Consider the following 56,393-nt stretch of genomic DNA (forward strand, 5'->3'; position numbering starts at 1 on the left):
CACCGCACCGATTTCCGGTCGAGTCGGCCGCGCGCTGGTGACCGAAGGCGCGCTGGTCGGGCAGAACGAAACCACGCCACTGGCGCTGATCCAGCAGCTCAATCCGATCCATGCCGACCTGACCCAGTCGACCCGCGAACTCAACGACCTGCGCCGCGCCTTCCGCTCCGGCCAGTTGCAGCAAGTCGGCCAGGGCCAGGCCAAAGCCACGTTGATCCAGGACGATGGCAGCCTCTACCCGCTGCCGGGCAAGCTGTTGTTCACCGACATCACCGTCGACCCGGGCACTGGCCAGATCATCCTGCGCAGCGAATTCCCCAACCCGGACCTCGACTTGCTGCCCGGCAGTTTCGTGCGGGTTCGTCTGGAGCAGGCGGTGAACCAGCAAGGCATCAGCGTGCCGCAAAGGGCGATCCAACGCGACAGCGCGGGCATTGCTCATGTGTTGCTGCTGGACGCCGGGCAGCGCGTCGGCCTGCAACCGGTTGAACTGGGCGCGGTGCAGGACGATCGCTGGATCGTCACCGGCGGCCTCAAGCCTGGCGACCGCATCGTCACCGAAGGCCTGCAACACGCACGCCCCGGTGAGCAGGTGCAGATCGACAGTTCCCCTCTTCCACTTGCCCAGGTTTCTGGTCAGTAAGCAGGACGCTTTTTATGCCGCAGTTCTTTATTGATCGCCCGGTGTTTGCCTGGGTGGTTGCGTTGTTCATCCTGCTGGCCGGTGCATTGGCCATTCCGCAGTTGCCGGTGGCGCAATACCCCGACGTTGCACCGCCGCAAATTGAAATTTACGCCCAGTACCCGGGCGCTTCGGCGCAGACCGTGGACGAGAGCGTGGTCAGCCTGATCGAGGAAGAACTCAACGGCGCCGACCATTTGCTGTACTTCGAGTCGCAAAGCAGCCTCGGCAGCGCCACCATCAAGGCGACTTTCCAGCCGGGCACTGACCCGGAAATGGCTCAGGTCGATGTGCAAAACCGCCTGAAAGTCGTGGAATCACGGCTGCCACAAGCGGTCATTCAGCAAGGCCTGCAAGTCGAGAAAGTTTCCGCCGGTTTCCTGCTGCTGGTCACCCTCACCTCCAGCGACGGTAAACTTGATGACGTAGCGCTCAGCGATTACCTGGCGCGCAACGTGATGAACGAGATCAAGCGCCTGGACGGTGTCGGCAAGGCGCAGTTGTATGGCGCCGAACGGGCGATGCGCATCTGGATCGACCCGCAGAAGTTGATCGGTTTCAACCTGACCCCGGCGGACGTCAACGCCGCCATCGTCGCGCAGAACGCCCAGGTCTCCGCTGGCAGCATCGGCGACTTGCCGACCCGCACCACGCAGGAAATCACCGCGACCATTCTGGTCAAAGGCCAGTTGTCGACGCCGGAAGAATTTGCCGACATCGTGCTCAAGGCCAATCCCGACGGATCCACCGTGCGCATCGGCGATGTCGCGCGGGTCGAGATCGGTAGCCAGGAATACAACTTCTCCACCCGCCTGAACGGCAAGCCATCGACCGCCGTCAGCGTGCAACTGGCCCCGGGCGCCAATGCCCTGAGCACCGCCACGCTAGTGCGCGCGAAGATGGATGAACTGGCGCGCTACTTCCCGGCCGGTGTGGAATACAAGATCCCGTACGACACCTCGCCTTTCGTCAAAGTCTCGATCACCAAAGTGGTTTACACCCTCGGCGAGGCGATGCTGCTGGTGTTTGCGGTGATGTTCCTGTTCCTGCAAAACATTCGCTACACGCTGATCCCGACGCTGGTGGTGCCGGTCGCGTTGATGGGCACGTTTGCAACCATGCTGGCGCTGGGCTTCTCGATCAACGTATTGACCATGTTCGGCATGGTGCTGGCCATCGGTATTCTGGTGGACGACGCCATTGTGGTGGTGGAGAACGTCGAACGGATCATGGCCACTGAAGGCCTGTCGCCCAAGGAGGCGACGCGCAAGGCGATGACGCAGATCACCGGGGCAATCATCGGCATTACGCTGGTGCTGGTGGCGGTGTTCATTCCGATGGCGTTCATGCAGGGCTCGGTCGGGGTGATTTACCAGCAGTTCTCGTTGTCGATGGCCACGTCGATCCTGTTCTCGGCATTCCTTGCGCTGACGCTGACCCCGGCGCTGTGTGCGACGCTGCTCAAGCCCATCGCCAAGGGTGAGCATCACGAAAAAACCGGCTTTTTTGGCTGGTTCAACCGTGGCTTTGAACGCTTGACCGAGCGCTATCAAGGCTGGGTCGCCTATGCGTTGAAACGCACCGGCCGATACCTGCTGATCTACGGTGTGTTGCTGATCGGTCTGGGCGTGTGTTTCAGTCGTCTACCCTCCTCGTTCCTGCCGGTTGAGGATCAGGGTTACACCATCACCGACATTCAGCTGCCACCGGGCGCGAGCAAGAACCGCACGGTGCAGGTGGTTGAGCAGATTGAAGCGCATAACGCCACTGAACCGGGCATCGGCGACAGCACGATCATTCTCGGCTTCAGTTTTTCCGGCAGCGGGCAGAACGCGGCGCTGGCATTTTCCACGCTCAAGGATTGGTCTGTACGCGGCAGTGACGACTCGGCGAGTTCGATTGCCGACCGGGCCAACATCGCGCTGAGTGAGATCAAGGACGCCGTAGTGTTCTCGGTTTTGCCGCCACCGGTTGACGGCCTTGGCACCTCCAGCGGTTTCGAGTTCCGTTTGCAGGACCGCGGCGGCCTCGGCCATGCCACGCTGATGCAGGCGCGCAGTGAACTGCTCGCAGCGGCTGAGAAGAGCCCGATCCTGATGAACGTTCGCGAAAGCGCCTTGGCCGAGGCACCGCAAGTGCAACTGGAGGTCGACCGCAAGCAAGCCAACGCGCTGGGCGTGTCCTTCGCCGACATCGGCAACGTGCTGTCCACGGCCGTCGGTTCGGCGTACATCAACGACTTCCCCAATCAGGGGCGGATGCAACGGGTGGTGGTGCAGGCCGAAGGTGATCAGCGCAGTCAGGTGGCTGATCTGCTGAAAATGCACGTACGCAACAGCAACGGAAAAATGGTGCCCCTGTCGGCCTTCGTCCAGGCCAAATGGACCCAGGGCCCGGCGCAACTGACGCGCTACAACGGTTACCCGGCGATTGCCATTTCCGGTGAGCCGTCGCCGGGGCACAGCACCGGGGAAGCCATGGCGGAAATCGAGCGCCTGGTGGCGCAAGGGCCGGCGGGATTGGGGCAGGAATGGACCGGGTTGTCGCTGCAGGAACGCTTGTCCGGCAGTCAGGCGCCAATTCTGCTCGGCCTGTCGCTGCTGATCGTGTTTCTGTGCCTGGCGGCGCTGTATGAGAGCTGGTCGATTCCGACGTCGGTGCTGCTGGTGGTGCCGCTTGGCGTGCTCGGTGCGGTATTGGCCGTGACCTTTCGCGGCATGCCCAATGATGTGTTCTTCAAGGTCGGACTGATCACCATCATCGGCCTGTCGGCGAAAAACGCGATTCTGATCATCGAGTTCGCCAAGAGCCTGTATGACGAGGGGCATGACCTGATCGACGCCACCCTGCAAGCCGCACGGTTGCGGTTGCGACCGATTGTGATGACGTCGTTGGCGTTCATTCTGGGCGTGGTGCCCCTGGCGATTGCCACGGGCGCCAGCTCGGCGAGCCAGCAGGCAATTGGCACCGGAGTGATTGGCGGGATGATTACGGCGACGTTGGCGGTGGTGTTTGTGCCGGTGTTTTTTGTGGTGGTGATGAAGCTGGTGAGTAAGCGGCACGGCAAAACCGGAACCCCTGAAACACCCCTCGCGGCCCAGGAGTCGACATAACTCTTCGGCATAAAAAATCCGGGCTTAAACCTGTCAGAAGTGACAGTAGAATTTGTGCCACACAGGTATTAGGTTGGAACCTCACACACCCGCAGTGATTTTCAACCTGATGCCAGATGGCAGGAGCCGAAAAAATGAATATGCCGAACAGAAATGCTACAGAAAGAACCTTTACAGCGAAAGTTGCGGTAGAAGGAAAAAACCACCCATTCGACGCTCAAACCGTCTCCATTAGAGGTCCCGGCAGCGAATGGCTAATCAGCGCTGAGTATCGAACGGGTGATCTGTTGCTATCACTTGATTTAGTCATAAACAAAGCAGAGCTCCCGAGTGACGGGACACTCACACCATTCGAACTCAATCCGGCCAACAGCGGGAAGGCCTATGGAAGATGCGGGTATTTCAAAGATGAAGGTGATTCTTATGACATGCTGTCGACCAGCGGTTTGCTTCAGATTTCCTTCAATAAATCAACCGATAAGATGACCGGCGATTTTAATTTTGACGCGGCCGGCGGTGATCAAGTATCAAGCATCACTGATGCAAGGTTTTCGCTAAGTGGACTTGCCCAGTCGATTCAAGCTTAAGATTGAAGTCGACGACGGCAAAATGAAAATCAGTACAAAAAAAACTACGTAGCAATATTTGAACGTCAGCGGCTCCGTCCAGTATTCAAGACTCGCTGACGTACTTTCACTGTAAGCCTTACACAACTCCACCTGCCTGAGCTAAGGTGCATCGACACGCCGTCATCGTGAGTGTCCATGCCTTTTCTCGCCCATACCCACCCTCGCCTGTCAGCCGCAACCACCCTCGGTATCGCGGCAGGTATTCTGGTCCCCGCCGACTCGGTCATCAGCAAGATCCTCATCGGCTGGAATGCCGGGGTCTGGACTTACCTGATCCTCATTCTGTGGCTCGCCACCCGCGCCAAGGCGCCGGACGTGAAGCGCATTGCCGAGATCGAGGACGAAAACGCCGGATTGGTGCTGTTTATGGTGTGCATCGCCGCCATCGCCAGCCTGGCGACCATCACCTTCGAACTGGCCGGCAGCAAGGAACTGGAAACGACCTCCAAACTGCTCCACTACGCGTTCACGGCACTGACTGTGATGGGTTCATGGCTGCTGATCGGGGTGATTTTCTGTGTGCACTATGCCCGTCTGTTCTACACCTGGAACGGCAAAGACCCGGCCCTACGCTTCGCCGAAGGCCTGGAAACCCCCAATTACTGGGACTTCCTGTATTTCTCGTTCACCATCAGCGTGGCGGTGCAGACCTCGGATGTCGGCGTGGCGACCCGGGGCATGCGCAAGATTGTATTGGCGCAGTCGCTGATCGGTTTTCTGTTCAACACGGCGATTCTCGGCTTTTCGATCAACATCGCAGCGGGGCTATTTGGTTGATTAATCTTGAAACGCGATTACGGAGCATTTCTTTATACCTGTCATCTTTGACAGTTTCGCTGCAATAGTCTTTGACTTATGTTGGGCATACAGGAATTCCTTTCCTGCCGAATCCATTGGCCAAGGAGCAACACCATGCCTACTAAACAACCTCAAGGATCGACACTCTCAGCCACCGCCATTGCCCAGGTGAACGAAAACACGCTCAGTGCAGATTTGAAAGGCGGCATCAGCGATAAATTCAAGTCTGACAGCGTTGCTGTCAAGCTCATTGATCAGCATTTGGAACTCGTTGCAGTTCAGACGGTTTGGGAACTGCTTCCACCCAAACAACACAAAATTGTCCTCCGTATCAAGGAAAGCCTTAAGGCCGGGAACCATTCATTCGGCACCGATAATGATGAGATTGTCGCCACGTACTTCACACCGAATCAGGCCCCTGAGGTTTTTAAAGCGATCAGAGGCACGCTTGATCTCGAATTTGACCCGACAGAAGATCTTTTTGTAGGTAGTCTGACTTTCGAAGCTGTAGGCATAGGCAGTCCCGATAAAATGGTATCGGTGGAAAATGGTCAGTTCGTTTGGCGTAAGTAACATCAGTCGGTGCCATACCGCCGGTAGCCCCAAAAACTCGTTGGGACTACCGGGGGCGCACAAACCTTCTAGACACCCGCCCCCCATCCCGCGCTAACCTGCCAGGGTCATACACTTTCTTTCAGGTGCTCATGGCCCCTCACAACTGGATCGACCTGGCCCAGGATGCCGACACCGGCATCGAGACCCTGCGCGCGCATTTCGAAGGCCACGCTTACGATCCGCACTGGCACGACAGCTATCTGGTGGGCGTGACCGAGCAAGGCGTCCAGCAATTCAATTGCCGGCGTACCCGCCACCAAAGCACGCCGGGCAAGGTGTTTTTGCTCGAACCAGGCGACATCCACGACGGCGAAGCGCCAACCGAGGATGGCTTCACCTATCGCATGCTGTACCTCGATCCACAGTGGCTCAGGCGCGAACTGAGTGCGGTATTCGAAACTGCCCCCGACAACAGTCAATTGAGTTTCGCCAACACACTGGCCAGCGACGCACGACTGGCCCACGCCACCAGCCTCGCCTTCCAGACCCTGCATGGCGGCGAACTGAAGATCGTGCGCCAGACCGCCCTCGACGGGTTGCTTGAACGCCTGACCAGCCACCTGCACTGGCGCACCCGTTATGCCCAAGACCCGCGCCTGCCGCTGGTTGCGCAAAAAGCCCGGGAGTACTTGCACGCCAACGCCCGATTCGACATCGGTCTCGATCAGGTGGCGGCGGCAACCGGTGTCGACCGATTCCGCCTGACCCGCGCGTTCAAAGCAGCCTACGGCATGGCGCCCCATGCGTACCTGGTGCAACTGCGCCTGGCCACTGCCCGACGCCTGTTGGCCCGTGGCGAACAGCCGGCGACGGTGGCGATGGAACTGGGTTTTGCCGATCAGAGCCATCTGGGGCGCTGGTTTGTGCGGGCGTATGGCATGACGCCGGCCATGTACCGCAAGCGCTGCTCAAATCTTCCAGACGCGTGAGGCCGACTTTGTGAGGATCAGCTCCTGAGATCATTCACGGAGCCCATTGTCATGTCGTCCACTTTCCCCACGTTGTTGCCGTTTGTGCTGTTCGCTTTTGTCGCGTCCATCACGCCGGGACCGACCAACATTCTGGTGCTGAGCAACAGCGCCCGGTATGGCTTCAAGGCGACTTTGCCGATCATTTTCGGTGCGTGCACCAGTGCCGCGCTGGTTGTATTGCTGGTAGGCAGCGGTTTCGGGCAAGCCTTGAACGCTCATCCCCTTATAGAAACATCCCTGCGATGGGCCGGCATTGTCTGGCTCAGTTACCTGGCGTGGCAGATTTTTCGTTCGCCGCCAGACAGAATCGATCCACAGTCCACGTCCGGCACGCCTCGACTCGGATTATGGAGCGCGGCCGGGCTCCAATGGATAAACCCAAAGACCTGGATGATGGCGTTGGCCGTGGTCGGTGTTTTTTCCGGGAGCAGTGCAGGAAAAATGCTGCAAGTGATGCAATTGTCGCTGGTGTTCTTTTTGGTATCACTGCCGTGTGTGGGGGGCTGGGCGATAGTGGGGGCGAAGTCTGGCAAATTGTTGCGCTCACCCGCCGCGCAAACGTATTTCAATAGAGGGATGAGCGTGTTGTTGCTATGTGCTGTCTGGTTGCCGGTCACGGTATAGAGAAGAGCGCGACAAGGACCTGCCAGCAGACATCTTGCGCCATGGTTTCGTCATTAATTTCACGAATGCCAGCCCTTGTAAACTGTCAACAATGACAGTTTACAACCTACCCCCTAACGGGCTTTTATAGTTCATCCAGGATTAGGGCCGAGCATGGCCTTTGGATACCTTACTTAACGTAACGGAGACCGAATCCATGAGCGCTTCAATCCAACGTACCAGCTTTGCAGAGGGCAACTATGTCACTGCCGCCGTTTTTGCAACTCACAAAGAAATTCCGGCATTTGTCGCTACTTCCCGACTCATCGACAAGCTTAAAGCAGGCCTCAATAAAATTGACACCGTCAAGATTACTGCCGTTGAACGGCCAACCCCAAAAACAAGAGCTAAAAGCTCGCCTGTTCGAGAAATCCATATGTGCGTACCCGGCGATTTCGAAACGGGTGTGCATTCACTGAAAACTCGCGCAGACGTGAGCTTTAGCTTCAAAGACGAAGACGGCACTATTTACGAAGGTGATTCGGGCGAAATCAAACTGGAGCTAGCGTCAGGGGAAAACGTCAAAGGCTCCTTCAATGTCAACCTCGAACTGCCAAATACTGACGGTGAGACCTTTATTCTCAAAGGTAACTTTCAAGTACTAAAAGCAGGATAGTTCACAGTGCTATCAATAAAAAAGGGAAGCCAGCGCTTCCCTTTTTTACGTCACACTTAGAACGAGTAATGAGCCCCCATGTTCACACCATAGTCTTTGGTGACATTGTCACCTTTACTGGTTTCCAATTCTGCATGGAGTTGCCAGCGATTGTTCAATGTCCATGAACCACCGGCCCCGACTTCGAGCCGGTTGCCCGACAGGTCATTGTTAAACTTGTTGTTGTTGACTCGCACTTCGTTATTGTTCACGAATTCACGAACAACGGCTGTCCGAATACGCGGTTGCAAAACGCTCCCGTTGGCCAGTGTCATGGCGCGCCCCAGCGTCACACCCGCCTTGCCCAGCAGCGAACGCGTGGTGTCGGCATCAACATTCAAACCGTTGTCCAGATTGAAATTCTTGCCTTGCACGGCGGCGCCCTGCCACTGGGTAAACACTTCTGCGTAATACCCGTCGCTGATGTCGATGTGCTTGCCAAGCTCGCCGGACACACTCGCACCCAAGTTGTTGTAATGACCTTTGGTTTGACTGCCATCACTCATCGATACTTTGGCATCGTTGCGGAAATGATTAAGTTTGGCCACGGTATCCAGGTAATAACCGCTATTGCCCAGCCACGTGCCATAGAGGCCAAGGGACGTGCTATCGATTTCACCGGCGCTGCCGCGACTCAAATCGAGGTTTGACTTGCTGTAGCCGGCAAACACGCCCAGTAATACCTGCTCGCCTGCAATCTGTACGGGGGTGTCGACCCCCATCGAAAGCCCGTACTGGTTCTGGCTGTAACCATCGCCGTAAGCGTTGTTGCTGATGCTGTATCGACTACCAAAAGAACGAACCCAAGTCCCTGTTTGCACCTCAAGTTTGCGCAGATCCCCCATCCGGTTGCTCAATAATACCATCTCGCCCCAGCCCACTGTCGGCGCTGCGGCGTTAATTGCCAGGGCGGTGCGGGTCGGCGTGCTGACGACTGTTTTATCGGGTTGCAGGTACCAGTCATCACCTTCCTTGGCCAAGCGGTAAGTGAATGCACCCACGTCGACCCGATCGTTGACCAGGCCATACTGAGCACTGCCTGCGACGCTCTGCACGACCTTGATCGACGAGTCATTGACCGGTTCAAGGCCTGTACTGGTCACCAGTAACTGATGATTGCCGGCTGCGCTGCCGGTGACATTCAACAGGTCGCTGACACCCCTGTTGAAATCCGTACCCATCTCGAACGTACCGCTGCCTGCCAGGTTGGCCACGTTCAGCTGGAAGTAGTCCTGATTCCCGCCAAAGCGTACTCGCCCGCCATTATTGAGCGTGAGGTTGTTAACTGACTGGCTGTCAGTCATTTGCCACAGCGCACTATTGCCGATCGAGAAATTGGCGACATTGTTCACCTGACCGGTCAGGCTGGCGCCGTTGCTTAATGTCAGATCGGCAATGCTGTCAGCGGCAGCGTTGACATTCCCGGTCATCACGCTCTGGTTGCTGATCGTGGCATGGGCCACGTCCTGCAAATTGCCGGTGAACGTCGAGGCGTTATCGATCACTACGCTCGCGGCGCCCACTACGTTGCCATTCATCACGCTCCGGTTGTTGATTGTTGCATTGGCCACATTTTGCAGATTGCCGTTGAGCGTAGACGCGTTGTCGATCACCACGCTCGCGCCGTCCACCACGTTGCCCGTCACCACGCTCTGGTGGTCGATTCTTGCATTGGTCACATTTTGCAGATTGCCGTTCAGCGTAGATGCGTTGTCGATGACCACGCTGGAGGCGCCCAACACGTTGCCGGTCATCCGCGCCTGATTGTTGAGTGTTGCAGAGGTCACGTTCTGTAAATCACCCACCAATGACGCATTGTTTTGCAACGTGACGTCGGCTGAACTACCCGCGGCGACCACCACACTGCCGGTCAAGTCGCTGTTATCAACCAGAAAATTGGCCGACGCGCCCGGGCGGACTTCCAGCACCGTGTTGTTACCGGAAGCCAGGGTCGAGCGATTGCGTACCTGGATGTTGGCCACGGTTGGAAAGTTCGGCGCATTGATGCCGACCACAATGGCCGAGCCGGTCTTGCCTTCCACCCGAGTACTGTCCAGGACGATCGTCGTAGGAATGACCGTCGTTGCCAGAGTGTCAGTGCCCACGGTCACGCCGTTGAGCCCCCCGGTAATCGTGCTACCGCTGGCCACCAATGACCCCTCAAGCACGCGAACCCCGAAGCTGTTGGCACCGGTGCCTTCGACGGTCGAGTTCTGGATGTTGATGTCACTGAAACGGTTGCCCGCGATACCCCCTTGGAAACCTCGAACAACAGACCGGTCACGCAGGGTGACCTTGGAACCGCCGACGCTTGCGACACCGCGTACAGCCGATATCCCCATTCCGGTGGCACTGGTCACCGTTGAGTTGCTCAGCGTGGCGCTGGCGTTTGTCAGGGTAATCCCGTGGACAAAACCACCTGTTCCGTCGGTGGTCGTGCTCGAGTTGCTCAGGTTGACTGTCCCACCCGGTGCACTGGTGATACCTAGCGTTGTAGCTCCGGAGCCGAGCAGTGCGGCGTTGGTTTGAAGTTGCCAGGTCTCAACGGGGGTAGTGGCGTCGATGGACTGGCTGGTGCCCGTAGGGACGGTGGCAGCCTGAATCAGTGATGAATTCAACATCAAGGACATAAACGATAATGTCCAGATGCCGATTGATGTTTGGGGTAATGGAAGTTGCGACTTTGACGACATAGTTGAGCCCTACTCGATAGCATTCCGTCAGGAACAAGTCTCCGACTCAAACGGTGCACGAGCCGGACTAAAACGGCCGCCAGACTACGGTTTACCTACCCAGTGATATGTAGGACAAATCTTTGTGTGCGTACGACTTATCCATTTTTGATGTGCGAGGCTCCGTATCTGGACGTACAACACTTCGCTTCCACTGATGGAGACGACAACTAGTGCCGCCTCCAACAGTAAGAAGTTTTACTTGAAGCTCAGTTAAGGAGTTTCAGGACGCTCTTGCTCGCAATACACCAGGCTCGAGTTCAACAGCGCCACAGGCACAACGGTCTCGGACACAACCCCGTTGACGGTGTAAGCGATCCGCGCATAGCGGGTAGCAGGACGTTGACCCGGAACAGTGCTTGGCAACTGGATCGTCCTGATCGCTGTGTAGTTCGTGAGCCTGAACTCCAGGTCACCCGTCGCCGGCATCGGCAATGAAGCGGTAATCAGCGTGCCTGGGATGGAAGGCCCGCCCACCGCGTTGGTTGTCCGCCCTTCAAAATTCAGATTGACCATGGCACCCGTCGGGATGTTGATATCGCGACGGATCCTGATCCGCAACTGGCGCGGCTGATAAGGCGGCATCGCGCCATTCGCCACCGTCGGGTGGTTGAGGCTTGGGCAGTTGATGCTGGTCACAACACGCTCCGGCACCACAGTGGTTGCCGTTCTGAAGGCAGAGACGATAATTTGTGCAACCGGCAGATTGATCACAATCGCAGTCACATCGACTTTGGTGGTGGTCAGCTGTTTCATCACGTTGTCGCTGCCAGGGTATTCGACGGTCACGTAAGCCTCTCGGGCATTAGCGCCAATACCGTTCCCTTCAGCCAGAATCGTCGCCCACGGCAAGCTGGTGGTGACGGTTGTATCGCCAGCACGCACGGGGATCGGACCACCCACCAGTTTGCCCTGGTAGTAGAACTTGACGATTTCACGGCCAGTGACCGGTCGATTCGGGTCGGTCCATACAGGCCAGTTCATGGCAGCCGCGTTGCCTGCTTGAGCTGGGCCAAGGGTGTTGGGGGTTGGTGGCGGTGTGCCGGCGCCCTGGACCACAACCGGCGGAAGGTTTGGGTTTTCCAGTTCAGGCAGGTTGGGTTGTTCTGGACCTGCGTACGACAAGTTGGCCACGTCAAAGATCGACGGCGAAACGGGATTGACCGGAATAGTCGGGCGACTCAGTTCATACCAACACTCGAACTCCACCTCCTCGGCCCCGTTCGCATCTCCAAAGACCTGAGCCCAGACGTCGTAGTCCACGTCGAACAACAGTGGGCCGGTGCCAGTGGCTGGAATTGATTGCTCCGGCAACATAATAGGCGCACCCGCCTGGTCGGAGGTGATGTACGGGATAATCCGGTCATCGGGTAACGAATTAAGTGGAAATTTAATTTCAATGGTCACTTTGTTCGGTGCTGTGAGCGACACAAAGGTGATCGGCGTACGACCAAGGATTGTTGGCGGAGCAAGTTCGGGCGCAGGTGTCTTGACCCTTCTGAATGCGTTAGTGATGTTAGCGTTATTGCTGATGTTGCCCGCCAGGTCGGTGAGGTTGTAGGAAGAAAAGTAGGAGCCCTCAGCCAAGGCACTCAGATACGCTAGCGGAATGTTAATCACGCCACTCACCGGCAGAGGAAAGTCGGAAACGGCTGCCCCTTCACCTTGCATCAATGGAAAGGTAGTTTGCCTAGAGAGGTAAAAGTTGATCTTGTCGTCCGCTTCATATTTTGTGTAGCTGGTAGGAGTGATCAGGCTCAGGCCACGTGCGTTGGCGGGGTCGTTCAACCAGGCGTCGTCAATGACGGCAGGCACGCCTGTCAGCGCTACGGACGTCGGCCGTGTGCCCGTGCCGTTGCCTCGGCCGGGTTGCGGTTGGTAAGGTGCAGTCAAGTCGACCAGGACTTCGGCGAATGTAGTCGAGGTATCGACGTTCCCAAAGGCATCGTAAATGAAGAAAGCCATTTCGTAAGACGCATACTCACCGTTCGTATCAAACTTATCAATCAGCACGGTGGTGGCAATATCGAAATCAATCGGAAATGACCAGTCCCCCCCGGTCTGTTCGTCTTTGTTCTTGGTAAGTACTACATAAGTTGGGTCAAACTCGACGGGGGTTACACCTTTCGGAAACACCATGAGTTCAATTTTGGCCGCGCCGTCTGGGCTTTTATCGTCAATATCGGCTAATTGCACCGTTATTTGATTATCTACCCTAAGTTGCTGATAAGTCAGGCGACCATCCGGCAATTGGCCGACAATGGTGGGTGGTAAAGCCAGAGTTCCGCCACCTGTTTTAACTTGCATATTCATTTTCGTACTCTCCATCGATGAGTTAATCATTGACACGCACACGTAATTGCCCGATGGAGAACCGCGCGACTGCTGGCTGCATGCTCCGATAATCTGGCATTGACGTCTTTAAGATTAAAACGCTGTTAAACGTTAAACACTTGCAGCTTGCTGCTCTTTCAATGCTTCACGGACCACAGAAAGTTGTACTCCCTGAAATAACACGATCGATCTTGACGAGCCCTACAGCGGACCTTCCCATTGGAATGCCATTTCGATAAATTGAGTAACTAACCAATGCTGAACCCAGCCCATTTATTGGCTTGATAAGTCTGGCGTACCGTTTGAGAACAAAGTCGAAACCATTGGCCGCTTGTTGAGCCGTCAACGTCTTGGTGAAACGCGTGGCTGTGTTCGGGATGGCGCCGAGTCCATTCAAACTCCTGAAGGACTCCCAATCCAGGAAACACTGATCGCCGAGTTTGAATTTGCCCGCTTGTGGTGGAATTCGAACCCGAATTTCCTCCCACATGGGCGGGACCGTCTTGCAATTGAAGTACCCCCACAATGTGGCGTTGGGGAACACCAGCTCCAACAAATTGATCGGTATTTGAACCTTCAAGGTGAATCGTTGTGGCAACGCTGAGTCCTCGTTGCCAGTGTCTCCCGATGTCACCCGGTACCGCAGGCTGATCTCGCCTGGGCGTTGCAGGTATTGGGCCGGCAGATGGAACCGTGCAGGAATGGTGACCGGGACAGGAAATCGATTGCTGTAGAAAAGCGTTTCAAGCGCAACGCCCGGTTCCTTTACCCAGATTTCCAGTAAATCGCTATTCCCGACCACAACGGATGGCGCGTCCCAAAGGGGGATGTTCAGATTCACACCTTTGGTTGCTGCATCACCTGGCAACTGCGCCGTGGGGTCATTTGGATCTACCCCGTCCACCGTGAAAGCTCGGGCGAACACACCAATTCCCGCATTTGTCGACGCCATCTGCTGTTCTCCGGTTCAGAATGATCGGGTGAACCCTGAAGAAATTAGACCCGCTTATCCGCTGGGCGCCTACTGTCAGATCTGACAGGTATTGCGACCGTTTATCGGAATACCAGCCTTCCTTGCACTGTGCTCAGGCACGACCTGCTTGACGAAAGGCCATTAATGGAGTTTCCTGAAACCGGTTTCAGTGGCAAGTACCTGAACCTGTCAACTCCAATAAAAAGGTCGTCCCCTTGAACGATTTCTCCGCCGCCCAGCGCAGCCGCGTCACCATGCTCGACGTTGCCGAACACGCCGGCGTCTCCAAGGCCAGCGTCTCGCGCTTCATCGGCGACGACCGCGCCCTGCTCTCCGATGCCACCGCCCTGCGCATCGAGCAGGCAATTGCCCAACTCGGCTACCGCCCCAACCAGATGGCCCGCGGTCTGAAGCGCGGACGGACCCGCCTGATCGGCATGCTGGTGGCCGATATCCGTAACCCTTATTCGATTGCCGTGATGCACGGCGTGGAAACCGCCTGCCGTCAGCACGGCTACAGCCTGGTGGTGTGCAACACCGATCGCGATGATGAGCAGGAACGTCAGCACCTGGCGTTGCTGCGCTCGTACAACATCGAAGGCTTGATCGTGAACACTTTGGGCCATCACCGCGATGAACTGCGCGAACTGCATCGCGAGATGCCGATGGTGCTGGTGGATCGCAAAGTCGAGCAGCTTGAGAGTGACCTGGTCGGGCTGGATAACCCGGCAGCGGTGGAAATGGCCCTCGCCCATTTGCAGGAGCGGGGTTATCGCGATTTGCTGATGGTGACTGAGCCGTTTGACGGCACCAGTTCCCGGATCGAGCGGGTCAGCAGCTTCAAGGCGCAGATTGAGCAGCGTCCGGCGCTTAAAGGTGCCGTGGTTGAAACCGGCAGCGAGCTGACCTCGTATCTGAAAACCTTCTTGAACACTCCCGGCCCCGGCCCGAAAGCGTTGTTTTGTGCCAATGGCATTGCGGCGTTGGCCAGTACCCATTCGTTGCGCGAATTGCAGTGCAATTTGTTTGCGGATGTAGGGTTGATTGCGCTGGATGACCTGGATTGGTATCCGTTGGTGGGCAGTGGGATTACCGCCCTGGCGCAGCCGACGGCGGAGATTGGCGCGAGTGCGTTTGAGTGTCTGCTCAAGCGGTTGCGTGGGGATGTCGGGGCGGTGCGGACGCTGGATTTTTCGGCGCAGCTGATCGTGCGAGGGTCGACTCTTGGGAATCTTCGGTGAATGTTACGGCCCCTTCGCGAGCAGGCTCGCTCCCACATTGGAATGCGTTCATCTGTGGGAGCGAGCCTGCTCGCGAAGAGGCCCTGAAGAACACCGCATCTTTCAGCCATGCATTTTTTTGAACAAAAATGAAACCGGTTTCAGAGGTATAAAAACAATGAACACACCACCCGTTTCCATCAGCCTGTCCAGCTACGGCGCGGACCTTGTGCGCCAACGCGGCCAGGGCAGTTTTATCAACGTGTTGGCCGCTGCCGGCGCTACGCGAATTGAATGGCGCGAAGAGTTGCTGACCGATGAAAACCCGCTGCAACTGGCCGACAACAGCCACGCCCAAGGGCTGGAAAGCATCTACTCATCGCCGATGGAGCTGTGGCTGGCCGGTCAGTCAAAACCCAATCCTGAACTGACCGCCACCCTCGAGCGTGCCCAAGCGTTCGGCGCCAAATGGCTGAAAGTCTCCCTGGGTTACTTCACCGACAACAATGATCTTCAGGCACTCAGCCGCGTCCTCGCCCGGAGCCCGATACAGGTGCTGGTGGAAAACGACCAGACCTTGCAAGGCGGCCGTATCGAACCCTTTCAACGCTTTTTTACCCAGGTCGAACACCACAATCTGCCAATCAAGATGACCTTCGACATCGGCAACTGGCACTGGCAGGACCAGTCCGCCGCCAGCGCCGCACGGTTGCTCGGTCGGCATGTCGGTTACGTGCACTGCAAAGCCGTGACCCGCCGGGCCGACGGAAAACTGGTTGCGATCCCGCCAACCGCCCATGACGTGCATGAGTGGGAACACCTGCTGCGGCACATGGCCCAAGGTGTGATGCGGGCGGCGGAATACCCGCTGCAAGGCGATGACCTGGTGCAACTGACCACCGAACACGTCGCCGCCCTCGCCCGCCTTGGCCAATCCCGGTTGGAGAACGCTCATGTCTGAGTTCGATATCCTCTCGTTCGGCGAAACCATGGCGATGTTTGTCGCCGAACACAGCGGTGATCTGGCAGAGGTTGGCCAGTTCCACAAACGCATTGCCGGAGCGGACAGCAACGTCGCGATTGGCCTTTCACGGCTCGGCTTCAACGTGGCGTGGTTGAGTCGCGTGGGCGCTGACTCATTGGGCCGATTTGTCGTCGATACGCTGCGCAACGAAGGCCTGGACTGCAGCAACGTCGCCATCGACCCGGCGCACCCGACCGGTTTTCAGCTCAAGTCCCGCACTGGCGATGGCAGCGATCCGGCAGTCGAGTATTTCCGGCGTGGTTCGGCCGCCAGTCACTTGTCAGTGCAATCGATCTCCCCGTCATTGCTCGACTCCCGGCACTTGCACGCCACCGGCATTCCACCGGCGCTGTCTGCGTCTGCCCGGGAAATGTCCTTTGAACTGATGACCCGCATGCGCAATGCCGGACGCAGTGTGTCGTTCGACCCTAACTTGCGCCCGAGCCTGTGGGCCAGCGAGCAACTGATGATCACCGAGATTAACCGCCTCGCCGCCCTCGCGCATTGGGTGTTGCCGGGGTTGAGTGAAGGTCGCTTGCTGACCGGGTTTGAAGACCCGGCGGACATCGCGGCGTTTTATCTGGACCTGGGTGTTGAAGCTGTGGCGATCAAACTCGGCCCGCATGGCGCCTATTACCGCACGCCACTGGATCAGGGGTTTGTCGCGGGCGTACCGGTGCAAACCGTGGTGGATACGGTGGGCGCTGGCGATGGCTTCGCGGTCGGGATGATCAGCGCGTTGTTGGAGAACCATAGCGTTGCCGAGGCGGTGCGGCGGGCCAACTGGATTGGCAGTCGTGCGGTGCAGAGTCGGGGGGATATGGAGGGTCTGCCGACCCGGCTGGAATTATCTGCTGAATTTGAGGGCCTCTTCGCGAGCAGGCTCGCTCCCACAGGGGATTTGTGTCTGACCTAGTTCCAAGTCACTGAAGATGTAACTACCTGCTGCGACAAAAACAACAAGCTCAGGAGCACCGCCCATGAAAACCGCCTCACTCGCCACCCGCCGCTGGTGGTACATCATGCCCATCGTATTCATCACCTACAGCCTGGCGTATCTGGATCGCGCCAACTATGGCTTCGCCGCCGCCTCGGGCATGGCCGCCGACCTGATGATCACGCCGGGCCTGTCGTCGATGCTCGGCGCGCTGTTCTTCCTCGGTTACTTTTTCTTCCAGGTGCCGGGCGCGATCTACGCGCAGAAACACAGCGTCAAGAAGCTGATTTTCGTCAGCCTGATCCTCTGGGGCGGGCTCGCAACACTCACCGGGATCGTCTCCAACGCCTACTGGCTGGTCGTCATCCGCTTCATGCTCGGCGTGGTCGAAGCCGCTGTCATGCCGGCGATGCTGGTCTATTTGTGCCACTGGTTCACCCGTGCCGAACGCTCGCGGGCCAACACGTTCCTGATCCTCGGCAACCCGGTGACCATGCTCTGGATGTCGGTGGTGTCGGGCTATCTGGTGCAGCATTTCAGCTGGCGCTGGATGTTCATCATCGAAGGTTTGCCGGCAGTGCTGTGGGCGTTTATCTGGTGGCGCCTGGCGGATGATCGTCCGGCGCAGGCCAAGTGGCTCAGCGAACAAGAGAAGCAGGACCTGGAAAGCGCCCTCGCCGCCGAACAGGTCGGGATCAAAGCGGTGAAGAACTACGCCGAAGCCTTTCGTTCGCCGAAGGTGATCATCCTGGCGCTGCAGTTTTTCTGCTGGAGCATTGGCGTCTACGGCTTCGTGCTGTGGCTGCCGTCAATCCTCAAGGCCGGCGCGCAGATGGACATGATCGAGGCCGGCTGGCTGTCGGCGTTGCCGTATCTGGCAGCGGTGATCGGCATGCTGCTGGTGTCTTGGGGCTCGGACAAATTGCAGAAGCGCAAACGCTTCGTCTGGCCGCCGCTGCTGATCGCCTCGATTGCGTTCTACGGTTCCTACGCCTTGGGCGCCGAACATTTCTGGTGGTCCTACACCTTGCTGGTGATCGCCGGCGCCTGCATGTACGCGCCGTACGGGCCGTTTTTCGCCATTGTCCCGGAGATCCTCCCGGCCAACGTCGCGGGCGGTGCCATGGCGCTGATCAACAGCATGGGCGCGCTCGGCTCATTTGGCGGCTCGTACCTGGTCGGCTACCTGAACAGTTCCACCGGATCACCCGGCGCTTCGTATTTGCTGATGAGCGGTGCGTTGATGCTGTCCGTGGTACTGACGATTTTCCTCAAGCCCGGCGCCAGTGATCGCGTCGTGGCCAAGGCTGCTGCGCCACGGCCAGCGGCTGCTCACCCTTGATTTGACGTTGAGATGATGACGATGAAAAAGCAGGTTGTGCTGTACAAGAAACTCTCGCCGCTGCTCATGGCTCGACTGCATGAGCAGACCGAGGTGACGCTGATCGACAACCTCAATCCCGAGGGCCTCGAACAACTGCGCGACGCCCTGCCCCGCGCCCAGGGTTTGCTCGGCGCGAGCCTGAAACTGGATGCGCAGTTATTGGACCTGGCGCCAAATCTGGAAGCCATCGCCAGCGTGTCGGTCGGCGTCGACAACTACGACATCGACTACCTGACCGAGCGCCGCATCCTGCTGAGCAACACGCCGGATGTGCTCACTGAAACCACGGCGGACACCGGTTTCGCGCTGATTCTGGCGACCGCCCGGCGTGTGGTGGAACTGGCGAACATGGTTCGCAAAGGCCAATGGACGCGCAACATCGGCCCGGTGCATTTCGGTACGGATGTGCATGGCAAGACGTTGGGCATCATCGGCATGGGCCGTATTGGTGAAGCCTTGGCGCAGCGTGGGCATTTCGGGTTTGGCATGCCGGTGATCTATCACAGTCATTCGCCGAAACCGGCGGTTGAACAGCGTTTCAATGCGCAGTACCGCAGTTTGACCGAGCTGTTGCAGCAGGCTGATTTCATTTGCCTGACCTTGCCGCTGACGGCTGAAACCGAAGGGCTGATCGGCGCCGAGGAGTTTGCCTTGATGCGCCCGGAGAGCATTTTCATCAACATCTCCCGGGGCAAAGTGGTGGACGAAGCAGCGCTGATCGAGGCGCTGCGGTCCGGGCAGATTCGGGGGGCGGGGCTGGATGTGTTTGAGCGTGAACCGCTGCAGGCGGATTCGCCGTTGATGACGTTGAACAACGTGGTGGCGACGCCGCACATGGGGTCGGCGACGCATGAGACGCGGGAGGCGATGGCCAGTTGTGCGGTGGATAATCTGTTGATGGCGCTGGCTGGAGAGCGGCCGAAGAATCTGGTGAACACCCGGGCTTGGCAGGGCTGAGTCCTATGGCGTTTGGTAGTCCGCTATCGCGAGCAGGCTCGCTCCCACAGGGGATTTGTGAACGCCACAGATCCAATGTGGGAGCGAGCCTGCTCGCGAAGGGGCCATCAAATCCACTAGAAGTCTTTCAGGCCCGCCTGGCTTCCAACAAATCTGCCGCACACAACGCAATCCGCCGGCACGCCTCTGCCAGTTTCACCCGATCCACCACCAACCCAATCCGGATATGCCCTGCCGCACTCGGCCCGAACGCCTCCCCGGCCAACACCGACACGCCATACCCCTCCAGCAACCGCTCGGCAAACCCTTGAGCGCCGAGCCCGGTCTGGCGCACATCGACCATCACAAACATGCCGCCATCCGGACGGATCGGCTTGATCCCCGGACAACCGCTCAACCGTGCGCACACCAGATCGCGACGCTGACGATATTCCTCACGCATCAACGCCACTTCCGGCAGGTCCTGATCCAGCGCCAATTGGGCCGCGTTCTGGATAAAGTCCGGAATCCCGAACAGCATGCACAACGACAGATTCACCAGGTGCTCAGCCATGGGTTTGGGGCCAATCACCCAACCGACCCGCCAGCCACTCATGGCGTGTGATTTGGACAGGCTGTTGATGGTCGCGGTGCGCTCGGCCATGCCCGGCAGACTCGCCGGGCTGGTGTGTTCGCCCTCGAACAACAAATCGCTGTAGACCTCATCGCTGATCAACCACAGGTCATGGCGCACGCACAACGCCGCGAGCGCCTGCCAGGTGGACAGCGGCAAACTGGCGCCGGACGGGTTGTTGGGACTGTTGAGCAGGATGACCCGGGTTTTCGGCGTAATCAGTGCCGCGACATCCGCCGGATCGACGCGAAAGCCGTTCTCCGGACGCACCGCCACGGGCACTACTTTCGCAGAACAAGCGCCGAACACGCCTTCGTAAGTCACGTACATCGGTTCGGCGACGATCACCTCGTCGCCCGGATCGAGCAGGCATTGCGCAACCGAATACACCGCGCATTGCGCCCCCGGAAACACGATCACATGGTCACCATCCACCGCTTGACCACTGCGCTGGCGATGGCGCCGCGCAATGCTGCTGCGCAGCCCTCGACTGCCACGCACGTCCGGGTAGTGGGTGTCGCCGGCCTGCAAGCTGTCGATGGCGGCCTGGACAATCGGTTGTGGTGTGTCGAAATCCGGATCGCCGATAGACAGAAGCAGGACATCAATGCCCTGCTCGCGCATGTCCAGCGCTCGGTCATGAATCTGCCAGGCTGCCGCTCCATCGCCGGCGATTCGTTTGGTCAAGGCTGAATAGCGCATGTGATTCTCCTGTCGCGCGCGGACTCCCAGCCTTCACCCTATCTCAAATCACGAAACGCGCCACCATGGCATTCAAATCCACCGCCAGACGCGACAGCTCATGGGTGGCGACGCTGGTCTGGTTGGCACCGGTCGCCGACTGGGTAGCCAGGTCGCGGATGTTCACCAGGTTGCAGTCGACTTCGCGGGACACCTGCGCCTGTTCTTCCGAAGCACTGGCGATCACCAGGTTGCGTTCGTTGATCAAGTGGATCGACTGAGTGATCTGCTCCAGCGCGACACCGGCGGCGCGGGCCATTTCCAGGGTGCTTTGGGTGCGCTGGTTGCTTTGCTGCATCGACGAAACCGCTTCACCTGTGCCGTTCTGAATGCCGGCGACCATTTTTTCGATTTCCTGGGTCGATTGCGCGGTGCGATGGGCCAGTGCTCGCACTTCGTCCGCGACCACGGCAAAACCCCGTCCGGCTTCACCGGCGCGGGCGGCTTCGATGGCGGCGTTGAGCGCCAACAGGTTGGTTTGTTCGGCGATGGCGCGGATCACGTCCAGCACTTTGCCGATGTCACGGCCCTGCGCGGCCAGGCCTTCGATCATCACCGAGGTATTTTGCACGTCGTGGGTCATGGTCTGGATCGCGTTAACGGTTTCCACCACCCGGTCACGGCCTTCGCGGGCGGCCTGGGTCGACTGGCTGGACGCTTCGGAGGTCGATACCGCATTACGCGCAACTTCTTCCACGGCGGCGGTCATTTCGTTGACGGCGGTGGCGGCTTGTTCGATTTCGTTGTTTTGCTGTTGCAGGCCGCGCGAGGCTTCCTCGGTCACGGTGCTGAGTTCTTCCGCGGCGGCGCCCAGTTGCGTGGCTGAACCGGCGATCTGTTCGATGGTTTGGCGCAGGTTGGTTTGCATGGCGGCCAAGGCACCGAGCAAACGGGCCGGTTCGTCCTTGCCGTCGACCTCGATGACTTTGGTCAGGTTGCCGCCGGCGATGGTTTCGGCCGCCTGCACCGCGCGGTTCAGCGGGGTAACGATGCTGCGGGTCAGCAGCCAGGCGAGCAGTACGGTCAGCAGTGCGGCCATGACCGCAACCACAACGATGCCGGTGATGGCGCTGCTGTAGTGTTCGCCCGCTTCGGCGCCCGCCGCTTTGGCATATCCATTATTAAGGGCCACCAGTTTGTTCAACTGCTCGCCCATTTGATCGGTGCCGTCCTTGATCCGCGTGTTGATCAAGGTGCGCATTTCGTCGAGCTGGTTCTGCCGCGACAGCTCCATCATCTGGTTTTGCGCTTGCAGGTAACCGTCCAGCGTTGCCGTGAAGGTTTTGTACAGTGCAGCTTCGTCCGGCTGCGCGGGCAAGGCTGAGTAACTGGCCTGGGCGCTTCGCACCTTGTCGATGAGCACGCCGATGCGTGTCTGGGCTTCCTGCAAAGCAGCGGGTTCGCGGTTGGTCAGCACACGGAAAGAAAGGATGCGCAGGCGCAGGACGTTTTCGGTCATGTTGCCTAGAAAGCCGACACTGGGCAGCTGCGTGCTTTCCATATCAATGGAAGCCTGGCGGATGATCGACATACGGTTCACGGCAAACACACCCAGCACGATGACGAGCAAGGCAATAAAAGCAAAACCGAGGAAGGCGCGAGGCGCGATGTTCAAATTACGCAGTGACATAGGAGGATTCTCGGGTGGTTGAGGCTACGAGCATCCTTGCCGGAAATCACTGAAGGGATGTGGGTGCGTCCCTTCAGCTCGGCGCCACTGTCGAACCGGGGGTGTGAGCGTCTATAGGCTGTATCGGCCGGGGATGAGGATTTTTGCGGGGGTTGGAGAAATATATTTCGAGGGGTACGAAACACCGGAATGGGTGACGCTCTTGTGGCGAGGGAGCTTGCTCCCGCTCGGTTGCGCAGCAGCCGTCGCTTTTTGGGGCCGCTGCGCAGCCCAGCGGGAGCAAGCTCCCTCGCCACAGAGAATTTGTTTGCCTCCAGATCGGGGTCAGTCAGTGCGAGCAGCGATTCGCCAGACCCGCGCGATGTCGCTCGCGCGATCTTGCAGTAACCGTGGCGCCTCGGCGCACGCCTGTTCCAGCGTCATCGGGCCACTGGCCAAGGCAAACGCTGCATCGATGCCGTGCTCGTACAACGCCTGATATCCCTCGCCCAACGTGCCCGCGATCACGATCACTGGCACACCTTGCTGTTGGGCAATGCGCGCCACGCCGAACGGTGTCTTGCCACGCAAGGTCTGCGCATCGAATCGCCCTTCACCGGTAATCACCAGGTCGGCGCCCTGCACGGCTTCAGCCAAACCGACCAATTCGGCAACCACGTTCACGCCCGCCTGAAACTGCGCACCGAGGAACGCCTTGGCGGCAAATCCCAGGCCGCCAGCCGCCCCACTGCCCGGTTCGTCCTTGACGTCGTGACCTAATGCATCAGCGCACCGTTCGGCAAAGTGCCCAAGCGCGTTATCCAGTTGCTGCACCTGCTCGGGCGATGCGCCTTTTTGTGGGCCGAAAATGACTGAAGCGCCGTGGGGACCGCACAGTGGATTGGTGACATCGGCTGCAATGTCGAAGCGCACTTTAGCCAGACGCGGGTCAATGTTGCTCAGATCAATGCGATCCAGTTGCGCCAACGCCAAACCGCCTGGTGCCAGGGTTTGCCCCTGCGCATCCAGCAACCTCACGCCCAGCGCCTGCATGGCCCCGGCGCCGCCATCGTTGGTGGCGCTGCCGCCAATCGCCAGAATTACTCGCTGCGCCCCGGCATCGAGGGCGGCGCTAATCAGCTCACCGGTGCCAAACGTGCTGCTGGTGCACGCGTCGCGCTGGCTCAACGGGAGCAGTTGCAGGCCACTGGCCTCAGCCATTTCGATGATCGCGGTGTGGTTGTGCGGCAGCCAGCCCCAGGCTGCGTCGACGGTTGCACCGAGTGGGCCGCGCACAGGTGTGCGGCGCAGTTCGCCCTCGCACGCCGCCAGAATCGACTCGACCGTGCCTTCGCCGCCGTCGGCCATCGGGCATTTGACCAAGTGCGCGTCCGGCCAGACGTCTGCCAGCCCCAATGCAATGGCGTCGGCCACGCCTTGGGCGCTGAGGCTGTCCTTGAACGAATCGGGGGCGATGACGATTTTCATGCGAATTCTCCAGTTCCAATGCGCTCCATGCTGCCAGTAGCCCCGGACAATAACGCCAGTCCGCTGCACAAGCGGGTGTGGCGTTTATTGTTCATTTCTACAAAGTCTAGTGGTGAACGGTTTGGCCCCTTCGCGAGCAGGCTCGCTCCCACAGGGGAGCGCATTCCAAATGTGGGAGCGAGCCTGCTCGCGAAGGCGTCCTTATATCCACCACCCTAGTCGGTTTGCGGCAGAAGCTGCACACCCAGATAAAGCGCCAACATCCCATCCAGCTTGAGAGGATCAACCCCACTCAACTCGGCAATCCGCTCCATTCGATACCGCAAGCTATTGCGATGAATCCCCAACGCGTCGGCACACGCCTGGCTCTGCCCATCGTGATCACACCAACTGCGCAACGTCGCCAGCAGTTGGCCGTTACCATCCTTGGCGATGACCTTGCGCAGCGGTTTAAGCAATTCATCCAGCGCATCGTCATTGCGATGCCGCCATAGCATCACCGGTAATCGGTAACGGGTCAGCGTCAGCAAGCGCGAACGCGGCAACACATCGCGTCCATACGCCAACAAATCACCCACGCGCCGGTAGCAACGCCGTAGCCCCGACAGCCCATCAGCCTGCCCGCCCACCGCGATGCGCAGAATGTTCCAGCCCAGGCCGTCGAGTTTTTCCAGCAACCGGTCATTCTCGATGGATTGCGAGGCCGGCCGGCACCACAGCAACGACGACTTCGCCGAACTCACGCACCAACTGTCCGGGTAGCGCGAGGTCAGCCAGGCGCTCAGCGCTTCAACGGTTTGCGCCGGGCCGTGGTCCATGCCCAATTCAAACAGATACGGCACCCGCGTCATCTGCGGCTTGAGCCCCAGCTGCTGCGCCTCATCGAGCAAGCGCGGCGAATCCCCCGCCTCGCTCAGCAGCAACGCGAGCAGATCATCGCAACGCTGACGCCGCCATTGCTGCTCGGCCTGCTGATTGCGCTGGCCGACCAGCATCTCCGCGGTCATCCGCACCAGCTCGGCATAAGTGCGCAATGGCTCGGGTTCGCCGGTAATGCCAAGCACGCCAATCAAGCGCCCATCCAGCAACAGCGGCAAGTTGATGCCCGGTTGCACGCCCTTGAGATGAATCGCGGTTTGCGCGTCGATTTCCACCACCCGACCATTGGCCAGCACCAGTTGCGCGCCCTCGTGGCGGGTGTTGATGCGCTCCGGTTCGCCGCTGCCGAGAATCAATCCCTGGCTGTCCATGACGTTGACGTTGTACGGCAGGATGGCCATCGCCCGGTCGACGATGTCCTGGGCCAGGTCGTGATCGAGTTCGAACATAACGGGGATCCTTGAAAACGGGGTGGGACGGGTTGTTCACCCGCACAGGCCTTGGTCGCAAACCCTGTGCTCAGGCACAAAGACAACAACCCGGAGCGTGGCCGAGACTCACTGGGCGATCAACGTTACCCTTGCATCGCAAAAAATCATAATAAAGAGAGAGCCGCCATGTCACAGAGCGCCGCCGCTACCCAGGCCATCGTTGACGAGAAAAACGCCGTCTACAAACGCATTACCCTGCGTTTGATTCCCTTCATCTTCATCTGCTACCTGTTCAACTACCTCGACCGGGTGAACGTTGGATTTGCCAAACTGCAGATGCTCGACGCACTGAAATTCAGCGAAACCGTGTACGGCCTTGGTGCCGGGATCTTCTTTATCGGCTATGTGCTGTGCGGCGTGCCGAGCAACCTGGCCCTGACCAAATTCGGCCCACGGCGCTGGATCGCGTTGATGATGATCGTCTGGGGCACGCTTTCGACGTGCCTGCTGTTCGTCACCACCCCGACCGAGTTCTACACCTTGCGCCTGTTCACCGGCGCGGCCGAAGCCGGGTTCTTCCCGGGCGTGGTGCTGTATCTCTCGCAATGGTTCCCGACCTTCCGCCGTGGCCGCATCATGGCGCTGTTCATGTCGGCGATCCCGGTGTCCGGCCTGCTCGGCAGCCCGTTCTCTGGCTGGATTCTTAACCACTTCGCGGCGGGCCAGGGTGGCTTGGCCGGTTGGCAGTGGATGTTCCTGCTGCAAGGTATTCCGACCGTGATCCTTGGCGCCTTCGCCTATTTCCTGTTGAGCGACAGCTACGCCAACGCCAAATGGCTAACGCCGTTCGAGCGCTCGGTACTGGAAGCGGATCACGCTGAAGACCTGGCCAACAAACCAAAAACCACCACTGATTCGTTGCTGGCGGTGTTCAAGAACCCGGCGATCTGGTCGTTCGGTTTGATCTACTTTTGCATCCAGAGCGGCGTGTACGCGATCAACTTCTGGCTGCCGTCGATCATCAAGAACCTCGGTTTCAGCGATAACCTGGTGATTGGCTGGTTGAGTGCGATTCCGTACCTGTTGGCGGCAGTGTTTATGTTGCTGGTCGGCCGTTCGGCGGACTTGCGCAAGGAACGTCGCTGGCATTTGGTGGTGCCGATGTTGATGGGCGCGGTGGGTCTGTTGATCGCGGTGAACTTCGCGACGACGCCGGCCATTGCGATCCTCGGCCTGACCATCGCCACCATGGGCGCCCTCACCGGCCTGCCGATGTTCTGGCCGGTGCCGACGGCGCTGTTGAGCGCAGGTGCGGCGGCGGGTGGTTTGGCGTTGATCAACTCCATGGGGCAGATGGCGGGTTTCCTCAGCCCGTACCTCGTGGGTTGGGTCAAGGACAGCACTGGTTCGACGGATGCTGCGCTTTATCTGCTGGCGGGTGTGATTGTGTGTGGCAGCTTGCTGGCGCTGCGGATGACGCGGACGTTGCGGGTGTAAGCCTTTTTCACCCCTACAAAAAACGGCCCTTTCGGGCCGTTTTCATTTCTCAAGGCAGACACTCTGTTGTGGCGAGGGAGCTTGCTCCCGCTCGGGTGCGCAGCAGCCGCAAGTTTTTGGGGCCGCTGCGCAGCCCAGCGGGAGCAAGCTCCCTCGCCACAGGGGTTGTGTGTTAGCTATGCGGGTCGACGTTGTCGAGCATCCGGTTCACCGCCAGTTCACCCAGCATCACGGAGTTTTGAATTCCGAGCAGGGTGTGGCGCTGGGTTCCGTTCAGTTGCCCGGCGAAATCACTCAACATGACGCTCGCTGACGCCAACGTCTCGCAGGCGTTGACCAACAGGGTTTCGTTATCGGTGTCGGCGCCGACGGAATAGATAGTGCTGGGTTTGCGTGGGGTGTCTTTGGGGATGACCGGTTTGAGGTAGTAATCGAGGGCGCGGTCGGCGGCGGTGTTGAGTTTCTTGGAATCAGCGGATTCGTAGGGGGAAACGTCGTCGGTGTCGGTTTCTGGTGGGTTGGGTGTGATCTTGAACATAGATGATGCTCCAGGTAAGACATTAAGGAGCCATCACCCTCGCTACCAAACGAAGGGTGGCGGCCATGCGCAGGTTGGTAGACCGGTTACCTGGTGCAAGACCCGGCGCATCCGAGGATGCCCTGCGCATGACCGCCATAAATACAGAGGACGAAATGAACCTCTGCATCATGTGCATGTAGCGACAGGTAACCGGGCTACCAAACCCGACCGCTGTTTTTCAGCGGCGAGCAAACGATAGAGCCCAGCCCCAAGGCGCACAAGCCGGCGGATTCTGGCGCAGTCGTAGGCAACGGCGCAAGGTTATGTAGCCTCCAGCCCCATCGCTCCAGACCGTTTAAACATGTCTGTTTATTGCCGCCAATCCACTGTGGGAGCGAGCCTGCTCGCGAAGGCGTCATATCAGCCAACGAAGATGTTGAATGAACGATTGCATTCGCGAGCAGGCTCGCTCCCACAGGTACTCAATTGAGCTGATATTCCGATTGCTCCCGACGCAGGTTCTGGTATTTGATTGAGGCCTTTCTCCCACCGGTAAAAGGATTTCCTCATGAGCTATCGCACGCTGGGTCATTCGGGTTTACAGGTCTCCACCCTGACACTGGGCACCATGATGTTCGGCGAACAGACCAGCACCGAAGATTCCCTGCGGATCATCGACAAGGCCTGGGACCAGGGCATCAATTTCATCGACACCGCCGACGTTTACACCGGCGGTCGTTCCGAAGAGATCGTCGGCGAAGCGATTGCCGGCAATCGGCATGAATGGGTGCTGGCGACCAAGGTCGGCTTCGGCCCGGTGGACGGTGTGCCGAACCGCAGCGGCTTGAGCCGCAAACACCTGTTCAACGGCATCGATGCCAGCCTGACGCGCTTGGGCACGGACTACCTCGACATCTATTACCTGCACCGCGAAGACCACAACACGCCGCTGGAAGTGACCGTGTCGGCGATGGGCGATCTGATTCGCCAGGGCAAGGTTCGTTATTGGGGTTTGTCCAACTACCGTGGCTGGCGCATTGCCGAGGTGATCCGTGTGGCCGATCAACTGGGCGTCGACCGGCCAGTGATCAGCCAGCCGCTGTACAACATCGTCAACCGTCAGGCCGAGACTGAACAAATCACCGCCGCGCACAATTACGGCCTCGGCGTGGTGCCTTACAGCCCGTTGGCGCGGGGTGTGCTCAGCGGCAAATATGCGCCGGATGTGAAGCCGGACGCCAACAGCCGCGCCGGGCGCGCAGACAAACGCATTCTGGAAACCGAATGGCGGGTTGAGTCGTTGCGCATTGCCCAGCAGATTCAGCAGTACACGCAGGAACGTGGCGTGGGGATTGTCGAATTTGCGATTGCCTGGGTATTGAACAACGGCGCCGTCACTTCAGCCATTGTCGGGCCGCGCACCGAAGAACAGTGGGACGCGTACACCAAGGCGCAAGCGGTGAAGATTACGGCTGAAGATGAGGCGTTTATTGATTCGCTGGTGGTGCCCGGGCACTCGTCGACGCCGGGGTTCAATGACGTGAGCCATTTTGTGTCGGGCCGTAAACCGCGCAATACCTAAAGAAACAAACATTCAATGTGGGAGCGGGCTTGCTCGCTCCCACATTCGATCTGTGTTGATCGATCGGACAATATTTGATACGAAAACCACGTATCCTCTGCGCCCCGTTTCACCTTCAACCTCGCGAGGGCAGTTTGTCTAAAGGTATCGCTTTATCGGTTTCGGCCTCGGTGCTGTTTGCCGTCATGTACTACTACACGTCGTTGCTCACGCCTTTGAGCGGCGTGGAAATTTTTGGCTGGCGCATGCTGCTGACCGTGCCCTGCATGACCGTGTTCATGGTGGTGTCCGGCGAATGGACGCGTGTGGTCGAGATTGTCCGGCGCGCCACGGCGAATCCGAAATTGATCGCCGCCCTGATCGCCTCCTCGGCCCTGCTCGGTGTGCAACTCTGGCTGTTCATGTGGGCGCCGCTCAACGGCTACAGCCTGGACGTATCGCTGGGGTATTTCCTGTTGCCGCTGACCATGGTGCTGACCGGGCGAATCGCCTACGGCGAACGTCTGTCCTATCTGCAAAAAGTCGCCGTGGTGCTGGCCTGCCTCGGCGTGGTGAATGAGGTGTATCAGGTCGGTGGGTTTTCCTGGGCGACCTTGCTGGTGTGCATTGGCTACCCCACCTATTTCATCGTGCGCAAGCGCCTGGCTTCGGACAACCTCGGCGGTCTGTGGCTGGACATGGCGTTGACGCTGCCGGTGGCGTTCTGGTTTGTGCAAAGTGGCGAGCAAGGCTTCGGCGTGTTCGATCAACACCCGTGGCTGTCGCTGTTGATTCCGATTCTCGGGGTGATCAGCGCGTCGGCGTTGGTGGTCTACATCATCGCCAGCCGCTTGTTGCCGTTCAGCCTTTTCGGGCTGTTGAGTTACGTCGAGCCGGTGTTGTTGCTGGGCGTGGCGTTGCTGCTTGGGGAAAGCATCAAGCCTGGGGAATGGTTGACCTATATTCCGATCTGGTTGGCGGTGGTGGTGCTGGTGTTCGAAGGCTTCAAACACCTGATGCGACAGCGCCGCCCTTAACCCCGACACAAAACAAATGTGGGAGCGAGCCTGCTCGCGAAGGCGTCGTATCAGTCAACGAAGATGTTGAATGAACGATTGCAATCGCGAGCAGGCTCGCTCCCACATTGTTTAGTGGTGTGGCGGGTTACTCGGTGGCGAGCACGCCACGACGAACCTGGTCCCGTTCGATCGATTCAAACAACGCCTTGAAGTTGCCTTCGCCGAAACCATCGTCGCCTTTACGCTGGATGAATTCGAAGAACACCGGCCCCATCAGGGTTTCCGAGAAGATCTGCAACAGCAGGCGCTTGTCACCCGACTCGGACGAACCGTCCAGCAAAATGCCCCGCGCTTGCAGTTGATCAACCGGCTCGCCGTGGTTTGGCAAACGACCTTCGAGCATTTCGTAATAGGTTTCCGGTGGCGCGGTCATGAAGCGCATGCCGATGCTTTTCAGGTGATCCCAGGTCTTGAGCAGGTCATCGGACAGGAAAGCAACGTGCTGGATGCCCTCGCCGTTGAACTGCATCAGGAACTCTTCGATCTGCCCGGCGCCCTTGGACGACTCTTCGTTCAGCGGGATGCGGATCATGCCGTCCGGCGCGGTCATGGCCTTGGAGGTCAGGCCGGTGTATTCGCCCTTGATGTCGAAGTAGCGAATTTCGCGGAAGTTGAACAGCTTCTCGTAGAAGTTGGCCCAATAGGCCATGCGACCGCGATACACGTTGTGGGTCAGGTGGTCGATGATCTTCAGGCCGGCACCGACCGGGTTGCGGTCCACGCCTTCAATGAACACGAAGTCGATGTCATAGATCGAGCTGCCTTCGCCGAAACGGTCGATCAGGTACAGCGGCGCGCCGCCAATGCCTTTGATCGCCGGCAGGTTCAGTTCCATCGGGCCGGTTTCGATGTGGATCGGCTGGGCGCCGATTTCCAGCGCGCGCTTGTAGGCAAGCTGCGAATCCTTTACGCGAAACGCCATGCCGCACACCGACGGGCCGTGCTCGGCCGCGAAGTACGAAGCAACGCTGTGCGGTTCGTTGTTGAGGATCAGGTTGATCGCGCCCTGGCGATACAGGTGCACGTTTTTGGAACGGTGGGTCGCCACCTTGGTGAAGCCCATGATCTCGAAGATCGGCTCCAGGGTGTTCGGGGTTGGCGATGCGAATTCGATGAACTCAAAGCCCATCAGGCCCATTGGGTTTTCGTATAAATCTGCCATTTTGGCGCCTCATCATGCTTTTAGAATTAACAGTTAAAAAGTGTTAGTTGCTAGCAATGCTGAGACTGGCGGGTGGCGCACAGGAGATGCCCCGCACGCTGCGGGCGAGGAAGTCACCGTAGATCAATTGAAACCCAAAACTCTTCATTGTCGACCCAAGGCTCTTGCGGGCGAGGCTTCTGCTGCCAGAAGACGTTTATTATTGTATGCGTAACCCGATTCTACACAGCGTAAATCGGTTTGTCCGCCTTCTGTATCAAATCCCCTTTTCCCCTACTCGCGCAAGGTGTTTATTGCAGAGGAAAATCCCCGCCAGAATCAGCACGCCGCCAAGGCACATCGCCAGCGTCAACGGCTCGCCCAGCAACAGTGCGCCGAGGATGACGGCGGTCAGTGGGTTCAAGGCAATGAACACCCCTGAACGCGTCGCGCCGATCTGCCGGATGCCGTCGTAGTAACCGATGTAGGCCAGCGCCGAACCCAAAACGCCGAGGTACATCAGGCTCAACCATTGTTGCGGACCGAGGCTGATCAACGCGCTGACATTCAGCTCACCGCACACGGCACTGGTCGCCCAGAGCATCGCGGTGCCCAGCAGAATCGAGTACGTCACCGTCTGCACCGGCCCCAAAGACTGATTCAGTTCTTTGGAGAACAGCGAATAAATGCCCCAGCCGAGCACGCAGCCGAATATCAGCAGGTCACCGATCCAGGCATCGACGTTGCCGGCCAATAGATGCGGGTTACGACTGGCAATCACCACACTCGCCCCGGCAATGCAGATCGCGATGCCGAAGACTTTCGCCCGACCCAAGCGCTCCTTGAAGATCAGCCATGAAGCGAGGCCGATCACTGCCGGGTTCAGCGCAACGATCAACGAGGCTCGCGAGGCGTTGATGTAATGCAGCCCATAAAAGAAGCACAGGTTGTAGAAGAAGATCCCGAAGAACCCCAGTAGTGCCAGGCGCAACCATTGTTGCGGGTTCGGCCGGATCAACGGGATTCGGGCCAGCAGCAGAAACAGCAACAACGCCGCGCTGGCCAGCAAAAACCTGAGACTGGCGGCGAACAACGGGCTGAGACTGTCGGCCAGAAAACGCCCGGCCACGAACGTACCGCCCCAGATCATGGTGACGGCGGCGAGTTTCAGATACACCGAGGTGTGCGAAGTGGTTGTTTCTACGAACATTGTCATGGAGAGGCAAAACCAGGCCAAGGAAGATGACGTATCATTCGACTAATGAACGATCATCGTAAAATGAGTAAAAGCTCATGACCCTGACTCAACTTGAGATCTTTTCGCTGGTCGCGGAACTGCGCGGTTTCACGGCGGCTGCCAATCGCCTGGGGATTTCCCAGTCGGCGGTGTCTCACGCGCTCAAGTCGCTGGAACAGGAACTCGGCGTGGAACTGTTACGGCGGCATCAGTCCCAAGTCGAATTGAGCGACATTGGCCAACAACTGTTATTGCGCGCCCGGGCAATGCTCGGGCTGGCCAACACCTTGCGCCAGGAAGCGGCCGATGCGCGTGGGATGAAACGCGGCACGTTGCGCATTGGCTCGTTTGGCCCGACGTCGTCGATCCGCCTGCTGCCGCAGATCCTGCAGCACTACCGCGCGACGCATCCGGGCATTGAAGTCCACATCGACGAAGGCCCGGACCGTCAGGTGATTCAATGGCTGGAGGAGCGGCGAATCGATATCGGCTTTGTGGTACTGCCTGAAGAGCGCTTCGACACCTTCGCGCTGCTGGAAGACCAGATGGTCGCACTGGTGCCTGCCGACCATGCGCTGGCCGGTCGGGACACTCTGAGCTTGAGCGACTTGTGCAACGACCCGTTCGTGCTGACTGAGGCAGGCTCATCGGAGTTGGTGTCGCGACTGTTCAGCGCCGCCCGCCTCATACCGAACATCCGCTACCGCTGCTCACAATTGATCAGCACGCTGGACACGGTCAGCCGCGGCGATGCGTTGACGGTCGTGGCTGAAAGCTCCCTGCCCGACAACCTCAACAGTCGCTGTGTGAAAAAACCACTGTCGCCCCGTGTTATTCGCCAAGTCGGGCTGGCGGTGCTGGACCAGCGTCAGTCGTCACCCGCCACACTGGCCTTTATCAAACTGGCGCTCGACCTGAATACCCGTTGAGCGGCATAAGCGCCGAGGGCCAACTATCATGGCCACTACCTGAACTCTTTTTGGGAGGCGTGTTGTCGTCCTGCCCGCCGTTGAGAGCCCTGTTTCTGTGTGAGAGATTTCGCGAATGCCATTGAGTGCCAAACGCCGTCGCCCATTGCGTATCCGCATTATGGTGAGCCTGCTGTGTGGATTGCTCCCGATTATATTGGGCTTTGCCATTCTCTATATGCAGGCTGGACGTGCTCTTGAGCAAAGCACACGGGTGACCGCAGACGAAGCCCTGCGCCAGTTCGAACTGATGCTGGACAACACGGCGCAGTCCGCGAGCGAGTTGCTGCCGCTGGCCGGGCAAAACTGCAACGACGTGAAACTGGCCTTGCGTGAACAGGTCACCCGCCGCCCGTTTGTGCGCTCGGCCAGCCTGGTGTGGGACGACAACCTTTATTGCACTTCGTTGTTCGGTGACGCTCAGCAAAAGGTCGACGCCAAGGACTATGTACAAGGCAAGTTGTGGCTAATGAATGGCAACCCTGTCACCCCCGATACGGCGGTGCTGGTGTATCGCCTGAATGAGGGGAAACAGGGGGCGCTGACGACGCTGGACGGTTACCACTTGACTAACGTACTGCGCCTGATTGGTCGCAAGACAATACTGTTGCTGCAAGTGGGCCCGAGCTGGTTGTCCGTCGACGGCAAAGTCCACCAAGGCGCCCTGCCCACTTTGCCCTTGGCCGAAAGCGAACTGTCGTCCTCGCGCTATGCCTTTTCGGTCGTAGCCGGTTTCCCCGAGGGGGAAAACTGGCGTTACATGGCCAGCGAATACCCGCCGCTGTTCAGCCTGCTGATTTTTTTTGGCGTTGTCTCGGGTGCCATCGGCCACGCGCTGCAAAGGCGATCATGGTCGCCCATTCATGAAATGCAGCGCGCCCTCGCGGCTGAAGAGTTTGTCCCCTACTTTCAGCCGGTGGTGCATGGCGATACGCAGAAGTGGTCCGGCACCGAAGTGTTAATGCGCTGGAAACACCCAAAGGAAGGCCTGGTACGGCCTGATCTGTTTATCCCGTTCGCCGAAGATTCCGGGTTGATCGTGCCCATGACCCGTTCGCTCATGCGCCAGACTGCGCAGTTGCTGGGGCCTGTTTCTTCAACGTTTGCCGAGCCCTTTCACATCGGCATCAATATCACCGCCAGCCATTGCAAGGACCTGGAACTGGTCAAGGACTGTCGAGCGTTCCTGAGTGCCTTTGCGCCCGGCTCGATTTACCTGGTGCTGGAACTGACCGAGCGCGAATTGATCAAGCCAAACGACATTACGCTTGAGCTGTTTGAACAACTTCACGCACTGGGCGTGATGATCGCGATTGACGACTTCGGCACCGGGCACTCCAGCCTGGGTTATCTACGCCAGTTCAATGTGGACTTCCTGAAAATCGACCAGAGCTTTGTGGCCATGATCGGTATCGACGCCCTTTCACGGCATATTCTGGACACCATCATCGAACTCTCGGCCAAGCTTGATCTGGGAATTGTCGCCGAAGGTGTCGAAACCGAAGAACAAAGTGACTACCTGACCGCCCACGGTGTGAACTTCCTGCAAGGTTATCTGTTCGGCCAACCGATGCCCGGCGCTGAATTCATTAACGCATTAACCCACCATTAACTAATGGTTTTAAGCGACGAGACATCGTCTTCACGCACCAAATTGAATCAAAAGACTACTGCTGTTACATGAAGAAAACGTCAGGATTTACTCTTGGGCAATTAACTACTACAATTTTTCATGCCTGTGCAAGATGGGCAGGTGAGCCACTATCACCGAGTCGCTTCAAGGCTCTTGGCTTATAGCTTTGTTTGCGGTTGGTATCAGCCAAATACACTATTGGAGTAAAGATATTGTCCAGACTCGCTGAATTTCGTGCAGCTGAAAAGGCCCTTCAGGAGCAGCTCAAGCAGCTGGAATCGCTGAAGAATGATGCCGGGCTCAAGAAAGAAATCGAATTCGAAGAAAAGCTCCAGGGGCTGATGAAAACCTACGGCAAGAGCCTGCGTGACATCATCGCCATCCTCGATCCGAACCCGGCAAAATCCGGTCTGCAACAAGCAAAAACGCCTAAAACCCGCCGCGCTCGCGTGGTCAAGGTCTATCAGAACCCGCACACCGGTGAACTGATTGAAACCAAGGGTGGCAACCACCGCGGCCTGAAGGCCTGGAAGGAACAATACGGTGCAGCCACTGTTGATTCCTGGCTGCGCGGCTAACACCTTGCGGTTATAAAAAAGCCCTGCCAATGCAGGGCTTTTTCATGGATACCTACTAAATGCAACGATCTGCCACGATCAACTCGCAACTTTACGATTAACTTTGTGCTTAATGCCTTTGGGTATCTAAAAATGTCCGCATCCAGCCAATTTGCGTCAACGTAAAACCCCGTCACTAAAGTTTCAAGCTGTTACGCAGCTGCTCAATTTCGTCCTGACTTGTCTTGTAAGCCTCGGCCTGTCCCGCGTACGAAAGAACATAGGCTTTATCGGCATCCACCGCCCCCACCAATGTTTGCGACAGCACGTGTCGCCCGTTCTGGGTAATGGTGCAGGTTGTTTCCAGTGCCGACAGGCGGCTCAATGTCGCGGGGTGTATTTTGTTGCAGACACTTTGATAGCCGCTTTGAAAGAAGTCTTTCTGCACCGCCTTGCGCATCTCAAGCAACACGCCTTGCACATTCACTTGATGACCGCTTTCGACCTGAGTCATCGTCAACTCCATGACCATGACTGGTGTGCCGCTTTGATCGTTTTTGACCGCACGCTGACGGGAAACAGCCGGGTTCGCACCTTCTTGCGCAAGGTTTTCGACTTCCCAACCACTTGGCCATGGCACTTGCGGCGCCTCTGCATGAGCACCTGCCACGGCTGAAAGGACCCCCAACAGGACGAACATCGGCTTACAGAATCGAACCATTGCAATAAACACTCACGAGTTGAACCGTAAAGTCTGAGCCTCGCCCGCCTGTCAGGCAATAGCAGACCGTTTGGGTTTGGTGATGTCAGAGCCCTTGCGTATCATTGTGACCATTCGTTAGCCCCACTTATTTTCCGGAGGGCCCATGAGCCTGCACGAATTGAACACCTTCCCAGGCGTCACCGCCCAACCTGACACCGCCACCCAGAAGTTCGTCTTCAACCACACCATGCTGCGGGTCAAGGACATCACCAAGTCCCTGGATTTCTACACGCGCATCCTCGGTTTCTCGCTGGTGGAAAAGCGCGACTTCCCGGAAGCGCAATTCAGCCTGTATTTCCTCGCCCTGGTGGACAAGAACCAGATCCCGGCCGACGCCGCCGCTCGCACCGAGTGGATGAAGTCGATTCCCGGTATTCTCGAATTGACCCACAACCACGGCACCGAGAACGACCCTGAGTTCGCCTACCACAACGGCAACACCGACCCGCGTGGTTTCGGTCACATCTGCATCTCCGTGCCGGACATCCGCGCAGCGTGCGAGCGTTTTGAAGCGCTGGGCTGCGACTTCCAGAAGCGCTTGAATGACGGACGCATGAAAAGCCTGGCCTTCATCAAGGACCCGGATGCGTACTGGGTTGAAATCATCCAGCCTGCTCCGCTGTAAGCCCCACCAAACATCCCCTGTGGGAGCTAGCCTGCTCGCTCCCACACACGGATGTGTGAGGCACAAAAAAACCCATGATCGCTCATGGGTTTTTTTGTGTTTTCAGCGTCGGCGCTTATGCCGGGGCCGAGGTCCGGATCAGGTGATCGAATGCGCTCAGGGAAGCCTTCGCGCCCTCGCCCACCGCAATCACGATCTGCTTGTACGGCACGGTGGTCACATCACCGGCGGCAAACACGCCCGGCATCGAGGTTTCACCGCGAGCATCGACGATGATCTCGCCACGAGGCGACAGCTCGATGGTGCCCTTGAGCCAATCGGTGTTAGGCAGCAAACCGATCTGCACGAAGATGCCTTCGAGGTTGACCGTGTTGAACTCACCCGAATCGCGATCCTTGAAGACCAGACCGGTCACCTTCTGGCCATCGCCTTTCACTTCACTGGTCAATGCACTGGTAATGACGGTGACGTTCGGCAGGCTGAACAGCTTGCGTTGCAACACGGCATCGGCGCGCAGCTTGCTGTCGAATTCCAGCAGCGTGACGTGGCTGACGATACCCGCCAGGTCGATGGCCGCTTCAACGCCGGAGTTACCGCCGCCAATTACCGCCACACGTTTGCCCTTGAACAGCGGGCCGTCGCAGTGCGGGCAGAAACAGACGCCTTTGGCTTTGTATTCCTGCTCGCCCGGCACGCCCATTTCACGCCAGCGCGCCCCCGTGGCAAGAATCAGCGCCTTGGTTTTCAACGTGGCGCCGCTTTCGAAACGGACTTCGTGCAACTCGCCGGGATTCTTCGCCGGAATCAGCGCGGTGGCGCGTTGCAGGTTCATGATATCGACGTCGTATTGCTTGACGTGTTCTTCGAGCGCGCTGGCCAGTTTCGGCCCTTCGGTTTCCTGCACGGAGATGAAGTTTTCGATGGCCATGGTGTCGAGCACCTGCCCACCAAAACGCTCTGCCGCAACACCGGTGCGAATGCCTTTACGCGCTGCATAGATTGCCGCTGCTGCACCCGCTGGACCACCGCCGACGACCAATACATCGAACGCTTCTTTCGCGCTGAGCTTTTCGGCTTGACGCTCGATGCCGCTGGTGTCGAGTTTTGCGAGGATTTCTTCCAGGCCCATGCGGCCCTGGCCGAAGTTCACGCCGTTCAGGTAAACACTCGGCACCGCCATGATCTGGCGCTCATCGACTTCGGCCTGGAACAGCGCGCCATCAATGGCGACGTGGCGGATGTTGGGGTTCAACACGGCCATCAGGTTCAGCGCCTGGACCACGTCCGGGCAGTTCTGGCAGGACAGCGAGAAGTAAGTCTCGAAGCTGAACTCGCCTTTGAGTGAGCGAATCTGTTCGATCACTTCAGCACTGGCCTTCGAAGGGTGGCCGCCGACTTGCAGCAGCGCCAACACTAATGAAGTGAATTCGTGGCCCATCGGCAGGCCGGCGAAACGCAGGCTGATGTCGGCGCCCGGGCGATTGATCGAGAACGACGGCTTGCGTGCGTCATCACCGTTATCGAGCAAGGTAATTTGTGTGGAAAGACTGGCAACGTCTTTCAACAGTTCGAGCATTTCCCGGGATTTCGCACCGTCGTCGAGGGAAGCAACGATCTCGATCGGCTGGGTGACCCGTTCCAGGTACGATTTCAACTGGGCTTTAAGATTGGCGTCCAACATACGGGCGATTTCCTTTCTGGTGTTTCATGAAAAGCAGGCATAAAAAAACGCCCGAGCGAATCTCGCCCGGGCGTTTTTGAGGGCGGTTGCAGCTTACTGAGTAGGTGCGGCGTACCGCCCTGATGAAGCGCTCACTGACTTAGATCTTGCCGACCAGGTCCAGGGACGGAGCCAGAGTGGCCTCGCCTTCTTTCCACTTGGCCGGGCAAACCTGGCCTGGGTGAGCAGCGACGTACTGGGCAGCCATGATTTTGCGCAGCAGCTCGGAAGCGTCACGGCCAACGCCGCCATCGTTCAGTTCAACGATTTTGATCTGGCCTTCAGGGTTGATCACGAAGGTGCCACGGTCAGCCAAGCCTGCGTCTTCGATCAGCACGTCGAAGTTGCGGGAGATGGCGTGAGTCGGGTCGCCGATCATGGTGTACTGGATTTTGCCGATGGCTGGCGAAGTGTTGTGCCAGGCAGCGTGGGCAAAGTGGGTATCGGTGGAAACGCTGTAGATCTCGACGCCCAGTTTCTGGAACGCGTCGTAGTTGTCAGCCAGGTCTTCCAGTTCGGTCGGGCAAACGAAGGTGAAGTCAGCCGGGTAGAAGAAAACGACAGACCATTTGCCTTTCAGGTCAGCGTCCGACACTTTTACGAAGTCGCCATTTTTGAAGGCGTCAGCTTTGAACGGTTTAACTTGGCTGTTGATGATAGGCATCGGTGACTCTCCGTCAGGGTTGAAAAGTTGGGTTAACAAGTTGATGGGGTGAATCCTACCCACTCGATTCCCGGATGGCTCATTGGCAAACCTCATGCTGCTGATTTGTTTTCGCTATTAGCCGACGGTATTAATAGAAGAAAACGTGCTCTACAGCACCACTGGCTTTTCAGTGACCCGAGCCATTCCGAGAAACGGGCTCGCTTCAACATAGCGCATGGCGGACTTCATATCCTTCCAGCCCACATAACTCATCAACGACTTCAAGTCCCAACCACTCTGATGGGCCCAACTGGCAAAGCCGCGTCGCAAGGAGTGACTGGTGTAGAGCTCGGCGGGAATACCGGCGCGCTCCAGCGCCTGGCGCAGTAACGGGATGACGCTGTTGGCGTGCAACCCCTGCTCGCTCAAGTGCCCCCAGCGGTCGATGCCTCGAAACACCGGCCCGCGAACCAATGCGGCTTCGGTGATCCACTGGATGTAGGCGTTCACCGGGCAAAGACGCTGCAAGGCTGGGGTCTGGTAGGTCTTGCCGAGGTTTTCGCGGTCGCTCTTGGTGCGCGGCAAGTAGAGCGTGATGCCTGAGCTGGCGATCGCCTGAACGTGCTCGATCTGTACACGGCACAGTTCATCACTGCGAAACCCGCGCCAGAATCCCAGGAGGATCAGCGCCATGTCGCGCCTTGCTCTTAAAAGAGTCGGTCGATCATCTTGAGATCTGGCGGTCTGTGCTTCCAGCTCCAGCCAGGCCACCACCTGTTCCAGATGCTGCAGTTGCAACGGTGCCGCCTGTTTTTCCTGAGCCGGGTGCAACGCGCGAATCCCCTTGAAGACTTTGCGCACCACCGGCGCCTTGGTCGGATCGGCAAATCCCTGGCTGTTGTGCCACTGCGCCAGTGCCGACAACCGCAACTTCAGCGTGTTGATCGACAGCTCCCCCGCGTACGCCACCAGATAGCGCGCGACGCTGTCGGCGGTGGCCGGCAGAAACCCGCCCCACGTGACTTCGAAATGCTCAATGGCTGCCCGGTAGCTGCGCCGGGTGTTATCGCGTGTGGCGGCCTGTAGGTATCGATCCAGCTCGGTCATCGGCTCAACTCTCTAAAACGTACCGCGTTGGCGGGTGCAATCGTGCCGTGCGGCTCATCACACGGGGTAATACCAGTATATCCCGCATGACAAACTGACATCATTTATCTTTATTTTTCAGATGGTACACTGTGTACTTTAGTGGCATGTACCACAGTACGAAATCGTAGGAGAACTCATGGCTCGTGGCGGCGTAAATAAAGCAGTGGTGCAAGCGGCACGGTTGGCGATCCTCGCCCGTGGCGAGAACCCAAGCATCGATGCAGTACGGATCGAAATGGGCAACACCGGCTCGAAAACCACGATCCATCGCTACCTGAAGGAACTGGATGACGGCCGCGAACAGGCCGAGCCCGTGGCAGAACCTATTGATGACGAATTGGCGGGCCTGGTGTCGCGCCTGGCCCTACGCCTGAAAGAGAAGGCCCAAGAGCCTATCGATCAGGCTCGCGAGCAGTTCGACCAGCAACGCAAAACACTGGAAAGCCAGCTCACAGAAGCCCAGGAAGCCAATACCGAATTGCATCAGCAGTACGAGATGCAAAGCCTGGCGTTGACCCAGGAATCTGAATCACTGCAAGAAACCCGCTCCATGCTGCAAACCGAGCAAACCCGCAACGCCGGGCTGAATCAGGCGCTAGCCGGTTTCGAATTGCGCTTGCAGGACAAGGATGAGCAGATTCGCTCACTGGAAGAAAAGCACTTGCACGCCCGCGAGGCCTTGGAGCACTACCGCAACGCCGTCAAGGAACAGCGCGAGCAGGAACAAAGCCGTCACGAAAGCCAGGTGCAGCAGATTCAGATGGAATTACGCCAAGCGCAGCAAAGCGCGATGGTGCGTCAGGACGAGATCACTCAACTGCACCGCGACAATGAACGCTTGTTCACCGAAAACCGTGGCTCTCAGAGGGAGCTGAGCCTGTTGCAGGATCAACTCAAACACACCAATAGCCGGCAGGACCAACTGCTGGAACAGGTCAACCGCATCGACAGCGAACGCACCCTCCTCCAGGAACGCTTACGCGTCGCCCTGCTGGAAAGTCAGTCGCTGAAACAGAGCGTCGACGAGCAGTCGCAGGCTAATAAAGTACTGGAGATTGAATTGCTCAAGACTCAGGCGAGCCTCGATGAAAGCGTGCGCCTGGCGGCTGCTGTTGCAACAGCGCCAGACGCAGCCAAGGACGATTAACCAGCGACAGGCGTACGCATGGTGACGAACTCTTCGGCGGCCGTCGGGTGCACGCCGATGGTTTCGTCGAAGTCGCGCTTGGTCGCCCCTGCCTTCAAGGCAATCGCCAGGCCCTGGACGATCTCGCCGGCATCCGGTCCGACCATGTGGCAGCCCAACACCTTGTCGGTCTTGGCATCCACCACCAGCTTCATCAGCGTGCGCTCCTGGCATTCAGTCAGGGTCAGCTTCATTGGGCGGAAGCGGCTTTCGTAGATCACCACCTCGTGGCCGGCTTCACGAGCATCTTCCTCACTCAAGCCAACGGTACCGATGTTCGGCAGGCTGAACACGGCGGTCGGGATCATCTTGTAATCCACCGGACGATATTGCTCAGGCTTGAACAAGCGTCGCGCCACAGCCATGCCTTCGGCCAAGGCGACCGGCGTCAGCTGCACGCGGCCGATGACATCGCCGAGCGCCAGGATCGACGGCTCAGCCGTCTGATACTGCTCATCGACTTCAACAAAGCCTTTCTTGTCGAGTTTGACGCCAGTGTTTTCCAGCCCAAGGTTATCGAGCATCGGCCGCCGACCGGTTGCATAGAACACACAATCCGCTTCCAGCTCACGACCGTCCTTGAGCGTCACCTTCAGGCTGCCATCAGGCTGCTTGTCGATGCGCTCGATGTCGGAGTTGAATTGCAGGTCCATGCCACGCTTGGTCAATTCTTCCTGCAAATGCTTGCGCACCGCACCATCGAAGCCGCGCAGGAACAACTCACCGCGATACAGCAACGTGGTGTTTGCGCCCAGCCCGTGGAAGATGCCGGCGAATTCCACGGCAATGTAACCACCGCCCACCACCACAACGCGCTTTGGCAGCTCTTTGAGGAAAAACGCCTGGTTCGAACTGATTGCGTGCTCGTGCCCCGGAATTTCCGGGATCTGCGGCCAGCCACCGGTCGCAATCAGGATGTTTTTAGCGGTGTGGCGTTCGCCATTGATCTCGACGGTGTGCGGATCGACGATTTTGGCGTGACCTTCATGCAAGGTCACCCCGCTGTTGACCAGCAAGTTGCGGTAAATGCCGTTCAGGCGATTGATCTCACGGTCCTTGTTGGCGATCAGCGTGGCCCAATCAAACTGCGCCTCGCCCAGCGTCCAGCCAAAACCGGAAGACTGCTCGAAGTCTTCGGCGAAGTGCGCCCCGTAGACCAGCAACTTCTTTGGCACACAGCCGACGTTCACGCAGGTGCCGCCCAGATAGCGGCTCTCGGCCACGGCCACTTTTGCGCCAAAACCGGCAGCAAACCGCGCAGCTCGCACACCACCGGAACCGGCGCCAATCACGTACAAATCAAAATCAAAGGCCATTTTCAATCTCCTCGGCAGTCCACAAGCATACCCGCAGACGTTCGCCGGGCAAGTGTTGCAAACGATATGGGGCCAGAAAATGAAAAAGCCACCCGAAGGTGGCTTTTCAATACAAGCAGGTCAGAAGCTATCAGTAAGCCTTGCCAGTCTTGTAGAAGTTCTCGAAGCAGAAGTTGGTCGCGTCGATGTAGCCTTCAGCGCCACCGCAGTCGAAACGCTTGCCTTTGAACTTGTAGGCCATCACGCAGCCGTTCTGGGCTTGTTTCATCAGGGCGTCGGTGATCTGGATTTCACCCCCCTTGCCTGGCTCGGTTTGTTCGATCAGGTCGAAGATATCCGGGGTCAGGATGTAGCGACCGATGATCGCCAGGTTCGACGGTGCATCTTCCGGCTTTGGTTTCTCGACCATGCTGTGAACGCGGTAGATATCATCGCGGATCATCTCACCGGCAATAACACCGTACTTGTGAGTTTCTTGCGGGTCGACTTCCTGGATGGCGACGATCGAGCAGCGGAACTGCTTGTACAGCTTGACCATCTGGGTCAGAACGCCGTCACCTTCTAGGTTTACACACAAGTCATCCGCCAGCACCACGGCGAACGGCTCGTCACCGATCAGTGGGCGACCGGTCAGGATCGCGTGACCCAGGCCTTTCATTTCAGTCTGGCGGGTGTAGGAGAACGAGCAGTTGTCGAGCAACTTGCGGATACCGACCAGGTATTTCTCTTTGTCGGTGCCCTTGATCTGGTTTTCCAGCTCGTAGCTGATATCGAAGTGGTCTTCCAGGGCGCGTTTGCCGCGACCGGTAACGATGGAAATTTCGGTCAAACCAGCGTCCAGAGCTTCTTCGACGCCGTACTGGATCAGTGGCTTGTTTACCACCGGCAGCATTTCTTTGGGCATGGCTTTAGTCGCTGGCAGGAAGCGAGTACCGTAACCGGCTGCTGGGAACAAGCATTTCTTGATCATATAAGTCCTTGAAAGGGCTGTGTGTACGAGTTTCGGCGCAGTCTAATCAGGCGGCGTGCACCTTACAATGCCCCGCACTGGCTAACCGATGCCAACATAGAGAAATATTCTCGCGGATAGTTCCGCATTTCGCTGCACAGATCCTTCGACAGCTTCTAATAGATAGCAGATAACCCGGAACCTGCACGGGCGATCCCACCAGACATGCAATCGCACCACCATACGCCCATCAGCACTCTCTGGGTGCATTTGGCGTTATCATGGCGCAATTGAACCAGCCAACGAGGCAGATAGATGTCGGAAGTAAAAAGCGTCAACGGGTTCCTGATCAAACAGAAAGACGGCCAATGGTGGATAGAGAACTTCGGCGGCACCGAGACCATCACCGGACCGTTCCCTACCGAGAAGCTGGCGATTGAGGTGGCATCCGTATTGGAGCTGGAACACCCAGCACCCGCCAAACGCCGTGGTAAAGACAAGACTTGATCTGAACCGGTTTTGACCAAGCCCTGCTTTGCGCAGGGCTTTTTTATGGCCATCTGCAAAGAAGTGGCCCTTCGCTATAACCTTTTGATGCCAGCGCTGTCACAGGCTTAGCCCCATCATCCTGACGACGACAACGACATGACTAAATTTTTGCCTCTGATTGCAGTATTGGCCCTGAGCGGCTGCGCCACCTCGGAAACGGCATACCTGAAAAACGGTGAACAGGGGCTGGCGATCGACTGCTCCGGCGAAGCCAACTCGTGGGCCACCTGCTATGAAAAAGCCGATGCCTCCTGCGCTGGCACCGGCTATCGCATTGTCGGGACCGACGGCACGCCGTCCACCAAGGAGAGCGACAAGACCCTTGGTGTCGACGTTGGCAACTTCAAGAACCGCAGCGTCCTGGTGGTCTGCAAGTAAGACCGACGCTACATGTGAATTTCAGCAAACTTGATCCCGAGACCGCGCACGGTCTCGATCAAGTCGTCGAGACGACTGAAAGATTCGACTTCGTCGTTATCGTCCACCAGAAAATAACTGCGCCCGGCGCTTTTCTTGAAAAACACGATCCACTCCCCAGGATTCGCCGGATTCTGAATTACATGGGTGGCAGAGATATGACCCTCTGCATGCCGCTCCCGAACCTGCTCTCGCTTCATGCCTGACTCCAGAAATGACAATGCCGTCAAAGCACAGCCTTGACGGCATCGATGTAGATTGTCGCCAGTCTATCAGCCAGAAATACAGGTGTTCGCGGCTTTCTGCACATCCTTGGGGCGCACCGGCACGTTGGACATGCGCTCATGCAGCTTGATGCTGCTGCCAGTGGAGCGCTCTTCAATGTCAAAGACGGCAGCCGGGGCCGACGAGAACTTCGCCGGAACGATCACGCGCATTCCGTCTTTATGCGGCTCGACTTGCAAAGCGCCACGGCTATCAGCCAATTGCTCCACCAGGCACTGCGCGTACTCATGGGGCTTCTTGCCTGAGATCACACTCATGGTCGGCAGCGTCTCGTTGATCTCCGAAACATTCGCGCAACCACCTACGACCAACGCCAACGGCAGGACTAACACACCCCACTTCATACAAAACCTCCGATAAAGACCCTCGGACAGCACAAATGCTGATTTTCTCCGAGGCGCACCGCTTTTATCGCTCACAGAATTCCGAATTACTGTTTTTAATTGTCAAACCGAACCCTGACGACCCGATAATAACCTGTCCGGGCTGATAAACTGCGCCAATCGCCCATGCTATCGTTTTGATTTTGTAGAAAAAGCCCTTCTGGAGGCGCCTCATGAAATTTATCCACCAGCGCGAGCACCTCAATGAAGACGACATCGTCGTCATCCAGTGCTCCCAAACGTGCAACATCCGCTTGATGAACGACGCCAACTTCCGCAGCTTCAAGAATGGCGGTCGTCACACCTACCACGGCGGCGCGTTCGATACTTTCCCGGCCCGGATTACCGCGCCGAGCACCGGTTTCTGGAACATCACCATCGACACGGTCAACCGCCGGCCGATCAGCGTGACCCGCAAGCCGACCCTGACTCACTCGATCAAGATCATCCGTCGCTCCAGCACGAAACTGAGCTGAGCAACGTCCGCACACGAAACAAGGCAGGTATGACCGTGGCTCAAACGACCAAGTACGTCATCAAATACAAACTCAACGGCGAGCGCCGCTTCGAGTTTGCCCAGCTCGAAAACGGCACCGCCGAAGAAGCCAAGGCCGCGCTCGATGCCATTCATGGCCAGAGCGACGATGTCATCAGCGAGATCAGCGTCAGCAAAGCGCTGTAACAGCCCCCCCGGAGCGACCACAGGGATGTCGGCCCCCGTGCCTGAAGTTTGACCGCAAGCGCCGGAGTGTTCGCCCCGCCCCCGCTGCCTAGACTGGCCACCTCAACCATGGGTTAAGGAGTCAGAACATGCTGGAGCAACAACTCGATCAGGATGGCTGCGCCATTATCCGATCGCTCCTGAATGCCAAAGCCTGCGACGAGATCAGCGCCTTTTACGCGCAGCCTGGGCTTTTTCGTTCACAGGTGATCATGGCTCGTCACGGCTTTGGCCGTGGCGAGTACAAATACTTCAAATACCCTCTGCCGGACCCCGTCGCGCGCCTGCGCAGCGAGCTTTACCCTGGCCTGGTGCCGATTGCCAATCGCTGGCACGAATGCATGGGCCTGCCAACGCGCTTTCCCGCCAAGCACGAAGACTTTTTACGGCGCTGCCATGCCGCCGGTCAGGAACGCCCAACACCGTTGTTGCTGCAATATGGCCCGCAGGACTACAACTGCCTGCACCAGGACCTGTACGGCGAACATGTCTTCCCGTTGCAAGTGGCGATTCTTCTGTCAGCACCCGACGAAGATTTCACCGGCGGTGAGTTCGTGCTCACCGAACAGCGCCCGCGCATGCAGTCACGCCCTTTGGTCATGGACCTGAAGAAAGGCGATGCCTTGATCTTTGCCGTCAGCCAGCGCCCGGTCAAAGGTGTTCGCGGCTATTACCGCGTCAACATGCGCCATGGCGTAAGTCGCCTGCACAGTGGAAAACGGCATACCCTTGGAATCATCTTTCACGATGCGTTATGAGCCATGAGCCCCTTCACCCTGGATTTGTTTGCCGATACAGAAGCCGAGCAGCCGCCCAAACGCGAGCAACTCGGTGAGCAAGCCTGCGTCTTGCGCGGCTTTGCCCTGCCCTTGCTGGATTCTTTACTGACTGCGCTGGAGGGTGTTTTGGCGCTCGCGCCGTTTCGGCAGATGGTCACTCCCGGCGGCTTTACCATGTCCGTGGCCTTGAGCAGTTGCGGCGCTCTTGGCTGGACCACTGACCGAACCGGCTACAAATACACGCGCAATGACCCGCAGACCGGGCAACCATGGCCGAAGATGCCTGATGTGTTTTTCGAGCTGGCGCAAGCGGCGGCACGTGAAGCGGGATTTGCGGATTTTGTTCCCGATTCCTGCCTGATCAACCGCTATGTCCCCGGCGCGAAGATGTCTTTGCACCAGGATAAAGACGAAGGTTCCTACGCAGCGCCGATCGTGTCGGTCTCACTGGGGTTGCCGGCGACGTTCCTGTTTGGCGGTTTTGAACGAAGTGATAAAAGCCAGCGCGTGCCGCTTTTGCATGGCGATATTGTGGTCTGGGGTGGCGTCGATCGTTTGCGTTATCACGGCGTACTGCCGATCAAGGACGGGCATCATCCGACGCTGGGTGAACAACGGATCAACTTCACCTTTCGCACCGCCGGATGAACGTCTCGAATTTGACCGCAAGACCCGGAGTGCCACGCCACTCCCGCCTGATTAATCTGAATGAAACGGGTCAATGGAACTACAGACATGACAACTCATTCGACTAAAACCGCTACCGAAATCGATCCTCGTTGGGCCGCCGTGGTTGCACGCGATCCAGCTGCAGACGGGCAGTTTGTCTACGCGGTTAAAACCACCGGCATCTATTGCCGCCCCAGCAGCCTGGCGCGCTTGCCGAATCCGCAGAACGTCGAGTTTTTCGACACGCCGCAGCAAGCCCAGGCGGCGGGATATCGTCCCAGCAAACGGGCGGCAAAAGACCAAAGCGATGTCGCAGCCCAGCATGCGGCCACCGTGGCCGCGGCCTGCCGGCACATCGAATCCGCCGAAAATCTGCCGCCGCTCAATGAACTGGCGGACGCAGCGGGCCTCAGCAGCTTCCACTTCCATCGAGTGTTCAAAGCCGTCACCGGACTGACGCCCAAGGGTTACGCCTCGGCCCATCGCTCGCGCAAGGTGCGTGATCGTCTGGCGGATGGTGGCTCGGTCACCGACGCCTTGTACGACGCCGGTTTCAATTCCAACAGTCGTTTCTATGAAGCAGCCGATAACCTGCTCGGCATGAAGCCGGGCGACTATCGTGCTGCCGGGCAAAACAACGACATCCGCTTTGCCGTCGGCCAGTGCTCCCTGGGGGCCATTCTGGTGGCGCAAAGTGAACGCGGGGTGTGTGCGATTCTGCTGGGGGATGATCCGCATCAACTGGTCTGTGATCTGCAGGACAAGTTTCGGCGTGCCAACTTGATCGGTGCCGATCATGAGTTCGAGCAACTGATTGCCCAGGTCGTAGGGTTTATCGAAGCGCCAGCCCTTGGCCTGGATTTGCCGCTGGACGTGCGCGGTACAGCGTTCCAGGAGCGTGTCTGGCAAGCCTTGCGCGAGATTCCCGCCGGCCGCACCGCGAGCTATGCCGAGATCGCCCAACGCATCGGGTCGCCCAAAGCTGTGCGCGCCGTGGCCCAGGCGTGCGGCGCGAACAGTCTGGCGGTGGCGATCCCTTGCCACCGTGTGGTGCGTAGCGACGGCAACCTGTCGGGCTATCGCTGGGGGGTTGAGCGCAAGCGGCTGTTGCTGGAACGCGAGACGCGCTGATCAGCGATTCACATCGACCACCACCCGCCCGCGCAATTGCCCGGCGAGCAGGCGCGGCGCGGCATCGATGGCTTCGCTCAAACCGATTTCATGACTGATCAGCGGCAGCAGCGCGAAGTCCAGATCCTTGGCCAGTCGATTCCAGGCCTGTACTCGCTTGGCCTTGGGCTGGGTCACGCTATTGATACCGGCCAAGGTCACGCCGCGCAGAATGAAGGGAGCGACCGAGGCCGGGAAGTCCATGCCTTGCGCCAGACCACACGCCGCTACCGTGCCGTTGGCCTTGGTGCTGGCGCAGGCATTGGCCAAGGTGTGGCTGCCGACCGAGTCAATCACCGCCGCCCAACGCTCCTTGGCCAACGGTTTGCCGGGCTCGGACAAGGTGGCGCGGTCGATGATTTCACTGGCACCCAGCTGTTTCAGGTAATCGTGTTCGGAGGTGCGACCGGTGGAAGCGACGACGCGGTAACCCAGCTTGCTCAGCAATGCGATGGCGAAACTGCCTACACCGCCGTTGGCACCGGTGACCAGCACTTCGCCTTGGTCGGGCGTCACGCCGTTATGTTCCAGCGCCAGGATGCTCAGCATGGCCGTGTAGCCGGCAGTGCCGATGGCCATGGCTTGGGCCGCCGTAAATTCCTTTGGTAACGGGATCAGCCAGTCACCGTTCAGACGCGCCTTCTGCGCTAATCCACCCCAATGCCCTTCGCCCACGCCCCAGCCATTGAGGACCACTTGATCACCAGCCTTGTAGTCCGGGTGGTCGCTGGTTTCAACCGTGCCTGCCAGATCGATCCCTGGCACCAGTGGGAATTTTCGCACCACAGGGCTGCTGCCGGTGATGGCCAGGCCATCCTTGAAGTTCAGTGTGCTGTACGCCACGCGTACCGTCACATCACCTTCGGGCAGTTGATCGTCATTGATCTCTTGCAGTGTGGCCCGATAACCGCTGTCGTCTTTGTCGATCAAAATACCCTTGAACATCGTCGCCTCTCAATGGAATCAATCTGGTAATGGAACCAATGAAATACCACATGGAAACATCTCGCCATACAAGACTTTAAGCCAGAGCAGCCAAAAGTCGACTGGCCTTTCACCCGTGATAGCTGGTAAAAAAACGGCTCTACCGTCCCTGCCCTGTTTGACGTCGGAGAATCATTGAAATGAGCCAATGGCCAGACACCCGCATTCTTGACCTGCTCGGGATCGAACTGCCGATCATCCAGGCCCCCATGGCCGGGGCCAATGGGTCGGCCATGGTCATCGCCGCGAGTAACGCTGGCGGCCTGGGCTCGATGCCTGCTGCATTGCTGACCATCGAGCAATTGCGCGAAGAACTGAAGACGATTCGCCAACACAGCCAGCGCCCGTTCAACATCAACTATTTCTGCCATCAACCTCCGGCCCCTGACGAGCAACGCGCCCGGGACTGGAAGAACTTGCTGGAACCTTACTACCGGGAACTGGGCGCCGATTTCGATGCGCCGACACCGGTTTCAAACCGGGCCCCGTTCGATGTTGCGGCGTGCGAGGTCGTCGAAGAGTTTCGCCCTGACGTAGTCAGTTTTCACTTCGGCCTGCCGGAAAAATCCCTGCTGGACCGGGTAAAAGCCACCGGCGCAAAAATTCTCTCCTCGGCCACTACGGTGGAAGAAGCCATCTGGCTGGAACAGCACGGCTGTGACGCGATCATCGCCATGGGTTACGAGGCCGGCGGTCATCGCGGGATGTTCCTCAGTGACGACCTGAGCAGCCAAGTGGGGACACTTGCCTTGGTGCCGCAGATTGTCGATGCAGTGAAAGTGCCAGTCATCGCCGCCGGGGGGATCAGTGATGCGCGCGGCGTTGCAGCAGCCTTTATGTTGGGTGCTTCGGCAGTGCAGGTGGGCACGGCTTATTTGTTTACGCCAGAAGCCAAGGTCAGCGCGTCTCACTACAAAGCATTGCGCACGGCCAAAGAAAGCGAGACCGCCGTCACCAACCTTTTCACCGGCCGCCCGGCACGCGGCATTCTCAATCGGGTGATGCGTGAGATCGGCCCGATCAGCGATAAGGCGCCGAAATTCCCACTCGCCGGCGGTGCGCTGATGCCGCTGCGAGCCAAGGATGAAGCGGATTTCAGCAACCTCTGGGCCGGGCAAGCGTTCCGGTTGAGCACTGAAATGACCACGGCAGAATTGACCCGACGCCTGGCGGATGAAGCTTTGGCCAAGCTATTGCGTCGATAAGCCCAACCCCTGTAGCAACTGCGTCAGTTGCTACAGTTCCACATAACCTCATAAACCAACACATTCCGTTTGAAGGCATTTCGCTATATATTCTGCTATATAGCGTTTCACCCCTTGCTGCATTCGCCTATAACGGAGCCGTTTCATGACCATTCGTGCCTCACGTTTTGCCCCTACTTGCCTTGCCTGCCTGATTGCCGTATTCGCTTTCGGCTCCGCGCAGGCGGACGAAGTCCAGGTCGCTGTCGCGGCCAACTTCACAGCCCCTATCCAGGCGATCGCTGCCGATTTCGAGAAAGACACCGGGCACAAACTGGTCGCGGCGTATGGTGCCACCGGCCAGTTCTACACCCAGATCAAGAATGGCGCGCCATTCGAAGTGTTTCTCTCGGCCGACGACACCACACCTGAAAAACTCGAGAAGGAAGGCGATACCGTCAAGGGTTCGCGCTTCACCTACGCCATTGGCACCCTCGCCTTGTGGTCGGCCAAAGACGGCTACGTCGATGCCAAGGGTGACGTGCTGAAAAAGAACGAATACGCACACCTGTCCATCGCCAACCCCAAAGCCGCGCCTTATGGTCTGGCCGCAACTCAGGTACTGAACAAGCTGGGCCTGACCGACAAGGTCAAGGACAAAATCGTTGAAGGCCAGAACATCACCCAGGCCTATCAATTCGTCTCCACCGGCAACGCCGAACTGGGCTTTGTAGCCTTGTCGCAGATTTATAAAGACGGCAAAGTCACCGGCGGTTCGGCATGGATCGTTCCAGCTGACATGCATGACCCGATCAAACAAGACGCGGTGATCCTCAACAAAGGCAAGGACAACCCGGCCGCCAAGGCACTGGTTGATTACCTCAAGGGGCCGAAAGCCGCTGCTGTCATCAAATCCTACGGTTACCAACTCTAAATGACGCTGACGAGTGCCGATTTCTCCGCCATCTGGTTGACCCTCAAACTGGCGTCCCTGACGACGGCCATCCTGTTGGTCATCGGCACTCCGATTGCGTTGTGGCTGTCGCGCACCCGCTCCTGGTTGCGCGGTCCGGTCGGGGCGATCGTCGCCCTGCCCCTGGTCCTGCCGCCCACGGTGATTGGCTTTTATCTGTTGCTGGCGCTAGGGCCTCACGGCTTTGTCGGTCAGTTCACCCAATCGCTGGGGCTGGGCACCCTGACCTTCAGTTTTGCGGGGTTGGTCGTTGGCTCGGTGCTGTACTCGATGCCGTTCGTGGTTCAACCACTGCAAAACGCCTTTTCCGCCATTGGCACTCGCCCCTTGGAAGTCGCCGCGACCTTACGCGCCAATCCGTGGGACACCTTCTTCAGCGTGATCTTGCCGCTCGCACGACCGGGTTTTGTCACTGCGGCGATTCTCGGCTTCGCCCACACCGTCGGCGAGTTCGGCGTGGTCTTGATGATCGGCGGCAACATTCCGGACAAGACGCGTGTGGTGTCGGTGCAGATCTACGATCACGTCGAAGCCATGGAATACGCCCAGGCCCATTGGCTGGCCGGGGCGATGCTGGTGTTCTCTTTTGCAGTGTTGCTGGCGCTCTACTCCAGCCGTAAAACCAAAGCGGGCTGGAGCTGATCGATGATCGATATGCGTCTGCAACTGAGCTATTCCGGGTTCGCCCTGGACGTGGACCTGCAATTGCCCGGTCGTGGCGTGACCGCGCTGTACGGACATTCGGGTTCGGGAAAAACCACCTGCCTGCGCTGCATCGCCGGACTGGAAAAGGCTCAACAGGGTTTTATCCAGGTCAACGATGAGGTCTGGCAAGACAGCGAAAAGAAGATTTTCGTGCCACCGCATAAACGTGCGCTGGGGTATGTCTTCCAGGAAGCCAGTCTGTTTCCGCATCTGTCGGTACTGGCGAATTTGCAATTCGGCCTCAAGCGCATCCCGAAACAGCAGCGCCGGGTCGACATGGGCCATGCCACGGAACTGCTGGGGATCGGGCATCTGCTGGAACGTCACCCGCAACACCTTTCCGGTGGCGAGCGGCAACGGGTCGGCATCGCCCGGGCGCTGCTCACCAGCCCGAAACTGCTGCTGATGGATGAACCGCTAGCGGCGCTGGACAGTCAGCGCAAAAACGAAATCCTGCCTTACCTGCAACGCCTGCACGATGAGCTGGACATCCCGGTGCTGTACGTCAGTCACTCGCAGGATGAGGTCGCACGGCTGGCCGACCACATCGTCTTGCTGAGCGAAGGCAAGGCGCTGGCCAGCGGTCCTATCGGCGAAACCCTCGCCCGTCTCGACCTGCCGCTGGCGATGGGCGACGACGCGGGCGTGGTGATCGAGGGGCATGTCAGCGCGTATGACGCGCACTATCAGTTGCTGACCTTGCAGTTGCCCGATACTGATCTGGGTATTCGCGTCGCCCATGCGCCCATGCCCCTGGGCCAGACACTGCGTTGCAAGGTTCAGGCGCGCGATGTCAGCCTGAGCCTGCGCAGCGTCGAGCAAAGCAGCATCCTCAATCGCCTGCCGGTGACCGTGATCAGTGAAATCAGTGCCGACAACGCTGCCCATGTGCTGATCCGCCTGAACGCCGCTGGCACGCCATTGCTGTCGCGTATCACCCGTTACTCCCGGGATCAGTTGGGCGTGCACCCCGGCCAGCAACTCTGGGCACAAATCAAAGCGGTGGCGGTGCTGGCCTGAGTCTTTTGGCACCAACGACAAATGAGTGCGGTCAATGGCTGTACTGACCCCTGATTTGTTGTCGAGGTTGACTCGCCATGTCCGATATCGCACTGCCCGATGTACTGCCGCCCGACCTGCACTATGTCGATGACACGCAGCCCGGAATCAGCCGCAAGCTGCTGCGTGGCAAGTTTTGTTATTTCGATCCTGCGGGCCAGCGCATTACCGATCCGGACGAAATCAAACGCCTCAACGCACTCGCCGTACCGCCGGCCTATACGGATGTGTGGATTTGCGCCGACCCGCGCGGCCATCTGCAAGCCACCGGCCGCGACGCTCGCGGTCGCAAGCAATATCGCTACCACTCGCGCTGGCGCGAAGTGCGCGATGCCGACAAATACTCGCGCCTGCGCGACTTTGGCCTGGCGCTGCCAAAACTGCGCAAACAGCTTGAAACGCTGTTGGCCGCACCCGGCTTCAGCCGAGAAAAGGTCATGGCCACCGTCATTACCTTGCTCGATGCGACGCTGATCCGGGTCGGCAACACGCAGTACGCCCGGGACAATCGTTCCTACGGCCTGACGACGTTGCGCAGCCGTCACGTTGAAGTCAACGGCAGTGCGATTCGCTTCCAGTTTCGCGGCAAGAGTGGCGTCGAGCACCAGATCACGGTGAGAGACCGACGCCTGGCCCGCATCATCAAGCGTTGCCAGGAAATCCCCGGGCAAAACCTGTTTCAGTATCTGGATGAAAACGGCGAGCGACACACCGTCAGTTCTGCCGACGTCAACGCCTACCTGCAGACCCTCACTGGGGCCGATTTCACCGCCAAGGATTACCGCACGTGGGCAGGCAGTGTGCTGGCGTTATCGGTGTTGCGCGAATTGCAGTGGGAGCCGGAGTCGGATGCAAAACGCCATGTGGTAGAGATGGTCAAGAACGTCGCCAGGCAGTTAGGCAACACGCCCGCGGTGTGCCGCAAATGCTACATCCACCCGGCGGTGCTCGACGCTTTTATGCTCGGCGCTCTGGCTGAGTTGCCTCGGCCAAGGTTGCGTAAAGGGCTCAAGGCAGAGGAAGTCGGGATGGCCATGTTCCTTGAGCGCATGATCGCCAGCGCTGAAGCGACGAACTGACCTGTCTATTTTTTGCACGATCACAAAGAACTTCTATAGTTGATCTGAACAAGAATCAGCTGCGGTGACGCCATGGAAGACATTTTCGTTGTGAAACGTTGCAACAAGATCATCATTCATGGCCGCCGGGCCGGAGAAGCCGGTCACCCGCCACCCGACGCCGCGGTCTGGTACCGCATCGCCGACACTCGCACGCAGGGTTTCATCGGTGACGGCTTTGACGCGGAAGCCGATGCCAGACGGGAATGCCAACGGCTGAACGCCACATCGCAAGTGATGGCCCGGCAAGGATGATGAACAGGTACCTGTCTGTTCCGGGTCTATACTGAAAAACAGCTGAAGGAGCAGCGACCCCAACGGCAGAAAGCTCGCACCTGGCGGGCTTTTTGTTGCCATTTGCCAGGTTTCTTCAACGGAGGTGTTTTCCATGTCCGAAAAAGAGTCCATCACCACCCTCCTCACCCTGCTTGACTCCCGGCAGGCTCGACTTGCCGCCGCGTGCAAGGAAATTGCCGACTGGGTCGATCATCAAGGGGGGCATCCAACTGCCCTCAGAATTCGTGATCGGCTGAACGACATCGAAAAAGACACTCCCCTGATTCGAAACACGCTGTCGTCGCTAAAACCTGTCGACCCGCCCCTCCCACGGTTCAGATGATCAGGACGAGGCAATCGACGCCAGAACAGAGCCTGTTTCAGGACGCATGAACGGCGACCTTAGCGTCACCGCGATTGTGCGTGCCTGAGTGTCTGCCGTTTCACCCGCAAACCCGGCCTGGCGCTGGGCTTTTTTTTGCGACATTTCTTTCACGCCGCATTTACAACGCGCGCCCTACAGTGAATCACTCCTTTGAAGAATCACCTTGGTCTGCCCGCATGCAGACCTTTTTTTTGCCCATCCGGCTGTCAGCGAACCCTAGCGTTTGCGGGGGGTCAAACGATGACACGTCGCGAAGGAGACGTTCCATGGTCACCCACTACAAAGTCAGCGGGCATCTGGCCTGCGGTCACAAAGGCAGCAATCTTACGTCCACTCAAGAACTGAACCGTGTGAAATGCAGAAGCTGCCGAAACACTGATGCGTACAAGGAAGCGCGCAAGGATCAACGCAATGCAACACGCCGGGCCGCACGCAAGGCCAAAGCCACTCATACCGCCAATGACTGGCGCGCAGCCTGGACCGAACGGCTAACCGCCATGGCCGGGTTGCAAAGACTGCCTCGTGGCTTTAGCGGCCAGCCTTTTGTGTAGCAGGCTCATTCGACAGCGGGGTCGACTTCGCTCGACCCACTGCTGATCAACGCGCTAGCGGGCGCCATCACTTCAGCGAGCGACATGCGCTTGAACGCTTCGAACAGTCGCCGCCCCTCTTCCGGTGCACAGGTAATGGCCAAACGCATGGTCGCCTCGCCCAACTGCCAGATCAGAAAAGCCGTATCTG

The 56,393-nt window shown here is 58.3% G+C and carries 56 protein-coding genes (2 of these 56 cut by a window edge); 35 read left to right on the plus strand and 21 right to left on the minus strand.

The genetic code is table 11. The features are described from left to right. The 8 genes from ACWKV5_RS17605 to ACWKV5_RS17640 form a co-directional block, all read left to right on the plus strand. On the plus strand, nt 1-643 hold the 3' portion of the coding sequence (locus ACWKV5_RS17605; protein WP_483842322.1) for an efflux RND transporter periplasmic adaptor subunit. Its footprint begins 515 nt before the window's first position; only the last 643 of its 1,158 coding nucleotides appear in the window; the start codon falls outside the window, past its left edge; the stop codon is at nt 641-643. A 14-nt stretch (nt 644-657) separates the two neighbouring features. Further along, nucleotides 658-3,795 carry a multidrug efflux RND transporter permease subunit gene (locus ACWKV5_RS17610; RefSeq protein WP_483842323.1) on the plus strand — a complete coding sequence of 1,046 codons (3,138 nt, stop codon included), beginning with the start codon at nt 658-660 and terminating at the stop codon, nt 3,793-3,795. A gap of 134 nt (nt 3,796-3,929) precedes the next feature. Beyond that, nucleotides 3,930-4,382: a hypothetical protein gene (locus ACWKV5_RS17615; protein ID WP_483842324.1), complete on the plus strand. Its 453-nt coding sequence runs from the start codon at nt 3,930-3,932 to the stop codon at nt 4,380-4,382. A gap of 177 nt (nt 4,383-4,559) precedes the next feature. Continuing rightward, nucleotides 4,560-5,201 carry a DUF1345 domain-containing protein gene (locus tag ACWKV5_RS17620; protein WP_483842325.1) on the plus strand — a complete coding sequence of 214 codons (642 nt, stop codon included), beginning with the start codon at nt 4,560-4,562 and terminating at the stop codon, nt 5,199-5,201. 135 nt (nt 5,202-5,336) lie between these two features. Further along, nucleotides 5,337-5,795 carry a hypothetical protein gene (locus tag ACWKV5_RS17625; RefSeq protein WP_483842326.1) on the plus strand — a complete coding sequence of 153 codons (459 nt, stop codon included), beginning with the start codon at nt 5,337-5,339 and terminating at the stop codon, nt 5,793-5,795. 131 nt (nt 5,796-5,926) lie between these two features. Further along, nucleotides 5,927-6,766 carry an AraC family transcriptional regulator gene (locus ACWKV5_RS17630; RefSeq protein ID WP_483842327.1) on the plus strand — a complete coding sequence of 280 codons (840 nt, stop codon included), beginning with the start codon at nt 5,927-5,929 and terminating at the stop codon, nt 6,764-6,766. 51 nt (nt 6,767-6,817) lie between these two features. Further along, entirely contained in the window at nt 6,818-7,432 is a 615-nt protein-coding gene (locus ACWKV5_RS17635; RefSeq protein WP_483842328.1) for a LysE family translocator, read from the plus strand. A 196-nt stretch (nt 7,433-7,628) separates the two neighbouring features. Then, nucleotides 7,629-8,087: a hypothetical protein gene (locus ACWKV5_RS17640; RefSeq protein ID WP_483842329.1), complete on the plus strand. Its 459-nt coding sequence runs from the start codon at nt 7,629-7,631 to the stop codon at nt 8,085-8,087. A 56-nt stretch (nt 8,088-8,143) separates the two neighbouring features. On the opposite strand, the gene ACWKV5_RS17645 is transcribed toward ACWKV5_RS17640, so the two are convergent. The 3 genes from ACWKV5_RS17645 to ACWKV5_RS17655 form a co-directional block, all read right to left on the minus strand. Continuing rightward, nucleotides 8,144-10,819, minus strand: coding sequence for an autotransporter outer membrane beta-barrel domain-containing protein (locus ACWKV5_RS17645; RefSeq protein WP_483842330.1), 2,676 nt, complete (start codon nt 10,817-10,819; stop codon nt 8,144-8,146). A gap of 252 nt (nt 10,820-11,071) precedes the next feature. Continuing rightward, entirely contained in the window at nt 11,072-13,171 is a 2,100-nt protein-coding gene (locus tag ACWKV5_RS17650) for a hypothetical protein (protein WP_483842331.1), read from the minus strand. Between the two features lie 166 nt (nt 13,172-13,337). Beyond that, nucleotides 13,338-14,144 (minus strand): hypothetical protein, encoded by an 807-nt coding sequence (locus ACWKV5_RS17655; protein WP_483842332.1) that lies wholly within the window; start codon nt 14,142-14,144, stop codon nt 13,338-13,340. A 236-nt stretch (nt 14,145-14,380) separates the two neighbouring features. Here ACWKV5_RS17655 and ACWKV5_RS17660 point away from each other — a divergent pair, with 236 nt between their 5' ends. The 5 genes from ACWKV5_RS17660 to ACWKV5_RS17680 all read left to right on the plus strand — a co-directional run bounded on the left by ACWKV5_RS17660 (nt 14,381) and on the right by ACWKV5_RS17680 (nt 19,687). Continuing rightward, complete coding sequence (locus ACWKV5_RS17660) at nt 14,381-15,406, plus strand: LacI family DNA-binding transcriptional regulator (protein ID WP_483842333.1); 1,026 nt, start codon at nt 14,381-14,383, stop codon at nt 15,404-15,406. 157 nt (nt 15,407-15,563) lie between these two features. Continuing rightward, complete coding sequence (locus ACWKV5_RS17665; RefSeq protein WP_483842334.1) at nt 15,564-16,346, plus strand: sugar phosphate isomerase/epimerase family protein; 783 nt, start codon at nt 15,564-15,566, stop codon at nt 16,344-16,346. Then, nucleotides 16,339-17,325 (plus strand): sugar kinase, encoded by a 987-nt coding sequence (locus ACWKV5_RS17670; protein ID WP_483842335.1) that lies wholly within the window; start codon nt 16,339-16,341, stop codon nt 17,323-17,325. Before ACWKV5_RS17665 ends, ACWKV5_RS17670 begins: the two co-directional genes overlap by 8 nt. 64 nt (nt 17,326-17,389) lie before the next feature. After that, nucleotides 17,390-18,688: an MFS transporter gene (locus tag ACWKV5_RS17675; RefSeq protein WP_483842336.1), complete on the plus strand. Its 1,299-nt coding sequence runs from the start codon at nt 17,390-17,392 to the stop codon at nt 18,686-18,688. Between the two features lie 21 nt (nt 18,689-18,709). Continuing rightward, a complete protein-coding gene (locus tag ACWKV5_RS17680; protein ID WP_483842337.1) occupies nt 18,710-19,687 on the plus strand; it encodes an NAD(P)-dependent oxidoreductase in 978 nt (325 codons plus the stop codon). Between the two features lie 127 nt (nt 19,688-19,814). Here ACWKV5_RS17680 and ACWKV5_RS17685 read toward each other — a convergent pair whose 3' ends face one another. The 4 genes from ACWKV5_RS17685 to ACWKV5_RS17700 all read right to left on the minus strand — a co-directional run bounded on the left by ACWKV5_RS17685 (nt 19,815) and on the right by ACWKV5_RS17700 (nt 25,466). Further along, entirely contained in the window at nt 19,815-21,002 is a 1,188-nt protein-coding gene (locus ACWKV5_RS17685) for a pyridoxal phosphate-dependent aminotransferase (protein WP_483842338.1), read from the minus strand. Nucleotides 21,003-21,045: 43 nt separating this feature from the next. Beyond that, a complete protein-coding gene (locus tag ACWKV5_RS17690; protein WP_483842339.1) occupies nt 21,046-22,671 on the minus strand; it encodes a methyl-accepting chemotaxis protein in 1,626 nt (541 codons plus the stop codon). A gap of 324 nt (nt 22,672-22,995) precedes the next feature. Continuing rightward, complete coding sequence (locus ACWKV5_RS17695) at nt 22,996-24,138, minus strand: glycerate kinase (RefSeq protein ID WP_483842340.1); 1,143 nt, start codon at nt 24,136-24,138, stop codon at nt 22,996-22,998. A gap of 215 nt (nt 24,139-24,353) precedes the next feature. Continuing rightward, nucleotides 24,354-25,466 (minus strand): sugar diacid recognition domain-containing protein, encoded by a 1,113-nt coding sequence (locus ACWKV5_RS17700; RefSeq protein WP_483842341.1) that lies wholly within the window; start codon nt 25,464-25,466, stop codon nt 24,354-24,356. Between the two features lie 168 nt (nt 25,467-25,634). Between ACWKV5_RS17700 and ACWKV5_RS17705 the strand changes: the two genes are divergently transcribed. Beyond that, complete coding sequence (locus ACWKV5_RS17705) at nt 25,635-26,945, plus strand: MFS transporter (protein WP_483842342.1); 1,311 nt, start codon at nt 25,635-25,637, stop codon at nt 26,943-26,945. Between the two features lie 172 nt (nt 26,946-27,117). Here the strand turns inward: ACWKV5_RS17705 and ACWKV5_RS17710 are convergent, their stop codons facing one another. Continuing rightward, entirely contained in the window at nt 27,118-27,483 is a 366-nt protein-coding gene (locus tag ACWKV5_RS17710; RefSeq protein ID WP_483842343.1) for a DUF6124 family protein, read from the minus strand. A gap of 550 nt (nt 27,484-28,033) precedes the next feature. Here ACWKV5_RS17710 and ACWKV5_RS17715 point away from each other — a divergent pair. Continuing rightward, the gene (locus tag ACWKV5_RS17715; protein WP_483842344.1) at nt 28,034-29,047 is read left to right on the plus strand and encodes an aldo/keto reductase; all 1,014 of its coding nucleotides are present in this window, start codon (nt 28,034-28,036) and stop codon (nt 29,045-29,047) included. 134 nt (nt 29,048-29,181) lie between these two features. Beyond that, nucleotides 29,182-30,063: an EamA family transporter RarD gene (rarD, locus tag ACWKV5_RS17720; protein ID WP_483842345.1), complete on the plus strand. Its 882-nt coding sequence runs from the start codon at nt 29,182-29,184 to the stop codon at nt 30,061-30,063. 127 nt (nt 30,064-30,190) lie between these two features. Here rarD and hppD read toward each other — a convergent pair whose 3' ends face one another. Continuing rightward, entirely contained in the window at nt 30,191-31,267 is a 1,077-nt protein-coding gene (hppD, locus tag ACWKV5_RS17725; RefSeq protein WP_483842346.1) for a 4-hydroxyphenylpyruvate dioxygenase, read from the minus strand. A gap of 256 nt (nt 31,268-31,523) precedes the next feature. Beyond that, nucleotides 31,524-32,462 (minus strand): DMT family transporter, encoded by a 939-nt coding sequence (locus ACWKV5_RS17730; RefSeq protein ID WP_483842347.1) that lies wholly within the window; start codon nt 32,460-32,462, stop codon nt 31,524-31,526. A 77-nt stretch (nt 32,463-32,539) separates the two neighbouring features. On the opposite strand from ACWKV5_RS17730, the gene ACWKV5_RS17735 reads away from it, so the two are divergent. The 3 genes from ACWKV5_RS17735 to ACWKV5_RS17745 all read left to right on the plus strand — a co-directional run bounded on the left by ACWKV5_RS17735 (nt 32,540) and on the right by ACWKV5_RS17745 (nt 35,662). Next, nucleotides 32,540-33,412 (plus strand): LysR family transcriptional regulator, encoded by an 873-nt coding sequence (locus ACWKV5_RS17735; protein ID WP_483842348.1) that lies wholly within the window; start codon nt 32,540-32,542, stop codon nt 33,410-33,412. Nucleotides 33,413-33,527: 115 nt separating this feature from the next. Continuing rightward, complete coding sequence (locus ACWKV5_RS17740; protein ID WP_483842349.1) at nt 33,528-35,063, plus strand: EAL domain-containing protein; 1,536 nt, start codon at nt 33,528-33,530, stop codon at nt 35,061-35,063. Between the two features lie 233 nt (nt 35,064-35,296). Continuing rightward, complete coding sequence (locus ACWKV5_RS17745) at nt 35,297-35,662, plus strand: histone-like nucleoid-structuring protein, MvaT/MvaU family (RefSeq protein WP_027922999.1); 366 nt, start codon at nt 35,297-35,299, stop codon at nt 35,660-35,662. Nucleotides 35,663-35,837: 175 nt separating this feature from the next. On the opposite strand, the gene ACWKV5_RS17750 is transcribed toward ACWKV5_RS17745, so the two are convergent. Next, nucleotides 35,838-36,362, minus strand: a complete 525-nt coding sequence (locus ACWKV5_RS17750) for a DUF4946 domain-containing protein (protein WP_483842350.1) — start codon at nt 36,360-36,362, stop codon at nt 35,838-35,840. A 145-nt stretch (nt 36,363-36,507) separates the two neighbouring features. On the opposite strand from ACWKV5_RS17750, the gene gloA reads away from it, so the two are divergent. Further along, nucleotides 36,508-37,029 carry a lactoylglutathione lyase gene (gloA, locus tag ACWKV5_RS17755; protein ID WP_483842351.1) on the plus strand — a complete coding sequence of 174 codons (522 nt, stop codon included), beginning with the start codon at nt 36,508-36,510 and terminating at the stop codon, nt 37,027-37,029. A 115-nt stretch (nt 37,030-37,144) separates the two neighbouring features. Here the strand turns inward: gloA and ahpF are convergent, their stop codons facing one another. From ahpF to ACWKV5_RS17770, 3 genes are all read right to left on the minus strand, one after another. After that, nucleotides 37,145-38,710: an alkyl hydroperoxide reductase subunit F gene (ahpF, locus tag ACWKV5_RS17760; protein ID WP_483842352.1), complete on the minus strand. Its 1,566-nt coding sequence runs from the start codon at nt 38,708-38,710 to the stop codon at nt 37,145-37,147. Between the two features lie 139 nt (nt 38,711-38,849). Then, complete coding sequence (gene ahpC / locus ACWKV5_RS17765; RefSeq protein WP_483842353.1) at nt 38,850-39,413, minus strand: alkyl hydroperoxide reductase subunit C; 564 nt, start codon at nt 39,411-39,413, stop codon at nt 38,850-38,852. 150 nt (nt 39,414-39,563) lie between these two features. Beyond that, entirely contained in the window at nt 39,564-40,502 is a 939-nt protein-coding gene (locus ACWKV5_RS17770) for a site-specific integrase (RefSeq protein WP_483842354.1), read from the minus strand. 178 nt (nt 40,503-40,680) lie between these two features. On the opposite strand from ACWKV5_RS17770, the gene ACWKV5_RS17775 reads away from it, so the two are divergent. Further along, nucleotides 40,681-41,691, plus strand: a complete 1,011-nt coding sequence (locus tag ACWKV5_RS17775; protein ID WP_483842355.1) for a DNA-binding protein — start codon at nt 40,681-40,683, stop codon at nt 41,689-41,691. Here the strand turns inward: ACWKV5_RS17775 and gorA are convergent. Both gorA and galU read right to left on the minus strand, forming a co-directional pair. Further along, on the minus strand, nt 41,688-43,046 hold the full coding sequence (gene gorA / locus ACWKV5_RS17780; RefSeq protein WP_483842356.1) for a glutathione-disulfide reductase: 1,359 nt from the start codon (nt 43,044-43,046) through the stop codon (nt 41,688-41,690). The two genes, ACWKV5_RS17775 and gorA, sit on opposite strands and share 4 nt — an antisense overlap. A gap of 130 nt (nt 43,047-43,176) precedes the next feature. Beyond that, entirely contained in the window at nt 43,177-44,016 is an 840-nt protein-coding gene (gene galU / locus ACWKV5_RS17785; RefSeq protein WP_010460715.1) for a UTP--glucose-1-phosphate uridylyltransferase GalU, read from the minus strand. A gap of 294 nt (nt 44,017-44,310) precedes the next feature. Here galU and ACWKV5_RS17790 point away from each other — a divergent pair, with 294 nt between their 5' ends. Continuing rightward, nucleotides 44,311-44,502, plus strand: coding sequence for an SH3 domain-containing protein (locus ACWKV5_RS17790; RefSeq protein WP_123431757.1), 192 nt, complete (start codon nt 44,311-44,313; stop codon nt 44,500-44,502). Nucleotides 44,503-44,640: 138 nt separating this feature from the next. Continuing rightward, a complete protein-coding gene (locus ACWKV5_RS17795) occupies nt 44,641-44,922 on the plus strand; it encodes a hypothetical protein (RefSeq protein ID WP_027922991.1) in 282 nt (93 codons plus the stop codon). 8 nt (nt 44,923-44,930) lie between these two features. On the opposite strand, the gene ACWKV5_RS17800 is transcribed toward ACWKV5_RS17795, so the two are convergent. Both ACWKV5_RS17800 and ACWKV5_RS17805 read right to left on the minus strand, forming a co-directional pair. Next, nucleotides 44,931-45,161, minus strand: coding sequence for a hypothetical protein (locus ACWKV5_RS17800; RefSeq protein ID WP_027922990.1), 231 nt, complete (start codon nt 45,159-45,161; stop codon nt 44,931-44,933). A 72-nt stretch (nt 45,162-45,233) separates the two neighbouring features. Further along, nucleotides 45,234-45,590, minus strand: a complete 357-nt coding sequence (locus ACWKV5_RS17805; protein WP_483842357.1) for a hypothetical protein — start codon at nt 45,588-45,590, stop codon at nt 45,234-45,236. A gap of 212 nt (nt 45,591-45,802) precedes the next feature. Between ACWKV5_RS17805 and ACWKV5_RS17810 the strand changes: the two genes are divergently transcribed. The 5 genes from ACWKV5_RS17810 (at nt 45,803) to ada (ending at nt 48,929) form a co-directional block, all read left to right on the plus strand. Continuing rightward, nucleotides 45,803-46,105: a DUF1883 domain-containing protein gene (locus ACWKV5_RS17810; RefSeq protein WP_007946189.1), complete on the plus strand. Its 303-nt coding sequence runs from the start codon at nt 45,803-45,805 to the stop codon at nt 46,103-46,105. Between the two features lie 29 nt (nt 46,106-46,134). Beyond that, nucleotides 46,135-46,311: a hypothetical protein gene (locus tag ACWKV5_RS17815; protein WP_155953714.1), complete on the plus strand. Its 177-nt coding sequence runs from the start codon at nt 46,135-46,137 to the stop codon at nt 46,309-46,311. A 128-nt stretch (nt 46,312-46,439) separates the two neighbouring features. Further along, nucleotides 46,440-47,108 (plus strand): 2OG-Fe(II) oxygenase, encoded by a 669-nt coding sequence (locus tag ACWKV5_RS17820; protein ID WP_483842358.1) that lies wholly within the window; start codon nt 46,440-46,442, stop codon nt 47,106-47,108. Nucleotides 47,109-47,111: 3 nt separating this feature from the next. Next, entirely contained in the window at nt 47,112-47,777 is a 666-nt protein-coding gene (gene alkB, locus ACWKV5_RS17825; RefSeq protein ID WP_483842359.1) for a DNA oxidative demethylase AlkB, read from the plus strand. Between the two features lie 87 nt (nt 47,778-47,864). After that, nucleotides 47,865-48,929: a bifunctional DNA-binding transcriptional regulator/O6-methylguanine-DNA methyltransferase Ada gene (gene ada, locus ACWKV5_RS17830; RefSeq protein ID WP_483842360.1), complete on the plus strand. Its 1,065-nt coding sequence runs from the start codon at nt 47,865-47,867 to the stop codon at nt 48,927-48,929. On the opposite strand, the gene acuI is transcribed toward ada, so the two are convergent. Further along, the gene (gene acuI / locus ACWKV5_RS17835; RefSeq protein WP_483842361.1) at nt 48,930-49,913 is read right to left on the minus strand and encodes an acrylyl-CoA reductase (NADPH); all 984 of its coding nucleotides are present in this window, start codon (nt 49,911-49,913) and stop codon (nt 48,930-48,932) included. A gap of 179 nt (nt 49,914-50,092) precedes the next feature. Between acuI and ACWKV5_RS17840 the strand changes: the two genes are divergently transcribed. From ACWKV5_RS17840 to ACWKV5_RS17860, 5 genes are all read left to right on the plus strand, one after another. Then, nucleotides 50,093-51,157, plus strand: coding sequence for an NAD(P)H-dependent flavin oxidoreductase (locus ACWKV5_RS17840; RefSeq protein WP_483842362.1), 1,065 nt, complete (start codon nt 50,093-50,095; stop codon nt 51,155-51,157). A 145-nt stretch (nt 51,158-51,302) separates the two neighbouring features. Further along, complete coding sequence (gene modA, locus ACWKV5_RS17845; RefSeq protein WP_483842363.1) at nt 51,303-52,070, plus strand: molybdate ABC transporter substrate-binding protein; 768 nt, start codon at nt 51,303-51,305, stop codon at nt 52,068-52,070. Further along, the gene (gene modB / locus ACWKV5_RS17850; protein WP_483842364.1) at nt 52,071-52,751 is read left to right on the plus strand and encodes a molybdate ABC transporter permease subunit; all 681 of its coding nucleotides are present in this window, start codon (nt 52,071-52,073) and stop codon (nt 52,749-52,751) included. 3 nt (nt 52,752-52,754) lie between these two features. After that, on the plus strand, nt 52,755-53,834 hold the full coding sequence (gene modC, locus ACWKV5_RS17855) for a molybdenum ABC transporter ATP-binding protein (protein WP_483842365.1): 1,080 nt from the start codon (nt 52,755-52,757) through the stop codon (nt 53,832-53,834). A 77-nt stretch (nt 53,835-53,911) separates the two neighbouring features. After that, complete coding sequence (locus ACWKV5_RS17860) at nt 53,912-54,952, plus strand: DNA topoisomerase IB (RefSeq protein WP_483842366.1); 1,041 nt, start codon at nt 53,912-53,914, stop codon at nt 54,950-54,952. Between the two features lie 33 nt (nt 54,953-54,985). Here the strand turns inward: ACWKV5_RS17860 and ACWKV5_RS17865 are convergent, their stop codons facing one another. Further along, complete coding sequence (locus tag ACWKV5_RS17865; protein WP_483842367.1) at nt 54,986-55,399, minus strand: hypothetical protein; 414 nt, start codon at nt 55,397-55,399, stop codon at nt 54,986-54,988. On the opposite strand from ACWKV5_RS17865, the gene ACWKV5_RS17870 reads away from it, so the two are divergent. Both ACWKV5_RS17870 and ACWKV5_RS17875 read left to right on the plus strand, forming a co-directional pair. Then, nucleotides 55,380-55,610, plus strand: a complete 231-nt coding sequence (locus ACWKV5_RS17870) for a hypothetical protein (protein WP_007946177.1) — start codon at nt 55,380-55,382, stop codon at nt 55,608-55,610. The two genes, ACWKV5_RS17865 and ACWKV5_RS17870, sit on opposite strands and share 20 nt — an antisense overlap. A 308-nt stretch (nt 55,611-55,918) precedes the next feature. Then, nucleotides 55,919-56,203, plus strand: coding sequence for a hypothetical protein (locus ACWKV5_RS17875; protein ID WP_483842368.1), 285 nt, complete (start codon nt 55,919-55,921; stop codon nt 56,201-56,203). Between the two features lie 5 nt (nt 56,204-56,208). Here ACWKV5_RS17875 and ACWKV5_RS17880 read toward each other — a convergent pair whose 3' ends face one another. Beyond that, on the minus strand, nt 56,209-56,393 hold the 3' portion of the coding sequence (locus ACWKV5_RS17880; RefSeq protein WP_483842369.1) for a TetR/AcrR family transcriptional regulator. Its footprint extends 508 nt past the window's final position; only the last 185 of its 693 coding nucleotides appear in the window; the start codon falls outside the window, past its right edge; its stop codon occupies nt 56,209-56,211.

This window comes from Pseudomonas oplopanacis (genome assembly GCF_057128725.1).

Coding starts and splice junctions, on each gene's coding strand:
- ACWKV5_RS17675 (WP_483842336.1), top strand. CDS start 17,390: ATGAAAACCGCCTCACTCGCCACCCGCCGCTGGTGGTACATCATGCCC.
- ACWKV5_RS17650 (WP_483842331.1), bottom strand. CDS start 13,171: ATGAATATGCAAGTTAAAACAGGTGGCGGAACTCTGGCTTTACCACCC.
- ACWKV5_RS17610 (WP_483842323.1), top strand. CDS start 658: ATGCCGCAGTTCTTTATTGATCGCCCGGTGTTTGCCTGGGTGGTTGCG.
- ACWKV5_RS17805 (WP_483842357.1), bottom strand. CDS start 45,590: ATGAAGTGGGGTGTGTTAGTCCTGCCGTTGGCGTTGGTCGTAGGTGGT.
- ACWKV5_RS17870 (WP_007946177.1), top strand. CDS start 55,380: ATGTCCGAAAAAGAGTCCATCACCACCCTCCTCACCCTGCTTGACTCC.
- ACWKV5_RS17615 (WP_483842324.1), top strand. CDS start 3,930: ATGAATATGCCGAACAGAAATGCTACAGAAAGAACCTTTACAGCGAAA.
- ACWKV5_RS17715 (WP_483842344.1), top strand. CDS start 28,034: ATGAGCTATCGCACGCTGGGTCATTCGGGTTTACAGGTCTCCACCCTG.
- ACWKV5_RS17700 (WP_483842341.1), bottom strand. CDS start 25,466: ATGTTCGAACTCGATCACGACCTGGCCCAGGACATCGTCGACCGGGCG.
- ahpC (WP_483842353.1), bottom strand. CDS start 39,413: ATGCCTATCATCAACAGCCAAGTTAAACCGTTCAAAGCTGACGCCTTC.
- ACWKV5_RS17815 (WP_155953714.1), top strand. CDS start 46,135: ATGACCGTGGCTCAAACGACCAAGTACGTCATCAAATACAAACTCAAC.
- ACWKV5_RS17680 (WP_483842337.1), top strand. CDS start 18,710: ATGAAAAAGCAGGTTGTGCTGTACAAGAAACTCTCGCCGCTGCTCATG.
- ACWKV5_RS17795 (WP_027922991.1), top strand. CDS start 44,641: ATGACTAAATTTTTGCCTCTGATTGCAGTATTGGCCCTGAGCGGCTGC.
- ACWKV5_RS17695 (WP_483842340.1), bottom strand. CDS start 24,138: ATGAAAATCGTCATCGCCCCCGATTCGTTCAAGGACAGCCTCAGCGCC.
- ACWKV5_RS17775 (WP_483842355.1), top strand. CDS start 40,681: ATGGCTCGTGGCGGCGTAAATAAAGCAGTGGTGCAAGCGGCACGGTTG.
- modA (WP_483842363.1), top strand. CDS start 51,303: ATGACCATTCGTGCCTCACGTTTTGCCCCTACTTGCCTTGCCTGCCTG.
- ACWKV5_RS17800 (WP_027922990.1), bottom strand. CDS start 45,161: ATGAAGCGAGAGCAGGTTCGGGAGCGGCATGCAGAGGGTCATATCTCT.
- ahpF (WP_483842352.1), bottom strand. CDS start 38,710: ATGTTGGACGCCAATCTTAAAGCCCAGTTGAAATCGTACCTGGAACGG.
- ACWKV5_RS17740 (WP_483842349.1), top strand. CDS start 33,528: ATGCCATTGAGTGCCAAACGCCGTCGCCCATTGCGTATCCGCATTATG.
- hppD (WP_483842346.1), bottom strand. CDS start 31,267: ATGGCAGATTTATACGAAAACCCAATGGGCCTGATGGGCTTTGAGTTC.
- ACWKV5_RS17670 (WP_483842335.1), top strand. CDS start 16,339: ATGTCTGAGTTCGATATCCTCTCGTTCGGCGAAACCATGGCGATGTTT.
- galU (WP_010460715.1), bottom strand. CDS start 44,016: ATGATCAAGAAATGCTTGTTCCCAGCAGCCGGTTACGGTACTCGCTTC.
- gorA (WP_483842356.1), bottom strand. CDS start 43,046: ATGGCCTTTGATTTTGATTTGTACGTGATTGGCGCCGGTTCCGGTGGT.
- ACWKV5_RS17840 (WP_483842362.1), top strand. CDS start 50,093: ATGAGCCAATGGCCAGACACCCGCATTCTTGACCTGCTCGGGATCGAA.
- ACWKV5_RS17865 (WP_483842367.1), bottom strand. CDS start 55,399: ATGGACTCTTTTTCGGACATGGAAAACACCTCCGTTGAAGAAACCTGG.
- ACWKV5_RS17705 (WP_483842342.1), top strand. CDS start 25,635: ATGTCACAGAGCGCCGCCGCTACCCAGGCCATCGTTGACGAGAAAAAC.
- ACWKV5_RS17655 (WP_483842332.1), bottom strand. CDS start 14,144: ATGGCGTCGACAAATGCGGGAATTGGTGTGTTCGCCCGAGCTTTCACG.
- ACWKV5_RS17820 (WP_483842358.1), top strand. CDS start 46,440: ATGCTGGAGCAACAACTCGATCAGGATGGCTGCGCCATTATCCGATCG.
- acuI (WP_483842361.1), bottom strand. CDS start 49,913: ATGTTCAAGGGTATTTTGATCGACAAAGACGACAGCGGTTATCGGGCC.
- ACWKV5_RS17730 (WP_483842347.1), bottom strand. CDS start 32,462: ATGACAATGTTCGTAGAAACAACCACTTCGCACACCTCGGTGTATCTG.
- ACWKV5_RS17640 (WP_483842329.1), top strand. CDS start 7,629: ATGAGCGCTTCAATCCAACGTACCAGCTTTGCAGAGGGCAACTATGTC.
- ACWKV5_RS17860 (WP_483842366.1), top strand. CDS start 53,912: ATGTCCGATATCGCACTGCCCGATGTACTGCCGCCCGACCTGCACTAT.
- ACWKV5_RS17875 (WP_483842368.1), top strand. CDS start 55,919: ATGGTCACCCACTACAAAGTCAGCGGGCATCTGGCCTGCGGTCACAAA.
- ACWKV5_RS17645 (WP_483842330.1), bottom strand. CDS start 10,819: ATGTCGTCAAAGTCGCAACTTCCATTACCCCAAACATCAATCGGCATC.
- ACWKV5_RS17710 (WP_483842343.1), bottom strand. CDS start 27,483: ATGTTCAAGATCACACCCAACCCACCAGAAACCGACACCGACGACGTT.
- modC (WP_483842365.1), top strand. CDS start 52,755: ATGATCGATATGCGTCTGCAACTGAGCTATTCCGGGTTCGCCCTGGAC.
- ACWKV5_RS17750 (WP_483842350.1), bottom strand. CDS start 36,362: ATGGTTCGATTCTGTAAGCCGATGTTCGTCCTGTTGGGGGTCCTTTCA.
- modB (WP_483842364.1), top strand. CDS start 52,071: ATGACGCTGACGAGTGCCGATTTCTCCGCCATCTGGTTGACCCTCAAA.
- ACWKV5_RS17790 (WP_123431757.1), top strand. CDS start 44,311: ATGTCGGAAGTAAAAAGCGTCAACGGGTTCCTGATCAAACAGAAAGAC.
- ACWKV5_RS17685 (WP_483842338.1), bottom strand. CDS start 21,002: ATGCGCTATTCAGCCTTGACCAAACGAATCGCCGGCGATGGAGCGGCA.
- ACWKV5_RS17630 (WP_483842327.1), top strand. CDS start 5,927: ATGGCCCCTCACAACTGGATCGACCTGGCCCAGGATGCCGACACCGGC.
- ACWKV5_RS17665 (WP_483842334.1), top strand. CDS start 15,564: ATGAACACACCACCCGTTTCCATCAGCCTGTCCAGCTACGGCGCGGAC.
- ACWKV5_RS17690 (WP_483842339.1), bottom strand. CDS start 22,671: ATGTCACTGCGTAATTTGAACATCGCGCCTCGCGCCTTCCTCGGTTTT.
- ACWKV5_RS17735 (WP_483842348.1), top strand. CDS start 32,540: ATGACCCTGACTCAACTTGAGATCTTTTCGCTGGTCGCGGAACTGCGC.
- ACWKV5_RS17625 (WP_483842326.1), top strand. CDS start 5,337: ATGCCTACTAAACAACCTCAAGGATCGACACTCTCAGCCACCGCCATT.
- alkB (WP_483842359.1), top strand. CDS start 47,112: ATGAGCCCCTTCACCCTGGATTTGTTTGCCGATACAGAAGCCGAGCAG.
- ACWKV5_RS17620 (WP_483842325.1), top strand. CDS start 4,560: ATGCCTTTTCTCGCCCATACCCACCCTCGCCTGTCAGCCGCAACCACC.
- ACWKV5_RS17810 (WP_007946189.1), top strand. CDS start 45,803: ATGAAATTTATCCACCAGCGCGAGCACCTCAATGAAGACGACATCGTC.
- ACWKV5_RS17770 (WP_483842354.1), bottom strand. CDS start 40,502: ATGACCGAGCTGGATCGATACCTACAGGCCGCCACACGCGATAACACC.
- ada (WP_483842360.1), top strand. CDS start 47,865: ATGACAACTCATTCGACTAAAACCGCTACCGAAATCGATCCTCGTTGG.
- ACWKV5_RS17635 (WP_483842328.1), top strand. CDS start 6,818: ATGTCGTCCACTTTCCCCACGTTGTTGCCGTTTGTGCTGTTCGCTTTT.
- gloA (WP_483842351.1), top strand. CDS start 36,508: ATGAGCCTGCACGAATTGAACACCTTCCCAGGCGTCACCGCCCAACCT.